General features: G+C 69.8%; 56 protein-coding genes and 1 pseudogene. 45 read left to right on the plus strand and 12 right to left on the minus strand.

Annotated features, from left to right (window positions below; translation table 11 throughout):
• Window positions 1–176: 176 nt before the first annotated feature.
• Window positions 177–326, minus strand: a complete 150-nt coding sequence (locus VFI59_02290) for a hypothetical protein (protein HET6712522.1) — start codon at window positions 324–326, stop codon at window positions 177–179.
• A 644-nt stretch (window positions 327–970) separates the two neighbouring features.
• On the opposite strand from VFI59_02290, the gene VFI59_02295 reads away from it, so the two are divergent.
• Entirely contained in the window at window positions 971–1,297 is a 327-nt protein-coding gene (locus tag VFI59_02295; protein ID HET6712523.1) for a hypothetical protein, read from the plus strand.
• An 89-nt stretch (window positions 1,298–1,386) separates the two neighbouring features.
• A complete protein-coding gene (locus VFI59_02300; protein HET6712524.1) occupies window positions 1,387–1,572 on the plus strand; it encodes a hypothetical protein in 186 nt (61 codons plus the stop codon).
• Between the two features lie 135 nt (window positions 1,573–1,707).
• On the opposite strand, the gene VFI59_02305 is transcribed toward VFI59_02300, so the two are convergent.
• Window positions 1,708–2,592 (minus strand): hypothetical protein, encoded by an 885-nt coding sequence (locus VFI59_02305; protein HET6712525.1) that lies wholly within the window; start codon window positions 2,590–2,592, stop codon window positions 1,708–1,710.
• 110 nt (window positions 2,593–2,702) lie between these two features.
• Between VFI59_02305 and VFI59_02310 the strand changes: the two genes are divergently transcribed.
• The 7 genes and pseudogenes from VFI59_02310 (at window position 2,703) to VFI59_02340 (ending at window position 9,777) form a co-directional block, all read left to right on the plus strand.
• Window positions 2,703–3,668 carry an LLM class flavin-dependent oxidoreductase gene (locus tag VFI59_02310; GenBank protein ID HET6712526.1) on the plus strand — a complete coding sequence of 322 codons (966 nt, stop codon included), beginning with the start codon at window positions 2,703–2,705 and terminating at the stop codon, window positions 3,666–3,668.
• A pseudogene (locus tag VFI59_02315) lies at window positions 3,669–4,538 on the plus strand (FAD binding domain-containing protein).
• Window positions 4,538–5,011 carry a (2Fe-2S)-binding protein gene (locus VFI59_02320; GenBank protein HET6712527.1) on the plus strand — a complete coding sequence of 158 codons (474 nt, stop codon included), beginning with the start codon at window positions 4,538–4,540 and terminating at the stop codon, window positions 5,009–5,011. The pseudogene VFI59_02315 and the gene VFI59_02320 overlap by 1 nt, the downstream one beginning before the upstream one ends.
• Window positions 5,005–6,366 carry an 8-oxoguanine deaminase gene (locus tag VFI59_02325; GenBank protein ID HET6712528.1) on the plus strand — a complete coding sequence of 454 codons (1,362 nt, stop codon included), beginning with the start codon at window positions 5,005–5,007 and terminating at the stop codon, window positions 6,364–6,366. The genes VFI59_02320 and VFI59_02325 overlap by 7 nt, the downstream gene beginning before the upstream one ends.
• Entirely contained in the window at window positions 6,363–8,759 is a 2,397-nt protein-coding gene (gene pucD / locus VFI59_02330; protein HET6712529.1) for a xanthine dehydrogenase subunit D, read from the plus strand. The genes VFI59_02325 and pucD overlap by 4 nt, the downstream gene beginning before the upstream one ends.
• Entirely contained in the window at window positions 8,756–9,013 is a 258-nt protein-coding gene (locus tag VFI59_02335; protein ID HET6712530.1) for a hypothetical protein, read from the plus strand. Before pucD ends, VFI59_02335 begins: the two co-directional genes overlap by 4 nt.
• Window positions 9,014–9,117: 104 nt before the next feature.
• Window positions 9,118–9,777, plus strand: coding sequence for a hypothetical protein (locus tag VFI59_02340; GenBank protein ID HET6712531.1), 660 nt, complete (start codon window positions 9,118–9,120; stop codon window positions 9,775–9,777).
• On the opposite strand, the gene VFI59_02345 is transcribed toward VFI59_02340, so the two are convergent.
• Window positions 9,774–9,983 carry a hypothetical protein gene (locus VFI59_02345; GenBank protein ID HET6712532.1) on the minus strand — a complete coding sequence of 70 codons (210 nt, stop codon included), beginning with the start codon at window positions 9,981–9,983 and terminating at the stop codon, window positions 9,774–9,776. The genes VFI59_02340 and VFI59_02345 overlap by 4 nt on opposite strands.
• Window positions 9,984–10,143: 160 nt before the next feature.
• Between VFI59_02345 and VFI59_02350 the strand changes: the two genes are divergently transcribed.
• On the plus strand, window positions 10,144–11,367 hold the full coding sequence (locus VFI59_02350; protein ID HET6712533.1) for a saccharopine dehydrogenase C-terminal domain-containing protein: 1,224 nt from the start codon (window positions 10,144–10,146) through the stop codon (window positions 11,365–11,367).
• Between the two features lie 26 nt (window positions 11,368–11,393).
• Here the strand turns inward: VFI59_02350 and VFI59_02355 are convergent, their stop codons facing one another.
• On the minus strand, window positions 11,394–11,837 hold the full coding sequence (locus VFI59_02355; GenBank protein HET6712534.1) for an SRPBCC family protein: 444 nt from the start codon (window positions 11,835–11,837) through the stop codon (window positions 11,394–11,396).
• 135 nt (window positions 11,838–11,972) lie between these two features.
• On the opposite strand from VFI59_02355, the gene VFI59_02360 reads away from it, so the two are divergent.
• Both VFI59_02360 and leuS read left to right on the plus strand, forming a co-directional pair.
• Window positions 11,973–14,096: an EAL domain-containing protein gene (locus tag VFI59_02360; protein ID HET6712535.1), complete on the plus strand. Its 2,124-nt coding sequence runs from the start codon at window positions 11,973–11,975 to the stop codon at window positions 14,094–14,096.
• A gap of 46 nt (window positions 14,097–14,142) precedes the next feature.
• Entirely contained in the window at window positions 14,143–16,605 is a 2,463-nt protein-coding gene (leuS, locus tag VFI59_02365) for a leucine--tRNA ligase (protein ID HET6712536.1), read from the plus strand.
• 46 nt (window positions 16,606–16,651) lie between these two features.
• On the opposite strand, the gene VFI59_02370 is transcribed toward leuS, so the two are convergent.
• Window positions 16,652–17,719 (minus strand): sulfite oxidase, encoded by a 1,068-nt coding sequence (locus tag VFI59_02370; protein ID HET6712537.1) that lies wholly within the window; start codon window positions 17,717–17,719, stop codon window positions 16,652–16,654.
• 98 nt (window positions 17,720–17,817) lie between these two features.
• Here VFI59_02370 and VFI59_02375 point away from each other — a divergent pair, with 98 nt between their 5' ends.
• Genes VFI59_02375 through VFI59_02385 form a run of 3 tightly spaced genes read left to right on the plus strand, consistent with a single transcriptional unit; the run spans window position 17,818 to window position 21,581 of the window.
• A complete protein-coding gene (locus VFI59_02375; protein ID HET6712538.1) occupies window positions 17,818–18,462 on the plus strand; it encodes a ComEA family DNA-binding protein in 645 nt (214 codons plus the stop codon).
• Window positions 18,459–20,870: a DNA internalization-related competence protein ComEC/Rec2 gene (locus VFI59_02380; protein HET6712539.1), complete on the plus strand. Its 2,412-nt coding sequence runs from the start codon at window positions 18,459–18,461 to the stop codon at window positions 20,868–20,870. The genes VFI59_02375 and VFI59_02380 overlap by 4 nt, the downstream gene beginning before the upstream one ends.
• Before the next feature lie 27 nt (window positions 20,871–20,897).
• Entirely contained in the window at window positions 20,898–21,581 is a 684-nt protein-coding gene (locus tag VFI59_02385; protein ID HET6712540.1) for a hypothetical protein, read from the plus strand.
• A gap of 63 nt (window positions 21,582–21,644) precedes the next feature.
• Here the strand turns inward: VFI59_02385 and VFI59_02390 are convergent, their stop codons facing one another.
• Window positions 21,645–22,148 carry a DinB family protein gene (locus VFI59_02390; protein ID HET6712541.1) on the minus strand — a complete coding sequence of 168 codons (504 nt, stop codon included), beginning with the start codon at window positions 22,146–22,148 and terminating at the stop codon, window positions 21,645–21,647.
• A gap of 41 nt (window positions 22,149–22,189) precedes the next feature.
• Between VFI59_02390 and VFI59_02395 the strand changes: the two genes are divergently transcribed.
• Together VFI59_02395 and holA are read left to right on the plus strand one after the other, a co-directional pair.
• Window positions 22,190–22,627 carry a VOC family protein gene (locus VFI59_02395; GenBank protein ID HET6712542.1) on the plus strand — a complete coding sequence of 146 codons (438 nt, stop codon included), beginning with the start codon at window positions 22,190–22,192 and terminating at the stop codon, window positions 22,625–22,627.
• A gap of 214 nt (window positions 22,628–22,841) precedes the next feature.
• Window positions 22,842–23,780 carry a DNA polymerase III subunit delta gene (gene holA, locus VFI59_02400; GenBank protein HET6712543.1) on the plus strand — a complete coding sequence of 313 codons (939 nt, stop codon included), beginning with the start codon at window positions 22,842–22,844 and terminating at the stop codon, window positions 23,778–23,780.
• A gap of 1 nt (window position 23,781) precedes the next feature.
• Here the strand turns inward: holA and VFI59_02405 are convergent, their stop codons facing one another.
• Together VFI59_02405 and rpsT are read right to left on the minus strand one after the other, a co-directional pair.
• Complete coding sequence (locus VFI59_02405) at window positions 23,782–24,291, minus strand: hypothetical protein (GenBank protein HET6712544.1); 510 nt, start codon at window positions 24,289–24,291, stop codon at window positions 23,782–23,784.
• Window positions 24,292–24,334: 43 nt separating this feature from the next.
• The gene (gene rpsT / locus VFI59_02410; GenBank protein ID HET6712545.1) at window positions 24,335–24,604 is read right to left on the minus strand and encodes a 30S ribosomal protein S20; all 270 of its coding nucleotides are present in this window, start codon (window positions 24,602–24,604) and stop codon (window positions 24,335–24,337) included.
• A gap of 72 nt (window positions 24,605–24,676) precedes the next feature.
• On the opposite strand from rpsT, the gene lepA reads away from it, so the two are divergent.
• From lepA to VFI59_02470, 12 genes are all read left to right on the plus strand, one after another.
• On the plus strand, window positions 24,677–26,491 hold the full coding sequence (gene lepA / locus VFI59_02415) for a translation elongation factor 4 (GenBank protein ID HET6712546.1): 1,815 nt from the start codon (window positions 24,677–24,679) through the stop codon (window positions 26,489–26,491).
• Complete coding sequence (gene hemW, locus VFI59_02420) at window positions 26,488–27,600, plus strand: radical SAM family heme chaperone HemW (GenBank protein ID HET6712547.1); 1,113 nt, start codon at window positions 26,488–26,490, stop codon at window positions 27,598–27,600. Before lepA ends, hemW begins: the two co-directional genes overlap by 4 nt.
• Before the next feature lie 68 nt (window positions 27,601–27,668).
• Window positions 27,669–28,433: a hypothetical protein gene (locus VFI59_02425; protein ID HET6712548.1), complete on the plus strand. Its 765-nt coding sequence runs from the start codon at window positions 27,669–27,671 to the stop codon at window positions 28,431–28,433.
• A 59-nt stretch (window positions 28,434–28,492) separates the two neighbouring features.
• Window positions 28,493–29,542, plus strand: a complete 1,050-nt coding sequence (gene hrcA / locus VFI59_02430; protein ID HET6712549.1) for a heat-inducible transcriptional repressor HrcA — start codon at window positions 28,493–28,495, stop codon at window positions 29,540–29,542.
• Window positions 29,543–30,652 (plus strand): molecular chaperone DnaJ, encoded by a 1,110-nt coding sequence (gene dnaJ, locus VFI59_02435; protein ID HET6712550.1) that lies wholly within the window; start codon window positions 29,543–29,545, stop codon window positions 30,650–30,652.
• 31 nt (window positions 30,653–30,683) lie between these two features.
• Entirely contained in the window at window positions 30,684–31,031 is a 348-nt protein-coding gene (locus VFI59_02440) for a histidine triad nucleotide-binding protein (protein HET6712551.1), read from the plus strand.
• Window positions 31,032–31,184: 153 nt separating this feature from the next.
• Window positions 31,185–32,135 (plus strand): PhoH family protein, encoded by a 951-nt coding sequence (locus VFI59_02445; protein ID HET6712552.1) that lies wholly within the window; start codon window positions 31,185–31,187, stop codon window positions 32,133–32,135.
• Window positions 32,132–32,599, plus strand: coding sequence for an rRNA maturation RNase YbeY (gene ybeY / locus VFI59_02450; GenBank protein ID HET6712553.1), 468 nt, complete (start codon window positions 32,132–32,134; stop codon window positions 32,597–32,599). Before VFI59_02445 ends, ybeY begins: the two co-directional genes overlap by 4 nt.
• Window positions 32,600–32,604: 5 nt before the next feature.
• On the plus strand, window positions 32,605–33,870 hold the full coding sequence (locus tag VFI59_02455; GenBank protein ID HET6712554.1) for a hemolysin family protein: 1,266 nt from the start codon (window positions 32,605–32,607) through the stop codon (window positions 33,868–33,870).
• Window positions 33,867–34,295, plus strand: a complete 429-nt coding sequence (locus VFI59_02460; protein ID HET6712555.1) for a cytidine deaminase — start codon at window positions 33,867–33,869, stop codon at window positions 34,293–34,295. The genes VFI59_02455 and VFI59_02460 overlap by 4 nt, the downstream gene beginning before the upstream one ends.
• On the plus strand, window positions 34,292–35,188 hold the full coding sequence (gene era, locus VFI59_02465; protein ID HET6712556.1) for a GTPase Era: 897 nt from the start codon (window positions 34,292–34,294) through the stop codon (window positions 35,186–35,188). The genes VFI59_02460 and era overlap by 4 nt, the downstream gene beginning before the upstream one ends.
• A gap of 468 nt (window positions 35,189–35,656) precedes the next feature.
• On the plus strand, window positions 35,657–36,421 hold the full coding sequence (locus VFI59_02470) for an IclR family transcriptional regulator (protein HET6712557.1): 765 nt from the start codon (window positions 35,657–35,659) through the stop codon (window positions 36,419–36,421).
• Here the strand turns inward: VFI59_02470 and VFI59_02475 are convergent.
• Window positions 36,418–37,488, minus strand: coding sequence for an amidohydrolase family protein (locus tag VFI59_02475; protein HET6712558.1), 1,071 nt, complete (start codon window positions 37,486–37,488; stop codon window positions 36,418–36,420). The genes VFI59_02470 and VFI59_02475 overlap by 4 nt on opposite strands.
• A gap of 165 nt (window positions 37,489–37,653) precedes the next feature.
• On the opposite strand from VFI59_02475, the gene VFI59_02480 reads away from it, so the two are divergent.
• The 6 genes from VFI59_02480 (at window position 37,654) to VFI59_02505 (ending at window position 43,750) form a co-directional block, all read left to right on the plus strand.
• Complete coding sequence (locus VFI59_02480; protein HET6712559.1) at window positions 37,654–38,754, plus strand: alanine racemase; 1,101 nt, start codon at window positions 37,654–37,656, stop codon at window positions 38,752–38,754.
• A complete protein-coding gene (locus VFI59_02485; protein ID HET6712560.1) occupies window positions 38,754–39,509 on the plus strand; it encodes an SDR family NAD(P)-dependent oxidoreductase in 756 nt (251 codons plus the stop codon). Before VFI59_02480 ends, VFI59_02485 begins: the two co-directional genes overlap by 1 nt.
• A gap of 18 nt (window positions 39,510–39,527) precedes the next feature.
• Window positions 39,528–40,367 (plus strand): MBL fold metallo-hydrolase, encoded by an 840-nt coding sequence (locus VFI59_02490; protein ID HET6712561.1) that lies wholly within the window; start codon window positions 39,528–39,530, stop codon window positions 40,365–40,367.
• On the plus strand, window positions 40,364–41,365 hold the full coding sequence (locus VFI59_02495) for an alcohol dehydrogenase catalytic domain-containing protein (protein ID HET6712562.1): 1,002 nt from the start codon (window positions 40,364–40,366) through the stop codon (window positions 41,363–41,365). Before VFI59_02490 ends, VFI59_02495 begins: the two co-directional genes overlap by 4 nt.
• 94 nt (window positions 41,366–41,459) lie before the next feature.
• On the plus strand, window positions 41,460–42,809 hold the full coding sequence (gene melA / locus VFI59_02500; protein ID HET6712563.1) for an alpha-galactosidase: 1,350 nt from the start codon (window positions 41,460–41,462) through the stop codon (window positions 42,807–42,809).
• Window positions 42,806–43,750 carry a hypothetical protein gene (locus tag VFI59_02505; GenBank protein HET6712564.1) on the plus strand — a complete coding sequence of 315 codons (945 nt, stop codon included), beginning with the start codon at window positions 42,806–42,808 and terminating at the stop codon, window positions 43,748–43,750. The genes melA and VFI59_02505 overlap by 4 nt, the downstream gene beginning before the upstream one ends.
• Window positions 43,751–43,760: 10 nt before the next feature.
• On the opposite strand, the gene VFI59_02510 is transcribed toward VFI59_02505, so the two are convergent.
• Window positions 43,761–44,519, minus strand: a complete 759-nt coding sequence (locus VFI59_02510; GenBank protein HET6712565.1) for a DeoR/GlpR family DNA-binding transcription regulator — start codon at window positions 44,517–44,519, stop codon at window positions 43,761–43,763.
• A gap of 88 nt (window positions 44,520–44,607) precedes the next feature.
• On the opposite strand from VFI59_02510, the gene VFI59_02515 reads away from it, so the two are divergent.
• The 10 genes from VFI59_02515 to VFI59_02560 all read left to right on the plus strand — a co-directional run bounded on the left by VFI59_02515 (window position 44,608) and on the right by VFI59_02560 (window position 55,023).
• On the plus strand, window positions 44,608–45,501 hold the full coding sequence (locus VFI59_02515; GenBank protein HET6712566.1) for an SIS domain-containing protein: 894 nt from the start codon (window positions 44,608–44,610) through the stop codon (window positions 45,499–45,501).
• On the plus strand, window positions 45,498–46,817 hold the full coding sequence (locus VFI59_02520; protein HET6712567.1) for an extracellular solute-binding protein: 1,320 nt from the start codon (window positions 45,498–45,500) through the stop codon (window positions 46,815–46,817). The genes VFI59_02515 and VFI59_02520 overlap by 4 nt, the downstream gene beginning before the upstream one ends.
• An 11-nt stretch (window positions 46,818–46,828) precedes the next feature.
• Complete coding sequence (locus VFI59_02525; GenBank protein ID HET6712568.1) at window positions 46,829–47,833, plus strand: sugar ABC transporter permease; 1,005 nt, start codon at window positions 46,829–46,831, stop codon at window positions 47,831–47,833.
• Window positions 47,834–48,736: a carbohydrate ABC transporter permease gene (locus tag VFI59_02530; protein ID HET6712569.1), complete on the plus strand. Its 903-nt coding sequence runs from the start codon at window positions 47,834–47,836 to the stop codon at window positions 48,734–48,736.
• Entirely contained in the window at window positions 48,733–50,043 is a 1,311-nt protein-coding gene (locus tag VFI59_02535) for an alpha-glucosidase/alpha-galactosidase (GenBank protein ID HET6712570.1), read from the plus strand. Before VFI59_02530 ends, VFI59_02535 begins: the two co-directional genes overlap by 4 nt.
• A gap of 25 nt (window positions 50,044–50,068) precedes the next feature.
• Window positions 50,069–50,434 (plus strand): cupredoxin domain-containing protein, encoded by a 366-nt coding sequence (locus VFI59_02540; GenBank protein HET6712571.1) that lies wholly within the window; start codon window positions 50,069–50,071, stop codon window positions 50,432–50,434.
• A gap of 22 nt (window positions 50,435–50,456) precedes the next feature.
• Window positions 50,457–51,662, plus strand: coding sequence for a sn-glycerol-3-phosphate ABC transporter ATP-binding protein UgpC (gene ugpC / locus VFI59_02545; protein ID HET6712572.1), 1,206 nt, complete (start codon window positions 50,457–50,459; stop codon window positions 51,660–51,662).
• Between the two features lie 101 nt (window positions 51,663–51,763).
• The gene (gene deoC, locus VFI59_02550; GenBank protein HET6712573.1) at window positions 51,764–52,651 is read left to right on the plus strand and encodes a deoxyribose-phosphate aldolase; all 888 of its coding nucleotides are present in this window, start codon (window positions 51,764–51,766) and stop codon (window positions 52,649–52,651) included.
• A gap of 33 nt (window positions 52,652–52,684) precedes the next feature.
• Window positions 52,685–54,166 (plus strand): aldehyde dehydrogenase family protein, encoded by a 1,482-nt coding sequence (locus tag VFI59_02555; protein ID HET6712574.1) that lies wholly within the window; start codon window positions 52,685–52,687, stop codon window positions 54,164–54,166.
• Entirely contained in the window at window positions 54,163–55,023 is an 861-nt protein-coding gene (locus VFI59_02560; GenBank protein ID HET6712575.1) for an aldehyde dehydrogenase family protein, read from the plus strand. The genes VFI59_02555 and VFI59_02560 overlap by 4 nt, the downstream gene beginning before the upstream one ends.
• A gap of 3 nt (window positions 55,024–55,026) precedes the next feature.
• On the opposite strand, the gene VFI59_02565 is transcribed toward VFI59_02560, so the two are convergent.
• Both VFI59_02565 and VFI59_02570 read right to left on the minus strand, forming a co-directional pair.
• The gene (locus tag VFI59_02565; GenBank protein ID HET6712576.1) at window positions 55,027–55,587 is read right to left on the minus strand and encodes a hypothetical protein; all 561 of its coding nucleotides are present in this window, start codon (window positions 55,585–55,587) and stop codon (window positions 55,027–55,029) included.
• Window positions 55,565–56,548, minus strand: coding sequence for an AAA family ATPase (locus tag VFI59_02570; protein HET6712577.1), 984 nt, complete (start codon window positions 56,546–56,548; stop codon window positions 55,565–55,567). The genes VFI59_02565 and VFI59_02570 overlap by 23 nt, the downstream gene beginning before the upstream one ends.
• Window positions 56,549–56,922: the final 374 nt, after the last annotated feature.

A 56,922-nucleotide genomic window follows, 5' to 3' on the forward strand; every position in this document is an offset into this window, starting at 1 on the left:
CCTCGGCTGACCAGGCATCCGAGGAGTGATGACCCCTGACGCTGCTCACCGGCCATTCCGAAGTCAGCCGCCCGGGGGAGTGGTAAGTCACCCGTTGTCCCCTGTTCGTCGGTTGCACGGCGGTGTTAGCAATGACGCAGAGGAAACGGCAAACTCCGAGTCGCCCGCGAAGGACTTCAGCCGAGGATGGACAGGGAACTCACAGATCTCGCGACGGTGCTGTTCATCGCCGCCGGAATGGGGCTGTCGTTCGCTTGCGCATATCTGGTCCGCAAGCCGGCGCCGCGCACCTTGCGGCTCTGGGTGAGCGCGGCGGCGGTGGTCATCCCAGGTCTCCTGCTCGGGCTGGCCCTGTCGGACTCCAGGCTGGGTGTGCGCGCCGCCTACCATGGGTTCACCGAGGCGCCGTTGGAGCCCCCGACGTTCGAGGCTGAGAGCCTCCCCCGATCAAGGGTTGCGGAGACGAGCTCGGCCCGGGACGACGAGCGGCAGAGTGCGCCGAGCCTCGCTCCGTCCATCGACAACCCCGTGCCGGCGATCGGCGGCGCCGACGAACCACCACCTTTCGACCCCCCACCCACCGACGACCCCCCACCCGCCGACGATCCTCCTGGCCCGCCCTGGGGGTCCCCAGGCCCGCCGCCCTGGGGGACTCCGGGCCCACCCCCGAAGCCCTGACTGCGGTCCTTCTTGTACGTACCGGGGACTTGGGGGTCGCGTTGCCTCTAGCGTGCTTCTTGGCCAGCTCGTAGATCCGCCCGTCGAACCCCCGACGACCTACAACATGGTGTGGTAGATGGGCCCGCTCCCTGGCCCATTTGACCGACTGACCCACCGGCGACGCGTCGGCTAGCGTCGGTCGAAGATAGACGGGTGGAAGATCACGGCTCCTAGCGCCTTCCCGGGCATCGACAGATCCTCGGGCACCAACCCCACTAGGGGACGGCGAGACGCTAGGAGGTGTGCCCATATGGCAGACGCGGATGCCGTCTGGTTCTGGGCCGAGGACGTGGTCGTCGATCTCCCCACGTTCCCCGCCGCTCCGGTTGTCGAGGGGGACTGCGCCTGCCCGTGGTCCCTCTGTGAGCGTGATTCGGTGATCGGCGGACTCTGTCTGATGTGCCACGAGGTCTGCATGGGACCGATCCCGGATCTCACCGCCCACGATGTCGTCGGTGAAGGGATCGACCGCGATAGCAGCGAGCGAATGCGAAGCTCCCTCAACGAGATCGACCCGACCGAGTACGGCCACCGCTCCAGGTCGTCGCGTCGCAACGGGGCGAATCCTGCGGACTAGTCCCGTGTGACACCTGCGGGTTTGCGCCGATGACCGAGCAGGGTTACGACTGGCTCGTCCCATCCCCCGACAGAGGAGCCACTTCCCCGGTGACCTCGCTGGTCCTCACAGCCGTCGGGGCGGCGCTCGTCGTGCTCGGTGTCGTCGGCACTCCGGCGCGCCTTCTCAAGGCACGAGCTCTGAGACCTCCGCAGCTGGGATTGGTCGCACTCGGAGGCGGGCTCCTCGTGGCGGGCATGGCCGCCCTGGTCGGAGTGATGACGGCCGCTCACTGAGCTTGGTCGAGCCCAGGTGCCCGCTCCCGGGTCTCTGTTCCGCCGACGCTCAACGTCCTCGTCTCGCCCCGGCAACGTGGAACACCGCGGCTCCTGCTATCGAGGCGATCCCGACCAACCTCGGTCGAAACCTCTTTATGCGAGCGGTTCGCTGTAGATGTCCGACGCGAAGTTCCGGCAGCGCAACCGCTCGTAGTAGAGGGAGCCCCCGGCGCTGTCGTCAACGAAGGTGTCGAACGAATCGCGACCCTCGGGGAGAGCGCGGAACAGCTCCGGGCCGGTGGTGCCGTCCCAGGTCATGAACCTTACGTTGTGACCGCACGCCGGCGGTGAGCGGAGGAAGAACACCGCGCCGGCGTCGCTGACCGATGGCGCGTACTGCTGGAAGTCGCTGGGGTTGGGGACCTTCTCGGTCGTTTGGCCCATGATGTCGTAGCGGAAGGTGTTGCAGGCCCGTCCCCGGCAGATGAAGTAGACGGCCCAGTTGCCGTTCACCTGGCCGGACGCGAGGAAGGTGCGGTTGCTGCTCCTTTCGGCGAGGACGATCTCCGCCTCGGTCGCCGTGTTGAACAACACGATGCGCTCGACCGCGCGACGGCGGGTGAACCGATCCCGGTCGAACAGCAGGTAGTCACCCGAGTTGGTCGCGTTGTGCTCGATGCGACCGGTGTTCACACCGGTAGGGAGTGGGATGGTGCTGTCGCTCGCCATGTCGTAAAGCACGAGGTCCCCGCTCCGGTCCGCGTCGGATTCCGTGTAGACGAGTTCGGTCCCGTCGATGCCGCCCGTCCAGCCTCGCGTGCCGGGCGGGTTGACGCGCTGCGAAGCGCCACCGTTCTGACTGAAGTACACGTTGAAGTGGTTCGGCCGCGCATCCGTGTTCCCCGCCCAGGCAACGTAGGCTCCGTCGGCTGCGGGGCTGAACTCCTGGGCACCCGTCTCGATGACCGGAGGATGCTGCCGTGCGAGTCCCTCGAACGGCAGCGCCGAGGCGGGAAGCCCCGCCGCTACGCAGATCACGACGGCCGCGAAGAGTAGGAACGATCTGCTGTGCCGCACGGAGTCCCCCGATCCGATCGATGCCGGTGACACATCATCCCCCCACCTTGCTTCTGAGCGCAACTTCGCAGATGCCTCGACGTTTCGGGAGGTGGTCCGTGGGCCGACGCGCATATCATCGAGACAGGCATGGACGCCGATCGGTTCCCGCGCGAGGTCGTGGACCAGGGGGTCCTCGACCGTGCCGTGGAACGGTTCCGCCCGAGCGGATCCGCGTCGGATCGGGAGTCGTCTGGACGCGCAACGTCGGCCTGCTCGCCGCCACGTTCGTCACCCTGGACGACCTGGCCCCGGGCCGCATCACGCTCGGGATCGGAGCGTGGTGGGATCCACTGGCTCAGAAGGTGGGGATCGAACGCCGCGGTCCCCTCGCCGTGATGCGGGAGGTCGTCGAGGCGACCCGGCGCCTCATCGCGATGGAACACGTCACCTTCGAGGGAGTGCACGTGCATCTCGACGGCGTGGAGATCGGCGTGGTGCACGGCGATCGTTCCCCGCGCGACGTGCCGATCTACATCGGTGCGATGGGCATGAAGATGATGGAGCTCGCGGGGGAGATCGGCGACGGTGTCCTGCTCAACTACCTCGTGGGACCGCGCTACAACGCGACGGCGGTGGAGCACCTTGCAGCGGGTGCCGCGCGCGCGGGCCGCGACGTCGGGGACATCGACCGTCCGCAGCTCGTGGTCTGTTCACTCGACGACGATCGTTCACTCGCGCTCGACCGCGTTCGCGAACTGGTGACGCAGTACCTCGGGCAACAGCCGCACATCGGCAAGGCGAGCGGCGTCGACGAGGACCTTCTCGAGCGGGTCCGTCAAGTGCTCACGTGGCCGGCCGGACCGGAAGAGATCCACGCGGCGATGGCGCTCGTGCCTGACGACGTCGTGCAGATGGTGGCCGCGGCGGGCACCGCCGACGAATGCCGGGCGAAGGTGCGCGAGTTCGTCGGCGCCGGCAGCACCTGCCCGATCTTGTACCCGCTCGGCGACGACGTACGGGCGATGATCGACGCGTTCGCCGAGGGAGACTTCTAGGTGGACGTCTTCCTGCCCGCCTCCCTCGAGGAAGCGCTGGAGATCCTCGCCGCACGTCCGGAGGCGGTGCCGATCGCGGGCGGCACCGACCTCATGGTGGCGCTGAACTTCCGGCGGCTGCGGCCCGAGGCGCTGATCGACCTCACCCGCCTCGCCGAGCTGCAGGAGGTCCGCCGAGCTCACGAGGAAGTGTTCCTCGGCGCGGGCGTCACCTACGCGCGGATCGTGCGCGAGCTCCGCGACGTGCCGACCCTGGTGCAGGCCTCCCGAACCGTGGGGTCGCCGCAGATCCGGGCCCGAGGGACCGTCGGCGGGAACCTCGGGACGGGGTCGCCGGCGGGCGACGCGATCCCCGTGCTCGCCGTGCACGACGCAGAGATCGAGCTGGCGGCCGCGGGAGGGCGACGCCGGTCGGTGCCTTGGGGCGAGTTCCTGCTCGGCCCCTAACGCGTTGCGCGCGAACCCGACGAGCTGATCGTGGGCGCGCGCTGGCGTCCGATCGAGGGCCCCGGCTCGTTCTCGAAGGTCGGCACGCGCAACGCGATGGTGATCGCGGTCGCGAGCGTCTGTCTCCAGCTCGATCCCGGCACGCGGTCGGTCCGAGTGGCCCTCGGGTCGGTCGCACCGACCGTGGTGCGTGCCCCCGAGGCTGAGGCGTTCGCCGCCCGGGCCCTGGCCGACGCCGGCTCGTGGGAGGACCCCGCCGCCGGCATCGGCGACGGCGCGGCCCGGGAGTTCGGGGATCTCGTCGCGCGTGCCGCGACGCCGATCGACGACGTTCGAGGCTCGGCGGCCTATCGGCGCCACGCGGTCGACGTGCTGGCCCGCCGGGCGCTCGCGTGGGCGACGGCCGGGGAGGCGGCGGCCTGATGCACGTGCGGCTCAGGGTGAACGGCGAGTGGCGCGAGGGCGATGCCTGGGAGGGCGCCAGCCTCTTGACGATGCTCCGCGAGTCGCTGGGCCTGCTCGGCTCGAAGAACGCCTGCGAGCAGGGGGAGTGCGGGTCCTGCTCGGTGTGGCTCGACGGCGAGGTCGTCTGCGCCTGCCTCGTGCTCGCCGCCCAGGCCGAGGGCCGCGAGGTCCGCACCGTCGAGGGACTCGCCGACGACGTGGGGCTCCATCCGGTCCAGGAGGCTTTCGTCGCCGCCGGGGCGGTCCAGTGCGGCTTCTGCACGCCGGGTCTCGTGGTGGCGGTGGCCGACCTGCTGGACCGCGATCCGTCGCTCGACGAACCCGCGCTCCGCGAGGCGCTCGCCGGCAACATCTGTCGATGCACCGGGTACGAGAAGATCCTCGACGCCGTCCGACTCGCGGCGGCCGCGAAACAGGGGGGTGCGTGGTGACGCGCCTCCTCGTCGACGCCTGCGACGTGGTCGTGACGATGGACGACGCCGGCACCGAGATCGAGGGTGGATCCGTCCTGCTCGACGACGGTGCGATCGCGTGGGTGGGCACCGGCGTGCCTCCCGCCGAGCCCGACGAGCGTCTGGACGGGCGTGGCACGATCGCGGTCCCGGGCCTCGTGAACACGCACCATCACCTCTTCCAGACGCTCACCCGCTCGCACGCGCAGGAGCGTGGGTTGTTCGACTGGCTGGTCGCGCTCTATCCGATCTGGGGTGGTCTGGACGCCGCGTGGGCGCGCACCGCGACGCTCGTGGGGCTCGCCGAGCTCGCACTGAGCGGCTGCACGACGAGCACGGATCACCACTACCTCTTCCCGCGCGGACGGGCCGGCGTGCTCGAGGCCACGATCGAGGCCGCGGGCGAGCTCGGGATGCGATTCCATCCCACCCGCGGGTCGATGGACCTGGGCGTCGCCCAGGGCGGGCTGCCTCCCGACGACGTGTGTCAGGACACCGACGAGATCCTCGTCGAGACCGAGGAGGCCGTGCGGCGCTTCCACGATCCGTCGCCCGGGGCGATGGTCCGGGTCGCCGTCGCTCCGTGTTCCCCGTTCTCCGTCTCCGAGCGATTGATGCGCGAGTCGGCGGATCTCGCCCGTCGGCTCGGCGTGCGGCTCCATACGCACCTCGCGGAGACGTTCGAGGAGGAGGCGTACTGCAGCGAGCGCTATGGCCGGCGCCCGACCGAGCTGATGGACGAGTGGGGATGGCTCGGTGACGACGTGTGGCTCGCCCATTGCGTGCACCTCGACGACGAGGACGTGAGGCGGATCGCCGGATCGGGCGCCGGGGTCGCCTGGTGCCCGAGTTCGAACCTGCGGCTCGGCGCGGGCATGGCGCCGGCCCGTGCGCTGCTGGACGCGGGCAGCGTGGTCGGGCTCGGCGTCGACGGCTCGGCGTCCAACGATGCGGGCGACCTCGCCGCCGAGGTCCGTCAGGCGTTGCTCGTGACGCGCGGCGCCCACGGTGCGAGGTCGATCTCGGCGCGTGAGGCGTTGCGGGTCGCCACGCGTGGGGGCGCCGCCTGCCTCGGCCGTGACGACATCGGTTCGATCGAGGCCGGGAACCGCGCCGACCTGGCCCTGTTCCCGGCCGACGGCCTCGCGACCGCCGGGGCCGACATCGACCCCGTGGCGGCGCTCGTGCTCTGCCGGCCGGGGCGGGTCCGTCACCTCCTGGTCGAGGGGCGGTTCGTCGTCAGGGACGGAACGCTCGCGACGGGCGACGAGGTCGCGATCGCGCGGGACGGGCATCGGACCGCCAGGGAGATCGCCAAAGGGGCCGGCCGATGAGCGCGCCCCGCTCAGTTCGGACCAGGATGCGGGGCGGCGTCGGCGAGTCGGCGCGCCGACCCGACGGGATCCCGAAGGTGAAGGGCGCGTTCGCCTACGGCAGCGACCTGTGGGACGAGCGCATGCTGATCGGCGCGACGCTCCGGAGCCCGCATCCGTTCGCGACGATCCGTGCGATCGATGCGTCGGGCGCCCTCGCGCTGCAGGGTGTGCACGCCGTGCTCCTCGCCGAGGATGTGCCCGGCGACCCCAACTACGGCCTCGAGTTCAGGGATCAGCCGGTGCTCGCCGCCGACGTGGTCCGCTACGCCGGCGAGCCCGTCGCGATCGTCGCCGCGGAGTCGCCGGAACTGGCGGCGCGCGCCGTGGAGCTGATCGATGTCGACTACGACCTCCGCGAGCCCCTCACCGATATGGAGCACGCGCTCGCGCCCGACGCCCCGAGGCTCCACGGGTGGGGGAACGTGGTCCGCCACCTCCGCATCGAGCACGGCGATCCAGAGGTCGACGCCGACGTCTGGATCGACGGCTACTACGAGACCGCCTGGCAGGACCAGGCCCCGCTCGGCCCGGAGGGCGGCCTGGCGGTTCCCGCCGAGGACGGCGGCATCGAGCTCTTCGTCACCACCCAGTGGCTCCACGTGGACCGGCTGCAGATCGCGCCCTGTCTCAGGCTCCCCGAGGACAAGGTGCGGATCCATCTCGCGGGCATCGGCGGCGCGTTCGGGTCACGCGAAGACCTCCACGTGCAGATCCATTCGTGCATGCTCGCGCTGCGCACCGGCAGGCCCGTGAAGATGACCTACGGCCGGGAGGAATCCTTCTCCGGACACGTCCACCGTCATCCGTCGCGGGTCTGGATCCGCCACGGCGCGACCCGCGAAGGTGATCTCGTCTGCGTGCGCGCCCGCGTGCTGATCGACGGCGGCGCGTACTCCTCGTCCTCGCCCGCGGTGATCGGCAACGCCACGTCGTTCGCTGCCGGTCCGTACGAGGTGCCCAACGCGCTGTTGGAAGGGAGCGCGGTCTACACGAACAATCCGCCGTGCGGGGCGATGCGTGGGTTCGGCGCGCCGCAGGTGGCGTTCGCGGTCGAGGGGCAGATGGACAAGCTCGCGGACGCGCTCGGCATCGACCGCGTCGAGCTCCGTCGTCGGAACGCCCTGCGCAGCGGCTCGGTGCTCCCGACGGGCCAGGTGCTGCAGGGGAGCGCGCCGCTCCCCGAGGTGATCGATGCCTGCACGTCGATGCCGCTGCCGGCGCATGTCGACCCCGCCGATCGCGACCCGGTCACGCTCCCGGGGGGTGCGGGCAACGTCGGCCGCGGCGAGGGGCTGCGCCGGGGCATGGGGTTCGCGCTCGGCTTCAAGAACATCGGCTACAGCGAGGGGTTCGACGACTTCCATCAGGCGCGCGTCACGCTTTCCCGAGGCACCGACGGGCCGATCGCCGAAGTGCGGACCGCCGCGGTCGAGGTCGGCCAGGGCCTCGGAGCCGTGATGACCCAGGTGGTGCGCACCGAGCTCGGGGTCGAGAACGTCGTCCTGCACACCGCCGACACCGAGCTGGAGTCTGCGGGTTCGACGTCGGCCTCACGGCAGACGCTGATGGCGAGCGGAGCGCTGCAGCTCGCCTGCCGGGGCGTGCTCGAGGAGCTGGGCCGCCGGGCGGGGGCGCCCTTGGCCGACGGGACCACGACCATCGAGGAAGGCAGCGTCGCGGTCGAGGGCCGGGCCGTCGGCGATCTGATGGACCTGCTCGAGGAGCCCGTGGCGGCGACCCGCACGTTCCGCCACCGGCCCACGACGCCGATGGACGAGAAGGGGCAGGGCGACCTCCACCCGATGTTCTCGTTCGCCGCGATGCGGGCGGTGGTGGACGTCGACCGCGACCTCGGCCTGGTGCGCGTCGTGCACCTGGATTCGGTCGTCGACGTGGGCACGGCGATCAACCCGCAGCTCGTCGAGGGGCAGAGCGAGGGCGGCGCGGCGATGGGGCTCGGGCTCGCCGTGATGGAGGAGCTCCAGGTGCGCGACGGCGTGATCCGCAACCCCTCGTTCACCGACTACCTGCTCCCCACGATCCTCGATGCCCCCTCGATCGACACCGTCATCGTGGAAGAACCCGAGCCCGGCGCCCCCTTCGGCGTGAAGGGCGTGGGCGAGTCGGCGACGATCGTGGCGCTGCCTGCAGTGGTGGCGGCGATCCGCGACGCCACCGGGCTCGAGCTGAACCGAGCGCCGGTGCGCCCCGACGACATCGCGGGGCTCACGGGCCCCGTCACGACCGGCGGATGGCCCCCCGTGCCCGACGTGCCGGGGGAGGAGCCCGTCCCGACCTATCAGGGGGCGCTGCTGTCGCAACGCGCGACCGGAGGAGGTGTTGACCCGTGAGCGAACGATCGTCGCTCGCAGGCCGTGACTACATCGAGACGCTCGAGTGGACCGTAGACGAGATCGACGAGGTCCTCGCGCTCGCGAGCGAGCTGAAGGCGAAGTTCAAGGCGGGGGAGCCCCACAGGCTGCTGCCCGACGAGACCCTGTTCATGCTGTTCCTGGACAAGTCCACGCGGACGAGGAACGCGTTCGAGGCGGGGATGACCCAGCTCGGCGGCCATGCCCACTACCTCGACGCCGAGAAGACCTAGGTCGCGCACGGCGAGAGCCCCAAGGACGTGGGCATCATCCTGTCCCGGTACGGCCACGCCTCGCGATCCGCCACGACCTGGTCCCCGGGGAGGGGAATGCCTACATGCGCGAGGTGGCGCGCTGGGCCGAGATCCCCGTGATCAACCTGCAGTGCGACGTCGACCACCCCACGCAGACGATCGCCGACCTCATGACGCTCCGCGAGCATCGGGGGAACGATCTCCGGGGCCTGAGGGCGGCGGTCACGTGGGCGTTCGCCCCCTCGTACGCGAAGCCGATGTCCGTGCCGCAGGGCCTCGCCGCGCTCCTTCCGCGTTTCGGGATCGACGTCGTTCTCGCGCATCCTCCGGGCTTCGAGCTGATGCCTGAGCTGATGGCGCGCGCCGAGCGGGCTGCGGCAGAGGGGGGAGGATCGATCTCGTTCGCCGCCGACATGGACGAGGCCTTCCGCGGCGCGGACGTCGTGTATCCGAAGTCGTGGGGGCGGCTCGACCTTTTCGGCGATCAGGAGGCGGCGTTGGCCGACGCGGCGAAGTACGAGGACCGGATCTGCGACGCCCGCCGGATGGGGCTGGCGAACGACGATGCCGCGTACATGCATTGCCTGCCGGCGGACCGGGGGAACGAGGTCACCGACGAGGTGATCGACGGGCCCCGGTCGATCGTCTACGACGAGGCCGAGAACCGGCTCCACACGGGGAAAGCGCTGATGGCGCTCACGATGGGGGGCATCCGCTCTGAGCCGTTCGTGCCGAACGCCTAGGCAGCGACCGGCACCCGCTCGGGTGCCTCGGCCACCCAGCGATGGGCCTCGTGGTTCCAGGTGAGCGGTCGCCGCACGTCGTCGAGGAACTCGATGTAGATCTCGCCTCGACGCTCCTCTTCGGCGAGCAGCGCGAGCTCGGTGTCGTCGACGTCGGTCTCTCGCTTCGCCATCCTCCAGTAGACGATGTGGTGGCGCATCCTCATGCCTCCTCGTAGGTCCACGGTCATCGTCGTCCGTGAGTGGGGCCGCGGGAGGTGACGAGGGTCCCGAGGAGCGGGGGCCGCCCGGCGCGTCTCGCGCCGTTCGGAGGGCCCGTCGCCGATTACCATCGCGGGCATCCGTGCCCGAGGGGGAGATGGCGACATGAGGATCTTGGTGGTGGGTTCCGGGGGCGTGGGCTCCGCGTTCGCTCCGATCGCGGCCCGGCGGGACTTCTACGAGCACGTCGTGTTCGCCGACATCGACGGGGCGAAGGCGCAGCGCATCGTCGACCGCTACGGCTCCGGGGGCCGGTTCGCCGCGGCCAAGGTCGACGCGACCAACGCGACGCAGGTGGCCGACGCCGCTCGCGCCCACGACTGCGACATCATCCTGAACGCGGCCGACCCTCGCTTCGTGATGCCCGTCTTCCTGGGCGCTCTCGAGGCCGGTGTGAACTACATGGACATGGCGATGTCGCTCTCCGAGCCCCACCCCCAGCGTCCGTACGAGGAGGTCGGGAAGAAGCTCGGCGACGATCAGTTCGCGATGTCGGACCTGTGGGAAGACCGCGGGGCGCTCGCTCTCGTCGGCATCGGCATCGAGCCGGGAGCAGCCGACGTGTTCGCCCGGTACGCGGCCGACCATCTGTTCGGCCGCATCGACGAGGTGGGCGTTCGCGACGGCGCGAACCTCGAGATCGAGGGGTACGACTTCGCGCCGACGTTCTCGATCTGGACCACGATCGAGGAGTGTCTGAACCCGCCGGTGATCTGGGAGAAGGACCGCGGATGGTTCACCACCGCGCCGTTCAGCGAGCCGGAGATGTTCTCGTTCCCCGAGGGCATCGGCGAGGTCGAGTGCGTGAACGTCGAGCACGAGGAGGTGCTGCTCGTGCCGCGGTGGGTCGACTGCCGTCGCGTCACGTTCAAGTACGGCCTCGGCGACGAGTTCATCCAGGTGCTCGAGACCCTGCATAAGCTCGGACTCGACCGCGTGGAGAAGGTGAACGTACGCGGGGCGGAGGTCTCGCCGCGCGATGTCGTCGCGGCGGCGCTGCCCGACCCTATGACGCTCGGCGACACGATGACGGGGAAGACGTGCGCGGGCACGTGGGTGACCGGCACCGGCACCGACGGAGCTCCCCGCGAGGTCTACCTCTACCACGTCGTCGACAACGAGCAGACGTGGAAGGACGACGGCGCGCAGGCGGTCGTGTGGCAGACGGCGATCAACCCCGTGATCGCCCTCGAGCTCCTCGCGAACGGCACCTGGGCGGGCGCAGGCGTGCTTGGGCCCGAGGCGTTCGATGCCGTGCCGTTCCTCGACCTGTTGAACGAGCACGACAGTCCGTGGGGCATGACCGAGATGACGCCGCGGACCGCGTGAGATCCGACGTCGCCGGGTGAGGGGCCTCAGACGCGCGCGTCGAGCGCCTTCTTCAGCCCCGCGACCGCCCGGTCGCTCATCTGGTCGAGGCGGCCCCGGAGGAACGGCAGCGCGATCGATGTCGGCCCCTTGAGGCCGAGGTCGGCCACGTAGGTCACGTGGGTGCCTCCGTCCTCACGCGGGGCGAACGAGATCACGTCGACGCCGTGGAAGTTCTTCCCGTCACCGACGAATGTGACACTGCTCGGGCGTTCGTAGGCGGTGATCTCGTAGACGATCGTCTGTTCGGTCGAGCCGAACCGGGAGAGCAGCTCGAAGCGGCTGCCGAGGCCGATCGGGTCCTCGTCCAGCCTGCGAGCCCGCGGGATGCCGGGGTCCCACTCCTCGGTGGTGGAGAAGTCCGCGACGAAGTCGAACGCGCGCTCGGGGGAGCAGGCGGTCTCGATCACACGTTCCACGCGGTGAGCCATGGAACGAGCATAGGCGCCATGGAGTCCTTCGCCGGAGTGGAACCCACGCACCGGCGCTGCGTGTGGGCTCGCGCTCATGTCGACGGCCCGGCCATCCGATGCATACCGAGAGACGTCTCGGAAGGATTGGCACGCATGGTGACCGAACGCGACCCGGCGTCGGCGCTCGATGCTGCCGGCGCCCGCTTCGCCGCGATGATCGAGCCCGGGTCGCTGCTGGAGGCGACGCCCGAATGTCTCGTCGTCGCGAGCACCGACGGCCGCATCGTGTTCGCGAACCAACGCGTCCAGGAGCTGACGGGATTCGGCCGCGACGAGCTGGTCGGCCGATCGGTGGAACTGCTCGTCGCGGCCGACCTGCTCGACCTCGGCACGGGCGACCGGGTCGAGGCCGTCTGCGGCACGAGCGAAGGCGGGACCGTGCCGGTGGAGGTGCACGTCGGGCGCATCGACGGTCCCGCGCCGCTGATGGTGGTGACGCTGCGCGACGCGACCGAGCTGCAGGCGGGGCGGGAGGCGAGGTTCGAGGCCGAGGCAAAATACCGTGCCCTCGTCGAGCAGATCCCCGCGGTCGTCTACCTCGACCCCGTCGACGAGAACGCCGACTCGATCTACGTGAGCCCGCAGGTCGTCACCCTGCTCGGCATCGACCCCGACGAATGGCTCACCGACCCCTACTGCTGGCGCAAGCACGTGCACCCCGAGGACCTCGATCGCGCGTGGGACGAGTACGAGCAGGCGTTCAAGGAGCACACGACCCTCAACCACGAGTACCGCATGGTGCACGAGGACGGCACGATCAAGTGGGTGCTCGAGCAGGCGTATCCGATCAAGGACGAGCAGGGTGAGCCGTGGCTGATCCAGGGCGTGATCTTCGACATCACGGCCCGTAAGGCCGCAGAGGACCAGGTGGCGTTCCTCGCGTACCACGACAAGCTCACGGGACTACCGAACCGGCTCCTGTTCGAGGAGATGCTCGAGAACGCGATCTCGCGTGCCCGGCGACACGATCTCGGCGTGGGCGTGATCTTCGTCGACCTCGACAACTTCAAGCTCGTGAACGACTCCCTCGGGCACGCCGCCGGCGATCAGCTCCTCGCACAGCTGGCGGAGCGGCTCCGCGTGTACACGCGTGAGACCGACCTCGTCGCGCGTCAGGGCGGCGACGAGTTCCTGCTGCTGCTGTCCGATCTCGATCGGACCCACGACACGGGATCGGACCGGGAGGCGGCGATGATCGTCGCCGAGTCGGTGGCCTCGCGTGTGCACGAGTCGCTGGCCGAGCCGTTCGTGCTGAACGGCACGGAGTTCATCGCGAGCGGATCGATCGGCATCTCGCTCTTCCCCCAGGACGCGCTCGATGCCGAGACGCTGATGAAGAACGCCGACGCGGCGATGTACCAGTCGAAGCGCCAAGAGCCCGGCGGCTACGTCGTGTTCGCGACGAGCGGCGACGACCCGAAGAAGAAGCTGTCGCTCACGACGCGACTGCGCCGGGCGGTCGAGTACGAGGACTGGGTGCTGCACTACCAACCCGTCGTGAACCTGGCCGACGGCTCGGTCGAGGGGGTCGAGGCGCTCGTGCGCTGGCATGGCCCGAACGGCGGCATCGTGCCGCCCGGCGAGTTCATCCCCCTGGCGGAGGAGCTCGGGCTGATCGAGGCGATCGGCGACTGGGTGATCGACGGGATGGCAGCGCAGCAGCGCGCCTGGGCCGACGACGGCCTCGATCTCACGGTGGGCTTCAACCTCTCGCCCCGTCAGCTGTGGTCGGCGCACCTCGCCGAGAAGATCCTGAAGAAGCTCCGCGCCGCCGACGTCGATCCGTCGAAGGTCGTCGTCGAGATCACCGAGTCCACCGCGATGGCCGACCCGGACCGGACCCAGAAGATCCTGGCCGAGCTGCGCGCGTGGGGCCTGTCGCTCGCGATCGACGACTTCGGCACCGGGTACTCGTCGCTCGCGCGCCTGAAGCACCTGCCGGTCCAGATCCTGAAGATCGACCGGTCGTTCATCCGCGACGTGCACCGCGACACCGGCCTCGCGAGCATGGTGCGGGCGATGATCCAGCTCGCGAGCGGGCTCGGCATGGTGCCGCTGGCCGAGGGCATCGAGACCGCAGCAGAACTGGAGTTCCTGAAGGCACACGGATGCTCGATGGGCCAGGGCTTCCATTTCGCTCGGCCGGTTCCCGCCGAGGAGATCCCCGCCCTCGTGACCCGCAAGCTCGGGCTGGCGCCGGCCGACACCCCGCGCTGACGCGTCTCCCGGAGGCGCTTCCGACCCTCCGCTACCATCTACCGCCATGAGCAGGCGGTACGACCCGAGCGAGTTCGAACCGAAGTGGCAGCAGGCCTGGGCCGACGAGCGCATCTACGAGGCGTCGGAGGATGCCGCCGACGAGCGGCCGCGGTTCTACGCGCTCGATATGTACCCGTATCCCTCGGGCGACCTGCACATGGGTCACGCCGAGGCGTTCAGCGGGGGCGACGTGGTCGCCCGATATCGGTGGATGCGCGGGGACAACGTGCTCCATCCGGTCGGATGGGACTCGTTCGGGCTGCCGGCAGAGAACGCCGCGATCAAGCGGGGCATCGACCCCAGGGCGTGGACCGATGCGAACATCGAGCAGCAGGCGCGGTCGTTCCGGCGCATGGGTATGTCGTTCGATTGGACCCGGCGCCTGGCCGTGCACGAGCCCGAGTACTACCGGTGGACCCAGTGGTTGTTCCTGCGGTTCTTCGAGAAGGGGCTGGCCTACCGCAAGGAGTCGCCCGTCAACTGGTGCCCCAAGGACCAGACCGTGTTGGCGAACGAGCAGGTGATCCAGGGGGCGTGCGAGCGCTGCGGCGTGATGGTGGAGCGCCGCAACCTGACCCAGTGGTTCTTCAAGATCACCGACTACGCGCAGCGCCTGCTCGACGACGAGGACCAGCTCGTGCGGTGGCCTGAACGCGTGCTGACCATGCAGCGCAACTGGATCGGCCGCAGCGAGGGCGCGCGCGTCACGTTCACGATCGAGGAGACGGGCGAGGAGATCGAGGTCTTCACCACCCGCCCCGACACCCTGTGGGGCGTCACGTTCTTCGTGTTCTCGGTCGAGCACCCCGCGGTCGAGCGCCTCGCGAAGCTCGGCGGCACCTGGGCCGAGGTCGAGCCGCTGATCCAGCGCTCCCGCGCGGCCTCGCTCGCGAGCCGGGAGGCCGCCGATACCAAGGAAGGCGCGGCCCTCGGCGTGCACGCGGTCAACCCGGTGAACGGTGAGACGGTGCCCGTCTACGCGGCGCCGTACGTGCTGATGGAGTACGGGACCGGCGCGATCATGGCCGTGCCCGCGCACGACGAGCGCGACTTCGCGTTCGCACGGCAGCACGGCCTGCCGGTGCGGGTCGTGATCCGGCCCGAGGGATCGGAACCGATCGACGCCGACGCCATAACCGAGGCGCTGCCGCACGAGGGCGTGATGGTCGACAGCGGGCCGTTCGACGGGGAGCCCTCACCGGCCTCGATCGCGAAGGTCGCGGCCTGGCTCGAGCGGGAAGGGCGGGGCGAGGCCACCGTGAACTTCCGCCTGCGGGACTGGCTGCTCTCGCGGCAGCGGTACTGGGGGGCCCCGATCCCGATCGTGCACTGTCCTTCATGCGGAGAGGTGCCGGTACCCGACGACGAGCTGCCGGTGCTGCTGCCCGACGACGCCGACTTCCAGCTGGGTGGGGAGAGTCCGCTGGCCCGTCATCCCACCTGGAAGCACGTGCGGTGCCCGTCGTGCGGCGGCGAGGCGACCCGTGACACCGACACGATGGACACGTTCGTCGACTCGAGCTGGTACCTGTTCCGGTACTGCTCGCCGGGCTACGAGGGCGGGCCGTTCCGCCGCGAGGACGTCGACCGCTGGATGCCGGTCGGCCAGTACACCGGCGGCGTCGAACACGCGATCCTGCACCTGCTCTACACGCGGTTCTTCACGAAGGTGCTCTACGACCTAGGCATGGTCGGCTTCACCGAGCCGTTCCCGCGCCTGATGAACCAGGGCCAGGTGATCTACGACGGCGCCTCGATGAGCAAGTCGAAGGGCAACATCGTCGAGCCGATGCCGATCGTGGAGCGATGGGGCGCCGATACGATGCGGCTGATCATGTTGTTCGCCGGTCCGTTCGAGGACGACATCGACTGGAAGCTGATCGCCGGCGACGACCCGAACCGGCGTCCGGGGGTGCACTCGTGGCTCGGGCGGGTGTTCGCAGCCGTCGGCGACGCGGTGCAACGTGGCGACGCCTCGCCGGAGCCCGATGCCTTGGTGCGCCTCACGCACAAGACGATAGCGGGCGTCACCGACGATCTCGACCGGTTCCGGTTCAACACCGCGATCTCGAAGCTCCAGGTGCTCACGAACGAGATGCGGACCGCTCTCGACGCGGGCGGGGGTGCCCTCGGTGCCGCGCGCGCCCTCGTGCAGATGCTCGCACCGTTCGCACCGTTCGCGGCCGAGGAGCTGTGGCGCGTCGAGTTCGGGGAGCCTGCGTCGGTGCACCGGTCCAGCTGGCCCTCGTTCGACCCCGCCCTCGTGGTCGAGGACACCGTCACGATGGTCTTCCAGGTCGACGGGAAGCTCCGCGACAAGGCCGAGGTGTCGGCCGACATCGACGAAGCCCGTGCGCTCGAGTTGGCGCGCGGCAGCGACAAGGTGCGGGCCGCGATCCACGGACGCGAGGTCGTGCGGGAGATCGTGCGCGTGCCGAAGCTCGTGAACCTCGTCACGAAGCGCTGACTGGCCCAACTCCTGGAGCTCGCGCCCCGAGCTCAGGCCCCGGAGCTCAGGCCCCGGCGACCGTGACCCGCAGGCGGTGTACGGCGTTGTTCGCGTACCCACCGAGGTTCGGCTCGGCGTGGAGCGGCTGGCACGCGCCCGACGCATCCGTCGCCCGGCATGCGAGCTCATGGATTCCCGGGGTCGCGTTCCAGTCGAAGGTCCAGCGCTGCCACGCGTGCCGAGCAGGAGCCGGCTCGAGGACCGCCTCCGCCCACGTGCGGAGTCCGTCGACGCTGACCTCGACGCGTTCGATCGAGGCCGAACCGGACCATGCCCGTCCCTCGAGCGTCGTGGGTCCGGCTCCCAACACGCGGTCGCGTTCGGGGAACGTCGGCACGCCGGGCGGGACCATCAGCGATCTCACGCGGATGCGTGACAGAGGCTCGCCGGCGTCGTCGGGGTCGTTCCGGAGCCGGTAGGACACGAGGTTCTGGTAGCCGCCGAACTGTTCGGGGAGCGCCGTGATCCGGTCAAGCCACTTCACGTGCGTCATGCCGTACCAGCCGGGCACGACGAGCCGTGCGGGTGCCCCGTGCTGGGGAAGCAGTGGCCGTCCGTTCATCTCGTAGGCGATCATGACGTCGTCGCGCATCGCCTCGGCGAGCGGAAGGCCGCGCTCGTACGCCTGCTCCTCGCCCCCTTCGATGCCCCGGTCGAGTCCGGCGAACGCGATATCGACGGTGTCCGCCGGGACCCCGGCTTCCTGCAGGAGTGGTGCGAGCGGTGTCCCCGTCCACTCGGCGGTGCCCACTGCCTCGAGCAGCCATGGCTGGCTCGGCGGGCGTTCCTCGAACATCGCGCGGCCGTTCCCTGCGCATTCCAACGTGACCGGCGCGGTGACGCGCGGACGCTCGCGGAGGGCGTCGATGCTGAGACGTCGCGGTTGCTCGAACCCATCGAGGGTGAGCGACCATCCGGCAGCGTCGACGAGCGGCATGTCGTAGTGGATCAGCAGGTAGTGGAGGCCGGCGGGCGTGATGTCGGACCGGAGCGCCTCGAGCGGCAGGCCGTGGTTCCTCGCCGCCTGGGCGAGCTCGTCCAAGCCGATGCCATCGTCGCGGTGTCGCTGCATCGGCTGATGCAACCACGTTCCGTGCCCGAAGGCGAACCGCCGCACAGCCGTGACGCGCGTCACTGAACGCCTACGAGGGCCCCCCTAGCGTCCGTGGCATGAGCGTCAGGGATCGGCTCGACACGTTGTCTCGGGGGGAGCTCGTCGGTCTGGTCGTGGTGGTCGTCATCACGATGGCGGGCGCCGGCCTGTGGTACGTGCGATCGCTCCCGAGGCCCGTGACGATCGCGGTCGACGCGCTGGCGTCGATGGCCCCCGCCGCGCCCGCCGATGCGCCCGCCGATGCGACTGCGGTCGCGTCGCCGACCGGACCGCCGATCATCGTCGACGTCACCGGTTGGGTGCACGAGCCGGGTGTCTACGAGTTCGCCCAGGGCGACCGCGTGGTCGACGCCGTCGACCGCGCCGGTGGGGCAAGGAAGGGCGCCGACCTCTCGGTGCTGAACCTGGCGGCCCCGCTGACCGACGGCACCCAGGTCGTCGTCCCGAAGCAGGGGGCCGCTGACCCCGGCACGGTGGCGCCGGCCGGCGCCGGCTCCGTTTCGAGCGGCGGCCTGATCAACATCAACACTGCGAGCGCGACGGAGTTCGAGACCCTCTCCGGCATCGGCGAGGTGCTCGCCGGCGCGATCGTCGACTACCGCACGGAGAACGGCCCGTTCGCCTCGGTCGACGACCTCGAGAACGTGAGCGGCATCGGCCCGGCGACCCTTGAGGAGATCCGAGACCAGGTCACGGTATGAGCGCCTGGCTGCTCCCGGCCGCGACCACGGCCTGGTGGGCGGGGCTCCTCATCGGATTCGGTCCCGCGCGGTCATGGATCGTGTGGGCGCCCGGCGTACTCGGCCTGGCCGCGTTGGTCTCGGCCGTGATCGCCGCGCCCGTCACCCGCGGACGGGATCCGGTGGCTGAGGCCGGGCTCGTCCCGGCCGAACGCCGTCCCGTGGCGTCGGTCGAACGTGTGGCGGCCCCCAGGCGCAGCCCCGGCGCCCCTGTCGCCGCGGTGACCCTCCTGGTCTGCACCGGCGTCTGTGCCCTGGGTGTCTGCTGGGCCCTGCTCGCTCTGCGGCGGCTGGCATCTTCGCCGCTCGCGGCACGGGCGCCCGACCGGGTCGAGGTCGACGCCACGCTCCGGGAGGATCCGCGCCCCGGCGCGCTCGGATGGCACGCGCTCGCCGATGTCCGCCTCCTGCGCACGGCCGACGGCACGGTGAGCGCGCTCCGCGAGACGATCTGGCTCTCCGGCGACGAGGATCCGCCCGCGGCCGCCCGCGGCGACCTCGTCCGGGCCGACGGTTCGCTCCAGGTGCCCGACGACCCGGGGTTCCTCGACGCGATCCACGCCAAGGGCGTCGCGGTCACGCTGCGTGCGTCGCAGGTCGAGCGGCTCGAGGGTTCCCCGAACCCGTTCGTTCGAGCGACCCAGGCCGTGCGGTCGACGATGGCACGGTCGATCGAGGCGGTGTTCCCCGCCCGGGAAGCCGGGTTGCTCATGGGCCTCGCGCTCGGCGACGACTCGCACGTCGACGCGGGCGTCGAGCGCGACTTCAAGGCAACCGGGCTCACGCACCTGCTCGTCGTCTCCGGCGGCAACGTGGCGATGGTGCTCGGCCCGATCCTCGCGCTCGTGACGATGCTGGGGCTGCCCAGGGCCGCCCAGGTGTCGGTCGGGCTCGCGACGGTCGCGTTCATCGTCGTGCTCACCGGCGCGGAGCCGTCGGTGATGCGTGCCGGCGCGATGTCCGCGCTCACCCTCGTCGGTCTGCTCCTCGGCCGCGCCCGTTCGACCGCGGTCGTGCTCTCGGGCGCGGTGCTCGTGCTGCTGATCCTGCAGCCGGTGCTGGTTCGATCGATCGGCTTCCAGCTCTCCGTCACGGCGACCGCCGGCATGGTGGCGATGGCCGGCCCGCTGGGCGAGCGGTTCGCCCGCGTGATGCCTGCGCCCGTCGCGGCGGCGGCGGGCACGACGCTCGCCGCCCAGCTCGGTGTGACGCCCGTGTTGCTGTACCACTTCCACGATGTGCCGGGTGTGACCCTGCTCGCGAACGTGGTCGCCGCGCCGACCGTGGCGCCGTCGCTGCTGCTCGGGCTCGTGGCGGCCGGGCTGGGCATCGTCTCGGAGCCGATCGGTCACCTCGTCGGGCTCGCCGCCCAGGCGCCGATGCGAGCCCTGCAGCTGATCGCGAACGTCGCGGGGCGGGCTCCTGTCGCGCACATCACTTCGAACGGAGGCCCAGCCGTGCTGGTCCTCGGTGCCGGTCTCGTCGTCGCGGTCACGGCGGCGCTGCACTCGGGGTGGCGCCCGCCCCGCCGTGCGGTCATCGTCGGCGTGCTCCTCGTGCCGCTGCTTGTGTGGAACTCGGCGGCCTCGGTCGGACCGCCCGATGCGCTCACCGTGCGGTTCCTCGACGTCGGGCAGGGCGACGCGGCGCTCGTCACGACCCCGGCCGGCATGACGATGCTCGTCGATGGCGGCCCCGACGAGGAGCAGACCGCCACCGAGCTCGCCGCGCTCGGCGTGAAGCGGATCGACGTCGTCGTCGCGAGTCACCCGCACGCCGATCACGTGGTCGGCCTGCCCGCGGTGCTGGCTCGGTTCCAGGTCGGTGTGGTGCTGCAGCCGGGGTGTCCGTCGACGTCGGCGCTGCAGGTCGAGGTCGACCGGGCGATCGCCGACGAGGGGATCGAGGCGCGCACGCCCTGGGCGGGTGACTCCTTCGTCGTGGGCGACGTGCGGCTCGACGTGTTGTCGCCGCACGAGTGCTACACGGGCACCGAGTCCGACACGAACAACGACGCGCTCGTGATCAGGCTCACCCACGGCGCGGACTCGGTGCTCTTCGCGACCGAACCCGAGGAGCCCGCCCAGGAGTGGCTCCTCGAGCAGCGCGACCAGGTGGGTCTCGACCTGCACGCCGACGTGCTGAAGGTGCCCCACCACGGCGCGGCCACATCGGTCGCGGAGTTCTTCGAGGCCGTGGCGGCGCCGGTGGCCGTGGTGAGCGTGGGCGAGAACACCTACGGTCATCCCGTTCAGGCCACGCTCGATGCGATCACCACCACCGGGGCCCAGGTCTGGAGGACCGACCAACACGGAACGGTCACCATCACCTTCCAGGGTGGCGTGCCCGCCGTCGTCGCCGACCGCTGACGATGTTGGTTGGCTCTATGATGAGTCGTGACCTCCGAGCTTCGCGTGCTCGTCGAACAGCCAACGAGGGGCAAGCGCTGGGTCGCCGTTGCGGCGGACTGGCCGGGACTCGAACGGGGCGGCAAGACGGAGGACCTGGCGGTCGAGAAGCTCGTCGACTACGTCCCGCGGTACCTTCCAGTCGCGAAGCGCGTCCGGCTGGGCTCGCAGCTCACGACCCAGACCAAGCTTGACATCATCGATCGATACCCGGGGACCGGCTCGACCGATTTCTGGGGCGTCTCGTTCGCGCCTTCGCCGCTGGACCGCCAGGCGTTCGACGCGCCGACGTTCGACCGCCAGGTGCGGCTGCTCCGCGCGGCGTGGGCCGAGTTCGACGAGACGGCCGCTCGCGTAACGGCAGAGCTCCGGCCGGGTGTCCGGGGCGGCGGCCGCTCCCGTGACAAGATCATCCGCCACGTCCTGGCGAACGAGGGTGAGGACTTCTCGAGGCGCGTGGATGCCAAGTCCGAGCTGGTGGACCTGCTGAGGCCGAGCGGACTCGCCAAGCACCGCGACCGCTTCGTTGAGGCGATGCGTGCGCGGTACAAGGAGGGCACGCCACTCGGCAAGTGGACGATCCCGTACCTGCTTCGACACACGGCGTACCACGTGCTCGACCACACCTGGGAGATGCAGGATCGAGATCTGTCGGACGACGCCACCAGGTGACCGCCTCGACGCAGGGACGGTCGCTGGCGGCTCGAGATACATCCCCGAAACCTCGCGCAACCGTCAGCCCTCGGCGTCTGGCGGATCCAACGTGAGCCTGCCGACCGCCTCGCCGTACTCCCAGACGTCGATGCCGGGTGGCTCCATACCGAACGTCGTGAGCGCCGTACAGATCTGGCTCCGATGGTCGGTGCCGTGGTGCATCGCCTGTGCGAGCCAGATCCCGACGAAGGTGTGCTCCACCGGCCCGTCGATCGTCGGCGTCGTGAGCGGCAGATCGGGATCCCACCCCTCGGCGAGTTGGCGCTCCCACTCGCGCCCGTTCGCCTCCGCGATGACGCGAAGGGCTCCGAGGTCGGCGTCATCGTCCGGGCCGTCGTAGTCCCCTTCGGTATCCGCGAGGCGGAACAGGTACCAGCCGTCGGAGTCGACCACGTGCCGGAGCGTCTCCTGCACGCTGCCGTACATCGCCGGGAAAGGCCGGTGGAGCTGCTCGTCGGTCAGGTCCGCGCAGGCGTCGAGGACGCGCATCGTCGCCCAGTTGTGATGCCGGATGGCGTCTTCCACGAGAACCAAGCCTACGACTCCTCCCCTGCAAGAATGGCCGCATGGCGCTTCAACGGATGGACAACGTCGGCATCGTGGTGGAATCGCTCGATGCTGCGATCTCGTTCTTCGCCGAGTTGGGCCTCGAACTCGAGGGTCGAGACATGATCGAGGGAGACTGGTCAGGGCGCGTCACCGGACTGCGCGACCAGCGCGTCGAGGTCGCCATGATGCGCACGCCGGACGGCCACGGCCGGATCGAACTCTCGCGATTCGTCGCGCCGCCTGTGGTCGCCGATCACCGGAACGCCCCGGTGAACGCTCTGGGCTACCTGCGTGTCATGTTCGCGGTGGACGACCTCGACGATACGCTCGCCCGGCTCCGCGACCACGGCGCGCAGGTCGTCGACGAAGTGGTCCAGTACGAAGAGGTGTATCGGCTCTGCTACGTCCGAGGCCCCGAGGGCATCCTCATCGGACTGGCCGAGCAGATCGGCTGACGCCGACACGCGCTCAGGTGACATCGCCGAACGCTGGGGCACCCGACCGCGTTCACGCTCGACGCCCTCGCCGCCGCGGGGTCGACGGTCTGGCGCACCGACCGCAGCGGCACGGTCACCGTGACGTTCGTCGACGGGGTGGCGGTCGTCTCTGGCGAGCGCTGATCGGCACGGCGCTGCGGACACGTCACAGCGTCGCGCTACCATCCGAGCCATGGCCAGCCGTTCCCGTGCTCCGATCGCGCTGCTGTGGGGCGAGGACGACTTCCTGCTGCGCGAGGCGGCGCTCGCCCGGTTCGGCGAGGTGCGCCCGGGCGAGGTCGACGCGGGGGAGTGGCAGGGCGGGGAGCTGCAGGACCTCGCCACCCCCTCGCTGTTCGGTGAGCCGAGGGCACTGTTGATCTCCGACGCGCGCTCCCTCACGAAGGATGCGACCGCGGAGCTCGCTGCCTACCTCGACGCTCCCGACCCCGACGCACAGCTCGTGATCTGTTGTCGGGTGGCCGATCGCGGCAAGGTACCCGCCGCCCTCGACAAGCTCGTGAAGCCCGTCGGCGACGTGGTACACGTCGAGATCAAGCGGAAGGACCTCGAGCCCTGGCTCACCCGCCGGGCCGACACCCTCGGCCTCGACCTCTCGGTCCCGGCCGCTCGCGCGCTGGTCGAGATCCTCGGAGAAGAGCCCGGCCAGCTCGTCGCCGCCCTGGCTCAGCTCGAGTCGGCATTCCCGGCCCAGCGGATCACCCCCGCTCTGGTGGCTCGCCAGTTCCGGGGGCTCGGCGAGCAGAAGGTCTGGGACCTGTGCGACCGCGCGTTCTCACGCGACCTTCCGGGCGCGATCCGCTCGTGGCGTTCGATCGAGGAGGGCGGCGACGACCCGCTCAAGGTGCTCGGCGGCGTCTCGAGCCGTCTGCGTGACCTGATCCGCGTGCGCTCGCTGCCCGATCGCATGCCGCCCGCCGAGCTCGCCAAGCGCGCCGGCCTGCGGTTCGACTGGCAGGCCCGCCGCTACCAGCAGCAGGCGCGGAACTTCTCGATGGCCCAGCTGCTGCGTGTGCACGAGCGCATCACCGAGACCGATCGCGCCTTGAAGTCGGGTGCCTCCGGCGACACCGTGATGCCCGCGCTCGTGGTCGCGATCGCCGCCGGGTGACTCACCGCTCCCCGCACGCGATCGAGCTCTCGACGAAGACGGTTGGCCAGTCCGGCCGGTCGACGTCGGTCCCCCGGGCGACCTCGACGCGGCGCCAGGCCCAGCGCCCCGCGTAGTCGAGCTCGGCGGTCCACCTGACCGCCGGGAACGGTCCCGGGCGCACGACGTCGCGGTCGCCCGGCAGGGCCGAGTACCCCTGCACCTCGAAGGCCTCGATCACGTCCTTCCTCGGCGCCGTCGTGCCGAACGTCGTCCGATGGGTCGGGCAGCACCCAGCGGGGTCGCAGTAGGGGCGGGCGGTGGAGACGCGCGGCCGGCCCAGCACCGCCGTCATGAAGTCCCGCTGGGCCGCGGGGGTGCCTGGCACGAGCGGAGCGAGCGAGGCGGGAGAGGGTCCCGAGCCGCGCGGTGCCGGCTCGGCGATCATGGTCAGCCCGACGAACACGGCCACGGCGACGCCGGCCATCGAGAGGTAGGCGCCGAGCGGGGAACGACCGGGTGAGGCCGCCATGAGGGCAGCCTATGACAGACGTGGGGCGAAGGGACCGGGGACGCTACTCGGCGCCGGCCGCGTTGGCGGCCTTCGCCAGACGGCTCTTGCGGCGAGCGGCGGTGCGCTTGTGCACGACGCCCTTGCTCGCGGCCTTGTCGAGCGCCTTGGATGCCTCGCGCGCCCGCTCCTGGGCGGCCTGGGCATCGCCCTCGGCGATCGCGGCCTCGACCTTCTTGTGCGAGGTCTTGAGCGACGAACGCACGGCCTTGTTGCGCTCGCGGCGCACCTCGTTCTGCTTGTTCCGTTTGATCTGTGACTTGATGTTCGCCATACGGCCGCCCAGCGTACCAGTCGGGCTCCGTGCGGCCGCGGGTGCGCGGCCCGCCCGTACCATGGGTGGGCCGTGAGCACCGACACCTCCCACATCCGCAACTTCTGCATCGTGGCGCACATCGACCACGGGAAGTCGACGCTGGCCGATCGCCTGCTCGAGGTGACCCACACCGTGGCCGATCGCGACATGCGCGCCCAGTACCTCGACAAGATGGATCTCGAACGCGAGCGCGGCATCACGATTAAGGCGCAGTCGGTGCGCCTGCTGCACGACGGCTTCGAGCTGAACCTGATCGACACCCCGGGACACGTGGACTTCACGTACGAAGTCTCGCGGTCGCTGGAGGCTTGCGAGGGCGCCGTGCTGCTCGTCGATGCCGCGCAGGGCCTCGAGGCCCAGACGCTCGCGAACTACCACCTCGCGCGCGACGCCGGTCTCGTGATCGTGCCGGCCCTGAACAAGATCGACCTGCCGGCCGCCGAGCCCGAGCAACGCACGAAGGAGCTCGCGAACCTGCTCGACTGCGACCCGGCCGACATCCTGCACATCAGCGCGAAGTCGGGCGAGGGGGTCGACGAGCTGCTGCAGGCGGTGATCGACCGGGTGCCCCCGCCCGTCGGCGATGTGGCCAAGCCCCTGCAAGCGCTGATCTTCGACTCGATGTTCGATGCGTACCGCGGCGTGATCACCTACGTGCGGGTGCAGGAAGGCGTGCTCCCGTCGCACGCGCGCATCCGCATGTTCGCCACGCACGTCGAGAGCGAAGCCGAGGAGACGGGCGTGAACGCGCCCGAACCGATCCCCGTGCCCGATCTCGGCCCGGGCGAGGTCGGCTACCTCGTGACCGGCCTGAAGGACGTGCACCACGCCAAGGTTGGCGACACGATCACGCTCGCCGGCAAGCAGGGCGCGACCGAGCCGCTCCCGGGCTACCGCGAGCCGAAGCCGATGGTGTGGTCGGGGCTCTTCCCGGCCGACGGCAGCGACTATGCGGACCTGCGCGACGCGCTCGACAAGCTGAAGCTGAGCGACGCCGCGTTGCACTTCGAACCGGAGACATCGCAGGCGCTCGGCTTCGGGTTCCGATGCGGGTTCCTCGGGCTGCTTCACATGGACATCGTCAAAGAGCGCCTCGAGCGCGAGTTCGACCTCGAGCTGATCGCGACCGCGCCCAACGTGGAGTTCCACGTGTTCCGCGACGGCGAGATGACGATCGTGCACAACCCGGCCGAGATGCCGCCCGGCGGCGACTACGACAAGGTCGAGGAGCCGGTCGTCTACGCCACGATCATCACGCCGTCGGACTACCTGGGCTCCGTGTTCGGGCTGTGTCAGGAGCGCCGCGGCGAGCTCGTCGACATGAGCTACCTCACCCCCGAACGCGTCGAGGTGCACTACGTGCTGCCGATGGCCGAGATCGTCTTCGACTTCTTCGACCAGCTGAAGTCGGGGACGCGGGGTTTCGCGAGCCTCGACTACGAGCCGTGGGGCTATCAGGAGTCGAACCTCGTGCGCGTCGACGTACTGCTGCACGGCGAGCCCGTCGACGCGTTCAGCACGATCGTGCACCGCGACAAGGCCTACGCGTACGGCAAGAAGATGGTCGAGCGCCTGAGGGAGCTGATCCCCCGCCAGCTCTTCGACGTAGCCGTGCAGGCCGCGATCGGCTCGAAGATCATCGCCCGCGAGACCGTGAAGGCCAAGCGCAAGGACGTGCTCGCGAAGTGCTACGGCGGCGACATCACTCGCAAGCGCAAGCTGCTCGAGACGCAGAAGAAGGGGAAGGAGCGCATGCGCCGGGTGGGGAAGGTCGACGTGCCGCAGGAAGCGTTCATCCAAGCGCTGCGCGTCGACGACGGGGGCTCAGCCAAGGGGAAGAAGTGAGCGCGGGCATCTACGTGCACGTGCCGTTCTGCCTCACCCGCTGCGGCTACTGCGACTTCAACGCGTACGCGGGGCTCGACGAGCTCGAGCCTCGGTACCTGCGCGCGTTGCTGGCCGAGGCTGGACTCGCGGCTCCCGCGTGGGACGGCGCGTCGGTCGAGAGCGTCTTCCTCGGCGGGGGAACGCCGACGACGATGACGCCGGGCGATCTCGGCTCGTTGCTGAGTGCGCTGCGCGACGCGTTCGACGTGGCGCCCGACGCCGAGGTCACGACCGAGGCCAACCCCGACACCGTCGAGGAAGCCTCGCTCGCGGCATTGCTCGCCGAGGGCTACACGCGGCTGTCGATGGGCGCGCAGTCGTTCGACCCGGCGGTGCTGCGGTCGCTCGAACGGCTGCACTCGCCCGACAGCGTCCGGCGGGCGTTCGCCGCCGCGCGCGCCGCCGGCTACGTGAACGTGAACCTCGACCTGATCTACGGCGCGCACGGCGAGACGCTCGAGTCGTGGGAACGCACGCTCGCGGAAACGATCACCCTCGCCCCGGAGCACGTGAGCGCGTACGCCCTCACGATCGAGCCCGCGACGCCGCTCGGCCGTGCGGTGGCCCGCGGCGACGTGAGGGCGCCGGACCCCGACACGCAGGCCGACATGTTCCAGCTCGCGTGCTCGATGCTGCGCGACGCCGGCTACGGTCACTACGAGGTCTCGAACTGGGCGCGGCCGGGCTACGAGTGCCGGCACAACCTCGGGTACTGGCGGCGGCGGCCGTACCTCGGACTCGGCGCGGGTGCGCATTCCTACCGGGACGACCGCCGATGGTGGAACGTCCGTCCTCCCGAGGAGTATCTCGCGACGGTCGAGCGCGGTGAGCTGCCCATCGGGGGCGAGGAGTCGCTCGACCCCGGCGACGCCTACCTCGAGGAGGTGTTCCTGCGGCTGCGCATCCTCGAGGGCGTTCCGGCGAGCTGGATCGATGACGATCGAGCGGGGTCGTTCCTCGAGAGCCGCTTGCTCATCGACGACGACGGGTCGCTCGTGCCGACCGAGCGGGGGATGCTCCTCCTGAACGAGCTCGTGCTCGGGCTCACCGCCGACCGGCCCGGCTAGTCCGTCACGAACCGGTCGGGCGCCGGGCTCCCCGGGCGTCGGACGGGGAGGCCGGATAGAGTGGTCCCATGCCGTCGGTGCGCTGCCCGAGCTGCGACAGGGCCCAGCACGTCGAGGCCGGGTCCAGCGGCTACACGTGCTCATCGTGCGGCAAGGAGTGGGGATTCGTCGTCTGTCGTTCGTGCGGATCGCGGTTCCATGCGAAACTGAACGCAACCACGTGGACCTGTCCTCGATGCGGTCTGCTCCAGGATGCCTCGGCGGAACCGCCGCCTCCCGCCCCCCCGGAACCGGCGACCCCGACCACGGTCACGATCACGGATGCCGATCTCGACACGCCCCAGGAGCCGCTGGGTTCCGCGTTCCCACCGGGACTGGGGCTCGGGGCCGACGACGAGGGGCCCGAGGACGCGTTCGCGATGCCGGTCCGCGAGTCCGGTGGACGACCGAACTGGATCTACGCGTTGGTGGCGGTCGTGGCCGCCGTGGTGCTCGTGCTTCTCTTCAACGTGGTCTTCGGTGGCGACGACGGCGGGGGCGAAGGCACGCCGACCGACGGAGGCGGCCAGGTGACCGCCGAGGCGGCGACCGCCACGATGTGCGGGCACGTCCAGCAGGTGGTGGTCTTCCGTGACGACGCGCTCGGGGTCGCGGCCGAACAGCTCAAGGAGGACGTTGCGGCCCTCAAGGAGGCGGGGGAGCGTCCGACCGCGAAGCAGGTCAGGGCGGTGATCGCCGCGATCGACGATGCTCGCGAGGCACTCGCCACCCAGGCCGATACCACGGCCCCCTTCGCCGCCCTCGAGGAAGCGATCACCCAGCTTCCCTGCTGAGGCCGCGACTCCGCGCGCTTAGCACTCCCTGGGGCAGAGTGCTACGTATGATTGGGGTCATGGCCGATCGAGACCGTCCCGACCTGGGTCCGCGCAAGGGCGCCGTGCTCCGTGCCGTCGTCGAGCAGTACGTTCGCGATGGCGAGCCGGTGAGCAGTGAGTCGATCGCGGAGCACGCGGGCCTCGGTGTCTCGAGCGCGACGATCCGAAACGAGATGGCCGCACTCGAGGAACTCGGGTACCTGACCCATCCGCACACGAGCGCCGGTCGCATCCCGACCGACAGCGGGTACCGGCACTACGTCGATTCGCTCCCGGCGGGCGGGCGGCTGCGCGAGGCGCAGCGGCGGTTGATCGCGGGCTACTTCGCCGAGGCGATCGTCGACCTCGAGGAGGTGCTGAAGGGGAGCGTGCAACTGCTCTCCCGTCTGACCCAGTATGCGGGCCTTGCCGTGCCTCCGAGCGCCGTCGAGGAGCCGATCGTGCGGGTCGAGCTCATCGACATGGGACCCACGATGATGATCCTGGCGATCGGCCAGCACGGGCGCGTCGACAAGCAGGTGATCGACAAGCCCGACGAGGTGGACGCGGCCGCCCTGCGGGATGCCGACCGGCGGCTGAAGGCCTTGCGGGGGCTCAACTACCTCGACGCGCAGGCCCGGCTGCTGCAGCTCGCCGCCGAGGGCACCGCCGCTCAGCGAGACCTGCTGCTGCACGTCGCGGAGACGCTGCGGGTTGCGACCCAGGGCGAGCGCTCGGCGCACATGGTGGTAGGTGGTGTCTCGAACCTGGCCGACGAGGCGCAGCAGATGCGTCGCGAGACCCTGCGGCGCCTGTTCGAGACGCTTGAGCGCGAGCAGGAGATGCTCGGCGTGCTGGCCGACGTCAGCTCCGCCCGCGGTGAGCTCAACGTGACGATCGGTGCGGAGCATCCCTCGACGGGCGAGTGGGAAGCCTCCCTGATCACGGCACCGTTCCGCACCGGCGAGACGACGCTGGGCACGATCGGCGTGGTGGGTCCGACGCGCATGGACTACCTGTCGGCGATGGCGTCCGTGCGGGCGGTGGCGAAGCGGTTGTCGGAGCTGGCGACGGAGCTCGATCAGTAGATGGCCGCCGTCCGCGATCTGTACGAGGTGCTCGGCATCACGCGCGACGCGTCCGACGACGACATCAAGAAGGCGTACCGGCGTCTGGCGCGCGAGCTGCACCCCGACGTGAACGACGATGCCGCAGCCGAGGAGCGGTTCAAGGAGGTCGCCGGCGCATACGAGATCCTGTCCGATCCCGACAAGCGGCGGCAGTACGACGCGTTCGGCAGCACGGGTGGCCCCGCCGCGGCCGGCTTCACCGACATCCAGGACATCTTCGACATGTTCTTCGGGCAGGGCGGTTTCGGCGTCGGCAGCCGTCGCCGTGGTCCGCGTTCGCGGACCCAGCACGGCGAGGACCTCGGCGTGCGCATCGTGCTCGGGTTCCGCGACGCGGTGTTCGGCGCCCGCCGCGACCTGGAGATCGAGCGCCTCGTCGCCTGCGATCGTTGCAAGGGCAACGGCGCGGAACCAGGCACGGCCCCGGTCTCGTGTCGCTCGTGCGGAGGGGTCGGGCAGGTGCAGGCGGTGCGTCGGAGCGTCTTCGGCGCGGTGATGACCTCCGCGCCGTGCACGACCTGTCGGGGCACGGGGCAGGAGGTGCTCGACCCGTGCGAGGCGTGCTTCGGTGAGGGGCGCCGCCGGGAGCAGACGACGGTCACGATCGAGATCCCCGCCGGGGTCTCCGACGGCATGGAACTCCGGGTGGCGGGGAACGGGCACGCGGGTGTCGCCGGCGGACCGTCGGGCGACCTCTACGTCGGCATCTCGGTCGAGCCTGCCGAGGAGTTCGACCGTCGCGGCCAGGACCTGTTCACGGTGCTCGACGTCTCGATGACCCAGGCGACGCTGGGTGCCGAGCTCGACATCGAGGGGCTCGACGGCCCCGAGCGCATCAGCGTCGAGCCAGGGACGGAGTCCGGCACCGTCGTGCGCATCAAGGGCGGCGGGGTGCCCAACGTCAACCGACGGGGGCGCGGCGACCTGTACGTCACGCTCCACGTCATCACCCCCGACGACCTCTCGCGCGAGGAGCGCAAGCTCTGGGAGCGCCTCGCGGATCTGCGCGGCGAACGGACCTCGAAGCGCGAACCGGCGCCGGCGCGCCTGCGGCGTCCGGAGTTCTGAGGGTCGGGCCGCACGGGGTAGGCTGGAACGCATGGACACGTCCTGCCTCTTCTGTCGGATCGCGGCCCGTGAGATCCCGGCCGACATCGTCCGCGAGTCCGACGGGGTCGTCGCCTTCCGCGACGTGAACCCACAGGCGCCGACGCACATCCTGCTGATCCCCAAGGAGCACGTGGCATCGGTGGCCGAACTCGGGGATCACCACGGCGACGTGCTCGCCGACATCATGCAGGCGGCGAGCCAACTGGCGCGCGCCGAAGGCATCGCCGAGAGTGGGTGGCGCCTCGTGGCCAACGTGGGGCCCGACGCCGGACAGGCGGTGTTCCACCTGCACTTCCACCTGCTGGGCGGTCGCCAGATGAGCTGGCCTCCGGGCTAGGTTCGGTTACAGTGGTTGATGAGGCCGCCGCGAAGGCGGCCATCGTCGACAGTGCTGCCGAACCAGGAGGGAACGGGGCCACCGCCCCGAGAGACGACACACGTGGCGAGCGCCACCACCCAAGTCAAGATCCTCGTCCCGGGCAACCAACCGATGGTGGCCCTCCTCGGCCAGCGCGACGTCTTCCTCAAGTTGATCGAGTCGGCGTTCGAGTGCCGCATCCTCGTGCGCGGGAACGAGATCACCGTCACCGGCCGCGAGGCGGAAGCCGAGCGCGTGGCCCGGATCTTCGAGGAGCTGCTCGTGCTGCTCGAAGAGGGTCACGAGCTCACCGACTCCTCGGTCGGTCAGACGATCGCCCTCGTGAAGGGCGACGGTTCGAGATCGGCCGATGAACCGGAGCTGCGTCCCTCGGAGGTCCTCGGCGACCGGCTGCTCACCGCGCGGGGAAAGGGCATCACCCCGAAGACGATCGGGCAGAAACGGTTCGTCGACGCGATCCGATCGAACACCGTGACGTTCGCGATCGGGCCGGCGGGCACGGGCAAGACCTACCTCGCCGTCGCCACCGCGGTCCGTGCGCTGCAGGACCGCCAGGTCTCCCGCCTGATCCTCACTCGGCCGGCGGTCGAGGCGGGGGAGCGGCTCGGATACCTGCCCGGCACGCTCTACGAGAAGATCGACCCCTATATGCGCCCGCTCTACGACGCGCTGTTCGAGATGACCGGCGCCGAGACCCTTCCACGGCTGATGGAGCGGGGCACCGTCGAGGTCGCACCCCTCGCGTACATGCGCGGGCGCACCCTGAACGATGCGTTCGTGATCCTCGACGAGGCGCAGAACACGACCCCCGAACAGATGAAGATGTTCCTCACGCGTATCGGGTTCGGATCCAAGGCCGTGATCAACGGCGACGCGACCCAGGTCGACCTCGAGCACGGGCAGAAGAGCGGGCTGGCGATCATCGAGGAGATCCTCGGCGACGTCGACGACATCGCGTTCTGCCACCTCGGGGGCAGCGACGTGGTGCGGCACAAGATCGTGCAGGACATCGTGGAGGCGTACGACCTGTTCGGGCAGCAGGCGCTGCCGGTGGAGCCGTGACCGCGGGTGCGATGAACGACGACGACTGCGGCCATCCCAGGGTCCTCGTGTCGGACCGCCGGTCGGATGCGTCGGCGGTCGACGAGGCGGCGCTGGCGGAGCTCGTGCGCGTCACCCTGGTGGCCGAGGGCCACGTACGGGCGGAGCTCTCGCTCTCCTTCGTCGACGACGACGAGATCGCCGAGCTCCACGAGCGCTACATGCACGAGCCGGGCCCGACCGACGTGTTGTCGTTCCCGCTCGACGACGACGATCTCGACGAGCACGGCGTCCGCATGCTGGGTGACGTCGTGATCGCGCCCGCCGTCGCGGCGCGGAACAATCCCCAGGACCCGGCGGCGGAGCTCCGGCTGCTCGTCGTGCACGGGGTGCTCCACGTGCTCGGGTACGACCACGAGACCGACGAGGAGCGTGCCGAGATGTGGTCTCGACAGGAGCGCTACAGCGGGGTGATGGTGCCGTGACCTGGATGTGGGTGCTCGTGCTGCTGCTGGTCGTGCTCGGGTCGCTGCTCGCGCTGGCCGAGTCGTCGCTCACCCGCATGACCCGGGTGAAGGCGCTCGCCCTCGAGGACGAGGGGCGACGCAACGCGGCGCTGCTCGTGAAGCTCGAGACCGACCCGCCGCGGTACCTGAACTCCGTGTACCTCGCGGTGATGATCGTGCAGAACGGCTCGGCGATCCTGGTGGCGATCCTCGCGGAGTCCGAGTTCGGCAGCCTCGGCGTGACGATCGCCTCACTCGTCTTCACGTTGCTGTACTTCGTGTTCGTCGAGGCGATGTCCAAGACCTTCGGCGTCCTGCACTCCGACCGGATGGCCCTCGCACTCTCGCCCCTCGTGTACTTCCTGGGGCGCCTCCTGGCTTGGCCCACCCGTGCCCTGATCGGCCTCGCGAACGTGCTGCTCCCCGGCAAGGGCATCAAGGCCGGACCGTTCGTGAGCGAGGAGGAGATCCGCTCGATGGCCCAGGTGGGCTCCGAGGAGGGCTCGATCGAGGAAGGCGAGAAACAGCTGATCCACTCGATCTTCGAGTTCGGCGACACGATCGTGCGCGAGGTGATGGTCCCGAGACCCGACATCATCGCGATCGAGGACGATAAGGCGCTGCGCGACGTTCAGGCGCTCGTGCTCACCCACGGCACGTCTCGGATCCCGGTCTATGACGCCGACGAGGATCTCGACGACGTCGTCGGCATCGTGTTCGCGAAGGACGTCCTGAAAGCCTTGCACCAAGGCAAGCACGACATGCCGCTCGCCGACATCGTCCGCGAGGCGCACTACGTGCCCGAGTCGAAGAAGGTCGCCGACCTGCTGAAAGAGATGCAGCGCGAGAAGTTCCACATGGCGCTTGTGACCGACGAGTACGGGTCGGTGACCGGCCTCGTCTCACTCGAGGACCTGCTCGAGGAGCTCGTGGGCGAGATCACCGATGAGTACGACCGCGAGGAGCCGGAGTTCGAGCAGATCGGCGACCGTGCGTACCGAGTGAGCGGGAAGACGTCGATCGACGATGTGAACGAGCTGCTCGGGCTCGCACTGCCCGACGAGGAGTGGGACACGGTCGCCGGGCTCGTGCTCGACCTCCTGGGGCACATCCCCGACGAGGGCGAGGAATGCCGGATCGACGGGCTCACGTTCACCGCCGAGGAGGTCAAGGGCCGCCGTATCGAGAAGGTGCTGATCACGCGCGACGCCGACACGGAGCACCTTCTCGTGGAGGAGCCAGCACCGTGACCGCGATCGAACCCGAGGTGCTCGAGCGCATGGTCGCGGCCGCCCGCGAGGTTCGCTCCAACGCCTACGCGCCGTACAGCGGGTTCCACGTCGGCGCGGCCCTGCTCGCGGGCGACGAGATCTTCGCCGCCGTCAACGTCGAGAACGCGAGCTACCCGGTCTCGGTCTGTGCCGAGCGGAACGCGGTCGCGATGGCGGTGGCTGCAGGCGCGGCGGCAGGGATCCGCGCCGTCGCCGTCGTGACCGACGCCGACGACCCGACGCCGCCCTGCGGCGGGTGCCGCCAGGTCCTCTTCGAGTTCGGAGGGCCCGGCATGGCGGTCGTCGCGGAGTCGGCCGACGGGTCGACGCGCACGTACTGGTCGCTCGACGAGCTGCTGCCCGATGCGTTCGGGCCGAGCGACCTCGACCGGCTCCGGTCGTGAGCGACCCCGCCGGCCATCGGGCCGGCATCGTGGCGGTCGTGGGGCGGCCCAACGTCGGCAAGTCCACGCTCGTGAACGCCCTGGTGGGGGAGAAGGTCGCGATCGTGTCCGACAAGCCGCAGACGACGAGGCGCGACATCCGGGCGATCAGGACCACCGACGACGTGCAGGTCGTCTTCACCGACACGCCGGGGTTCCACAAGCCTCGGACCGCGCTCGGTGCCCGGCTGAACGACCTCGTCAGCGACGCCGTGGAGGGGGTCGACGTGGTCGTGCAGGTCGTCGACGCGGCGAGCGGTGTCGGGCGCGGCGACGCCTACGTTCATGATCACCAGGTCGCCTCGGCGAACGCGGGCGCCCGCATCTGCGTCGTGAACAAGATCGACCGGATCCGCCACCACGAGCTGATCCCGCAGCTCGCGGCGGCGGGCGAGCTCGGCGACTGGGGTGAGATCGTGCCCGTCTCCGCGGCCGACGGTACCGGCGTCGACATGCTGCTCGACCTGCTCGTGATGCGCATGCCCGAAGGGCCGGCGCTGTTCCCCGAGGGCGAGGTCACGGACCAGCCGATCGAGGTGCGCATCGCGGAACTCGTGCGCGAGCAGGCGCTCGCTGTGACGCGAGAAGAGGTGCCACACTCGGTCGCGGTGGTGATCGAGGAGATCGAACACGAGGACGGGCTCGAGCGGATCCACGCCTCGATCGTCGTAGAGCGTGACTCACAGAAGGGCATCCTGATCGGCAAGGGCGGGCAGACCCTCAAGACGATCGGGACGCGGGCGCGCAGGCAGATCGAGCCGCTCGTAGGCAAGCGCGTCTTCCTCGACCTGCGGGTCAAGGTGATGAAGGAATGGCAACGCGACCCGAAGATGCTCGACCGCCTCGGGTACTGAGGATCGATCGATGACCGACCGGCGTGCCCCCGCGTTCCTTGCCGCCGCGCACGCCTGGATCCGATCGCACGTGACCGTGACCGGGGAGATCGAGCAGACGCACGTGCAGTGGTGGTCGACGGTGTTCCGCGTGCCGACGTCCGACGGTTCGGTGTGGTTCAAGGCGACCGTCGATGGCGCGACGTTCGAGCCACCGCTCACGCTGCTGCTGGCCCAGCTGCGACCCGTCGTGCCGGAGCTCATCGCGCCCCCAAGACTTCGCAGTCGAAGGTCCGCGCCGACGACCTCGACAGCATCCTTATGGCCTGCAGCGGTTCCTCGAGTGCTGACCGATCGGCGCCCGGCGCTAGGAGGGCGGGCTCCCCGGGTTCCGTGGAGCGCGAGAGCGGCCGCCTCCCTGCCCGGCATCCTCTCGGCCATCGTGGAACAACGATTCCACCCTCCGGAACGAGTTCTATGATGCACTCCGTGGCCGAGCAATCGACACGCGTGGTGGAGAGCGTCGATCGGGCCCTCCGGTTGTTGCAGGAGCTCGCCGAGCATGGGTCGGGCGTCACGCTCAGCGAGCTGGCGTCGACGACGGGACTGCCGAAGAGCTCGCTGCATCGAACGCTCGGGGCGCTGCAGGAGCGTGGCTTCGCGACCCAACGAGACGATGCGCGCTACCTGTTGGGGGCGGAGCTGCTCAGGATCGCGTTCGAGTTCCAGGGCCGCCTCGATCTGCGCGTGCTGTTGCGACCGACGCTCGAGCGGGTACGTGCGACCCTGAACGAGACGGTGCACGTGGGGGTACTCGACGGCCCGGACGTCGTCTACGTAGACAAGCTCGAATCCACCCGGCCGCTCTCCCTCACGTCGAAGATCGGGGGACGCAATCCCGCACATGCCACGGCGGTCGGGAAGGCGCTGCTGGCGTGGGCCTATCCCACGCAGGCGTCGATCACCGAGTGGGTCCGTCGCGACGGCCCGCTCGTGAGGAGGACCTCCCGCACCATCGTCGACGCGAGCCACCTCGCGAAGGAGTTGTCGCGCGTTCGTGCGGACGGGTTCTCCAAGGACCTGGAGGAGAGCGAGCCGGGCGTGCGGTGCCTCGCGACGCCGGTCTTCTTCGGCGGTGCGGTGCCGATCGCCGCGATCTCCGTCTCGGCGCCCAAGGACCGTCTGCCGACCGGCATGATGCCCGAGGTCGCAGCCCTCCTGGTGCAGGAAGCGGCCGACCTCCGTGGCCCCTAGCTGGCCCCGGCGAGGCCCGGGATCGCCCGTCGGGCGTTGTCCCCGTAGACACTGCGGAGCACGTCGTCGGGGAGATCGAGGCCGCTGATCGCCCATCGCCCCTCCGGGGGAGGGTCGTCGATCGAGTACGGGAAGTGCTCGTCGGCGGTCTCGAGGAAGCGGAAGTGGATCTCGTACATGTCCCGGTCGGGCGGGAACAGGTCGGTGCCGAAGAGGAGGCGGTCGGCATGCCGCAGGAACAACGCTCGCGCCGCCCTCGGCTGCCGGCCGAGTTCGGCGATCCGCGCCGCGATGTCTGCGTACAGGTTCGGATACGCGTCGAACATCCGGGAGACCCACGCCAGGTCCTCGGCGAAGCAGGCGACGTGGGCACCGATGAAGGTCGTCGCCCTGTGTTTCGCCACGAGGGCCTCGAAGGAGTCGATGATCCGATCGAACGACGGGAACGTGGCGCGGTCACCGAAGTACCAGTCGGGATTCGCGAGCAGCTCCTCCATCCGCTCGTTCGTGCCGTCGAGCGGCTGGAAGAACGCGACCGGGTCGGCGACGTGGATCGTGACAGGGACGCCCAAGCGTGCCGCCGTGTCCCAGAGAGGACCGAGACGACGGTCGTCGGGCATCAGCAGCTCGCCGCGGTCGTCACGGATCCGCAGACCGAGCTGCTTCCAGACCTTCAACCCGCCCGCACCGGCGAGGACGCAGCGTTCGAGCTCCGCCGCGAGTCGGTCGCCGAACCCTGCCTGCTCGGTGACGCTCCAGTCCAGCTGGCAGAACGTCAGGAACCGGTCCGGATGGGGAGTGTCGTACCGTTCGAGGTTGGCTCGGAGCTCGTCACCGTGCAGCCCGTCGAGGTTCACGACGGTGGCGACGTTGCACGCGTCCATCACCTCGAGTAACTGCCCGACGTCGGGTGCGGACCATCCGTGATCGGCCGACAACCATCGCCCGAGATGGTTGTGGGCGTCGACGACGGGGAACCGAGCCCGTGGCGCGCGGTGGACGGGAAGGCGAAGGGACGAGCGAGGCCGGAACTCGTGGAGCGGGAGTTCGCGAAGCCTCGGATCCATGGTGCGTCACGGTACGACGTTCCGCCGGGTCGGCGGCGCGGGCAGCGTCATCCGCTTGACTTGCCTGGATGGGCCTAGCTATCGTCGGGTTGCTTGCAGAACGACGTTCCGTCTGACGGAATCCTCTGAACCTCGATGGATCCGGCTGGGGGGAGCACCGGGACGATGGGAGCGTACGACCAGATCGACACGCCCTCGCTCATCGTTGACCTCGACGTCGTGGAGCGCAACGTGTTCGAGATGGCGGAGGTTGTGCGGCAGGCGGGCGTGGCCCTGCGCCCGCACGTGAAGACCCACAAGGCGCCCGAGATCGCCCGGATGCAGCTCGATGCCGGCGCACGCGGGATCACGGTCGCCAAGCTCGGCGAAGCCGAGGTGATGGCCGACGCAGGGTTGCACGACGTCCTGATCGCCTACCCGATCGTGGGGGAGCTCAAGCTCCAGCGACTCGCGTCGCTCATGGATCGGGCCGACGTGCGCGTGAGCCTCGACACGATCGACGTCGCTGAGGGCCTGGGGCGCGTGGGCGTGCGGCGGGGTGTCGACGTCCCGGTTCTCATCGAGGTCGACACCGGACTCCACCGCATGGGACGGCCGCCGGGGAAGCCCTCGTCGTCGCTGGCGCTCGAGGTTGCGGGTGTCCCTGGGGTCGACGTGGTCGGTCTGCTCACCCACGCGGGCCATTCCTACCGCGCGTCGGATGCCACCGAGCTTCGACGCATCGCGGAGCGTGAGGCGCGCGACTTGCTGGACACGGCCGAACGATGCGCCCGCATGGGACTGGAGATGCGCGAGATCAGCGTGGGATCCACCCCGACCGCACGCATCGTCGCGGGCGTGCCGGGCGTGACCGAAGTACGTCCGGGGACGTACGTCTTCAACGACGTCCAGCAGCTCCGGCTCGGCGTCGCAACGGTTGAGGCGTGCGCTGCTCGCGTGCTCGTGACGGTCGTCGCGAGACCGACACCGGAGCGTTTCCTGATCGACGGCGGCACCAAGTCCTTCAGCGCCGACGGCGGCGACGGTCCTCCCTTCCCGGGACGCGGTGTCGTGATCGGCCGCCCGGACCTGATCCTGGACTTCATGACGGAGGAGCACGGCGTCGGCCACATCGAGAGAGGCGGTGACCTCGCGATCGGTGAGCGTCTCGAGGTCATCCCGCTGCACGTGTGCAGCTGCGTGAACCTCTACGACGACGCGCTCGGTGTGCGGGACGGTCGTGTCGATCACGAGATCCCGATCGCAGCACGGGGGCGTATGCGCTGATGCGCGGCCTGGCAGGCAAAGGCGTCCTCGTGAGCGGAGGAACGAGCGGGATCGGCCTGGCGACGGCGCGCCGTTTCCTCGAGGAGGGGTCGCGGGTATTCGTGACCGGGCTCCAGATCGAAGAGATCTCGGCGGCGCTCGACGAGCTCCGCGATCTCGGCGAGGTCGACGGGGTCGGCGGAGATGTGAGCCGCGAGCCGGACGTCGAGGCGATCGTCGAGCGAGCGACCACGTTCCTGGGGCGGATCGACGTGCTGGTCAACAACGCCGGCATCGCCCGGAAGTCATCCTTCCTCGACACAGGGTCCGACGATTGGGATCGCATCATCGCCGTGAACCTGCGTGGCATGTTCCTCGTCGCTCGCGCCGTCGCCCGGCTTATGGTTGCCGACCGCCGCGGCGGGGCGATCGTGAACATGGCCTCGACGAACGCCCTCGGCGGCGAACGGGACTTCGTCGCCTACAACGCTTCGAAGGGAGGCGTGTTGCAGTTGACGAGGACGATAGCGGTCGAGCTCGGCGGGCACGGCATCAGGGTGAACTGCCTCTGTCCGGGCTTCGTCGACACGCCGCTCAACCGTGAGCTCGCGACCGAACGGGAGTTCCGGGACTACGAACGCAGCCAGATCCCTCTCGGGCGGCGCGGCACCGCTGATGAGATCGCCGCCGCATACGCGTTCCTCGCCTCGGACGACGCCTCGTTCGTCCATGGAGCAGCACTCGTGGTCGACGGCGGCCAGACGGCGGTCATGTGAGGATCGCGAGGTGACCAGGTGACGACGCCGCTCGATCGACTCCAGCAGGTGCCCACCGGGAGGGGGCGGACCGCACTGACCTGGTTCGGTCAGGCCGGTTTCGCGGTCGCGGCCGGGGGACGCATGACGCTCATCGATCCCTTCCTCTCGCCCCACGCGGCGCGCCGGTACGACCCGAGCATGCCCCCGTCATCGGCATCCGGCGTCGACCTCGTGCTGTGCACGCACGAGCACCTCGATCACCTCGACCCTGCGGGCGCGCCTGCCATCGCCGCCGCGTCGCCGGGTGCCGTCTTCGTGGTCCCGACCCCGATCGTGGACCAGGTCACGGAGGTGGGGATCGCTCCCGACCGGGTGCTCGGCGTCCAGCCGGGGGAGCGGCACGAGGTCGCGGGGTTCACGGTCGATGCCGTCCCGGCGTGTCACGGCGTCACGATGGACGATGCGTACGGGTTCGGCGAGGAGCTGTCGGGCGGCGCGATCCGATTCCTCGGCTACGTGATCGACGCCGGGGGTGTACGGATCTACCACGCGGGCGACACGATCCATTTCGAGGGCATGGAGGCGTCGGTGCGCGCTCTGGAACCAGACGTGGCGCTGCTCCCGGTGAACGGCCGTCATGCGCAGCGTGAGGCCCGGGGCATCGTCGGCAACCTGAACGAACGGGAAGCGGCGTGGCTCGCGGCCGAGGTCGGCGCCGAGACGCTCATCCCGATGCACCACGACATGTTCGACGGGAACCTCGGATCGGCCGCCGCCGTCGTGGAGGCGGCCGAGCAAGAGTCACGCTCGGTGGCCGTGCTCGTGCCGCCGCGCGACCAGCCGTTCGTGGTGGCGGCACGCAGGGAGCGGTCGTGAAGGCGCTCGTCTACCTAGGCCCGCGGCGCATGGAGCTGCAGGACATGCCCGACCCGTCGCCCGAGCCCGGCGACGTGCGCGTCCGGGTGCGCGCCACCGCGATCTGCGGATCCGACCTGCACGGGTTCCGCGAGGCGAGCCCACGGCGCGTTCCGCCGCTCGTGATGGGACACGAGGTCGTGGGTGAGGTCGACGGGGTCGGTGACGGCGCCGATCCCCGCCTGGAAGGGACCCGGGTCATCGCGATGCCGGTCGTGGCCTGCGGGGCGTGCGCTCGATGCCTCGAGGGGCGATCCAACCTCTGTCCGCATCGGCGACTGATGGGCATGAGCTTCCCGGGGGCGTTCGCGGAAGCCTTCACGATCCCGGCGACGCAGGTTCTCGAGGTGCCCGAAGCGCTCGCCGACGAGCCCGGCTCGCTCGCCGAGCCCCTCGCGAACGCCATCCACTCGGTCGAACGGTCGGTGAGCCCGGGCGACGCGGTGCTCGTCATCGGGGCCGGTCCGATCGGCCTGTTCGCGGCCGGGATGGCGGTCCTCGACGCCGCCGCTCGGACGTTCGTCGTCGACAGGCTGGCGGGCCGGCTCGCGCTCGTCGCTGCGCTCGGCGCGGATCCTCTCACGGCGGGTGGCGCGCTCGACGAGATCATCGAGGCGACCTCCGGGACGGGCGTCGACGTGGTGATCGACGCCGTCGGTCTGCCCTCGACGTGGGAGCTGGCGCTCTCGGCGGTGCGCTTCGGTGGGCGGGTCGAAGCGATCGGTCTCGGTGCGCTGGAGGGTCCCCTGGCCTACCAGTCGCTGATCACGAAGGGCGTCACGGTCGTCGGTTCGTATGCCTGCCTGCCCGCGGACTTCGAACGCGCGTTGCATCTGCTCGCTTCCGGCGACGTCGACGTCGGGCCCTGGATCACGCGCCTCCCGCTCGCGCAAGGGCAGACGGCGTTCGAGGCCCTGGTCGATGACGGTGCCTACACCAAGGTGGTGCTCGTCCCGTGACGATCATCGACGGAGGGTTCTGCCGGGTCGACACCAACCGCTGCGTCTCGATGGGCTCCGACCTCGGTCGGAGGGCGTTTGGGGAGGAGGGAGCATGGCGGACGGCCCACGCATCGTGATCGTGGGTGCCGGCGGATGGGTCTTCCCGCTCGAGCTCACGCGCGACATCCTGTCGTTCCCGGCGCTCGACGGTTCGACGCTCGCGCTCTACGACATCGACGTGGCTGCCGCCGAGCGCACCGCCGCGTCGGCCCGAGAGCTCATCGGGATCGGCGGTTCCACGATGCGCGTCGAGGTCCCCGGTGACCTGCGGACGGCGCTGCGCGGCGCCGACGTCGTGATCACGGTCTTCCAGGTCGGCGGGCTCGACGCCTACGCGCTCGACATCGAGATCCCACGCGAGTTCGGCATCGACCAGACCGTGGGCGACACGCTGGGGCCGGGCGGTGTGTTCCGGGGCCTGCGGACCGTCGAAGCACTCCGCGAGGTGGCGGATGCGATGCTCGAGATCTGTCCCGACGCCTGGCTCCTCAACTACGCGAACCCGATGTCGGTGAACTGCTGGGCCACGGAACGCTCGGGCGTGAAGATCGTTGGCCTGTGCCACAGCGTGCAGGGCACGTCGCAGCAGCTCGCGCACGAGCTCGGCGTGCCCTACGAGGAGGTCGCTTTCGAGTGCGCGGGGATCAACCACACCGCGTGGTTCACGACCTTCCGTCGTGGGGACGAAGACCTGATCCCACGGATCCGAGAGGTGATGCGGGCGCGCCACGTCGACGGGACCACCCCGCTGCTCCCCCGCTCGGACGACCCGTACGAGAGCATCGAGCGGGTCCGCACCGAGCTGATGCTGCTCACCGGGTACTTCCACACCGAGTCCAGCCATCACGCGAGCGAGTACTGGGCCTGGTTCCGAAAGACCCCGGATCTGGTGGCCCGCTACCTCGACCGCCAGTGGGACTACCTCACGGTCTGCCGCTCTTCCGACGCGGCCGGCCACAACGAGGAGCTGATCGAGCACGCCCGGCGGGACGGCATCCGCTACGGCGGGGAGTTCGCGGCTCCGATCGTGGACAGCCTCGTGACCGGGGTGCCCCGTGTGGTCTACGCCAACGTCCGCAACGGGGGATCGGTCGAGAACCTGCCGGCCGACGCGTGTATCGAGGTGGCATGCGCGGTCGACGCGAACGGGGTGCGCCCGATGCGATACGGGCGCCTCCCCGCAACCTGTGCGGCCCTGAATCAGACGCAGATTGCGGTGCAGCGGCTCACCGTCGAAGCTGCGGTCTCGGGCGACCGGGGCCTCGTCCATACCGCGGTCGCACTCGACCCCCTCACCGGCGCGGTACAGACGTTGCCGAAGATCCGCGAGATGACCGATCGCATGCTGGATGCCCAGGCACGCTGGCTGCCGCGGTTCTCGCCGAAGGCGGCGGCACGATGACGTCGGATCCGACGCGGGCGATCGACGTGGCGCTCGAAGCGATCGGGGTGCCGGCACGCGAAGCGGTCGACGCGCCTGCATCGACGAGCCGATTCCCCGACGGTGTCGCGTTCCGCATCGAGATCCCGAGCGTCGAGGGTCCCGCCTGTCTCGATGCCGTGCTCGAGGAAGCCGCCGCGCTGGACGTTCCGGTGCGCCGGTTGTCACAGGGGAGCGGCGTGTCGATGCTGACCGACGCCGAGCTGGATCGCATGGCCGAGACGGCAGCCGACGCAGGGGTCGAGGTCAGCTTGTTCGCGCGTCCCGGGGCGTCATGGGGGCGATCCTCCAGTGCCCGGTCGTCGGCCGGCGCCGCGCTCGCGGCGGCATCCTGGGGTCATGAGCAGCTTCGCGCATGCCTCGACGACGCGATGCGTGCGGCGGAGCACAGGTTCCGCAGCGTGCTGATCACCGACCTGGGCGTCCTCGTGGCGTTCGCCGAGCTCCGGCGCGCCGGCTCCCTTCCGAGCGACATGCAGGCCAAGGTGTCGGTCATGGCCGCGATCGGGAACCCGGCCACGGCGAAGACGTGGCAGGACCTCGGTGCGGACACCCTGAACGTGCCCGGCGACCTCGGCCTCGGCCAGCTGGCAGCGATGCGCGCGGCGGTCGCGGTGCCGCTCGATCTCTACGTCGAGTCGCCGGACGATCTGGGTGGCCTGGTTCGGCTGCACGATGTGGCCGACCTGATCCGGGTGGCGGCCCCGGTCTACGTCAAGCTGGGGCTGCGCAATGCGCCGGCCTTGTACCCATGGGGGCAGCATCTCGAGGGAACCGCAGTCGCGATGGGGCGAGAGCGCGTGCGCCGCGCTCGGATCGTGATGGAGCGACTCGAGCGGGCCGGCATCGACACGCGGACCTCGGTGCCCGGCGCCGAGGGCCTGGCGGTGCCGTGTCCGTGACGTCCGGTCCTCAGACGGTGACGACGGAGACCCCGGCCTCCCGCATGGCCGCGACCGTCGCAGGATCGGCCCCGGCATCGGTGATCAGCTCGTCGACCGCTTCGAGCGGGCAGATGCGAGCGAACGCCACCAACCCGAGCTTGGAGCTGTCGACCACGGCCGTCACCGCGCGGGCCCGCTCGAGCAGCACCCGGTTCGTGTGCGCCTCCACCTCGTGGTGGGTCGTCAACCCTTCGTCGAGGGCGATCCCGTCGGCGCCCACGATCGCGACGTCGAGATGCATCTCCTCGAGCGTCCGCTCGGCAAGCGGACCGACGAGCTCGTACGACTCGGGCCGTGCGGTGCCACCGGTCACCACGAGCTTCAGGTCGGACCGGATCGCGAGCTCCCCTGCGATGTTGAGCGCGTTCGTGACGACGGTGAGACCGGTGCGGTCGAGCAGGTCCCTGGCCACCTCGGTCGTCGTCGTGCCGCCGGTGAGCCCGACCACGGAGCCATCGGCGACCCGGCCGGCGGCCTCGCGAGCGATCCGGGTCTTCTCGGGCTGGTGCCGCGCCGCCTTGTACCGGAGCGGCAGCTCGTACATCACGTCGTTCGCGACGGCGCCGCCGTGGGTGCGCGCGAGCATCCGTTGTTCCTCGAGCAATCGGAGGTCCCGACGCACGGTCGCCTCGGACACGCCGAGGTCCTCTGCGAGGGCCGTGACATCGACGACGCCGTTGGCCGCGAGGGTCCCCAAGATCTCGCTCAACCGCTCGGATCGTCGCACCGGGCGAACTATACGCCTGGTTGAGGGTGCGCGGTAGATGCTCGATTGGTTTGACCACATGCACGGAACTGCTCTACTCTCGCCTGAGATGAGCGATACCGCGCAAGAAGTCGCCTCGCAGCCGGATCGTTGGCGACGGGCGGTGGCCTTGGCGGCCGGGGTCGCTCCCGTACTGCCGGCGCTCGGCGAGCGGGTCGCCGTCGTCGGTTGCGGCACCTCGCTCTACGCGGCCCGGGCCTACGCCGGGCTGCGCGAGGAGGCGGGGCAGGGTGAGACCGACGCGTTCCCCGCATCGGAGTTCCCCGCGGGCCGATCCTACGACCGAGTCGTCGCGATCAGCAGGAGCGGCACGACGTCGGAAGTCGTCTCGGTCCTGCGCCGGCTGGACCGGGTGCGCACGGTCGTGATCACCGGGGTGCCGACCTCGCCCGCGGTGGAGATCGCGTCCGACGCCGTGACCCTCGAGTTCGCGGACGAGCGCTCGGTCGTGCAGACGCGTTTCGCGACCTCGACGCTCGCCATGTTGCGCGCCCACCTCGGCCAGGAGCTCGGGCCGGTGATCGTCGACGCGGAGCGAGCGCTCGCCGAGCCGGTCCGGGCGGACGACGTCGACCACGAGCACTTCGTGTTCCTCGGACACGGGTGGAGCGTCGGCATCGCCGAGGAAGCAGCGCTCAAACTCCGGGAGGCCACGCGCTCGTACACCGAGGCATATCCAGCGATGGAATACCGACATGGCCCCATCAGCATCGCCGGCGATCGGACGCTCGTCTGGGTGATCGGCACCCCTGATCCCACGATCGTCGATGACGTGCGCGCCGTGGGCGCCTCCGTTCGTGTGGCGACCCTCGACCCGATGGCGGAGCTGGTGCGCGTGCACCGGCTCACGCTGGCCCTCGCCGAGCGGCGCGGGCTCGACCCCGACCACCCGCAGCACCTGACCCGATCAGTGGTGCTGTCCGCGAAAGGAGCGAACCCATGAAGCGTCGGTTCACGCGATGGCTGGCGGCCGGGGCGGCGCTGATGCTGCTCGGGGCAGCGTGCACGTTCGGCGCCGAGGACACGGGTGGCGGGGGAACGGCGGCGCCCGACGAGCCAGTGACCTTGCGAGTCTGGTCGCTGCAGAGCCCGTCGTACAAGCGGGCCTTCAAGGATCTCGAGGCTGGCTTCGAAGACGCGAATCCCAACGTGGATGTGGAGGTCGAGTTCTTCGACTACGACACCTACATCCAGACGCTCCAGACCTCGCTGCCGGCCGGGAGCGGCGCCGACGTGGTCCAGCTGTTCGGAACGTGGGTGTGCAGCTACGCCGACACCCTCACATCGGTTCCCTCCGATGTGATGTCGCTCGAGGACGCCCGGGCCGACTTCTACGAGGCGCCGATCGACGGCTTCACGTGCGACGAGACGCTGTACGGGTTCCCCCAGGAGTTCAACATCGAGTACGGAGCCACGCTCGTGAACACCGAGGTCGCCGCGGCCGCCGGTGTCGACGCGACCGCGGGCTGGGCCTCGTGGGACGAGTTCAAAGCCGACGCCAAGGCGATGACCGAAACGAGGGACGGCACGATCACCCGGGCGGGCTATCACTTCACCGCCGGCGACGGCCTGCCGTTCACGTTCTACTCGTTGATCCTGCAAGCGGGCGGGCACTTCCTAGCCGAAGACGGCCAGTCGTTCACGATCGACACGCCCGAGGCCCGGGAGGCGGTCGCCCTCATGCAATCGATCGTCGACGAGGGCATCACCGACCCGACGCTGTTCAACGACACGGAGAACTGGGTCGGCGACTGCTACTTCGAGGAAGTGTGTTCGATGGGGCTGGTCGGGCCGTGGGTGATCACCGACTACGAGGCCGACTTCCCGGAGGTCGCTGCCGCGACGCAGTACGTGCCGCTCCCGACCCTCGGGGAAACTCCTGACTTCGTCGCCGACTCTGGCTGGGGGCTCACGGTCTCGGCGGACAGCCAGGTCACGAACGTCGCGTGGGACTTCATCGAGTACGCGACCCTCGACCCCGAGATCGCCGCCGAGTGGAACGTCGATACCGGCACCCTGCCGGCGCTGCGCGAGAACGGCGAGGGCGTCGTGAAGGAGGAGTTGATCGCCGCGTTCCCGCACTTCGCACCGTGGTTCGAGCTCCTTCCCTACGGGCAGTTCGTCGGGAACCTTCCCGACCGCGACCTGCTCTGGTACGAGATCACGTACCCGCACCTGTTGAAGGTGCTGCAGGGTGGCGAGAGCGTGGACGATGCGCTGGCGGCGATGGAATCCGAAGCGAACGACATGTTCCGCTAGGGGCTGCCGTCATGGCGAGTGCCACGATCGAGCGACCACGGGGCCGACGCCGGTGGCTCGGCGGGCGTGAGGGTGCCCAGCGCCGGTTCGTCGCGGTGGTCCTCTCGCCCGCGCTCGCCTACATGGCGGTCTTCCTGCTGCTTCCGATCGCCTGGGCGATCCTCCTCGCGTTCTTCGACTTCAGTTCTCGTCGCACGGGGAGCCCGTTCCTCGGGCTCGGGCTCGACAACCCGTACGTGGGTCTCGAGCACTTCAAGCGCATGTTCGACTTCTCCAGCACGGCGCCGCTCGAGGTGCGGCAGTTCCACACCGCGGTCAAGGTCACGCTGCTGTTCGCGTTCCTGGTGCTGCCGCTGAACCTCGCGATCACCCTGCCCCTCGCGGCCATGATCGAGTCGGTGCGTGACCGGTGGAAGGTGCTCTACCGCACCGTGTTCTTCCTTCCGGTGCTCACGTCGGCGGTCGGCGTGGCGATCATCTGGGGATTCGTGCTGAACCCGCAGCGGGGCCTGCTGAACGGGATGATCACGCGCCTCACGGGCCGGTTCACCTCGATCGCCTGGACGACCGACGCAGACCTCGTCTTCGTCGGCATCCCGGTGGCGCTGATCGCGATCATCGTCGCCTACCTCTGGCAGGACATCGGCTACAACCTCGTGATCTTCATCGCCGCGCTGCAGTCGATCCCGGACTCGGTGAAGGATGCCGCGAGGGTCGACGGTGCGAGCACGTGGCAGACGTTCCGATACATCACCCTGCCGCTGCTCAAGCCGACGATCCTGTTGGTGTCGGTGCTCACGATGATCTCGTCGTTCCAGGTGTTCGACCTCTTCCAGGTGATGACGAACGGGGGTCCCGACGATCAGACGCGGGCGCTCTCGCTCGACATCTACGAGAGCGCGTTCCGCTACCAGCGCATGGGATGGGCCGCGGCGGTCTCCGTCGTGTTGTTCCTGCTGGTGCTCACGATCTCGCTCGTGCAGTCGCGGTTCCTCAAGGCGAACTGGGAGTACTGAGTGGCGACGACGATCGAACGACCGGCTGCAGGCGAGCGGGCGGATGCCGCGACGCGCCAGCCTCGGCTGCCGGGGCAGGGGCGCCACACCCTCAGCCGCCTCGCCCTCTACGCGCTGCTCTCGGTCTTCGGGGTGATCGCGGCCGTCCCGTTCGTCTGGATGATCCTGGGATCGTTCAAGACCGGCGCGGAGCTGCGACAGACCCCGCCGACGTTCTGGCCCCAGGATCCGACGCTCGCGAACTACGAGACCATCCTGAGCGACCCCGACCTGCCGCTCGCGCTCTTCTACCGGAACTCCCTGTTCGTGGCCGTCACGGTCGTGATCGCCACGCTGTTCACGAGTTCGCTGCTCGGATACGTCTTCGCGAAGTACGAGTTCCGCGGGCGCCAGCCGCTGTTCTGGTTCGTGCTCGCGACGATGATGATCCCGGCGCAGGTCACGATGATCCCGGCGTACCTGATCCTCGTGCAGCTGGGGCTGCTGAACAACCTGTGGGGACTGGTGCTGCCGTCGTTCGTCGACGCGTTCGGCATCTTCCTGATGCGGCAGTTCATGTTCTCGATCCCCGACGACGAGATCTGGTCGGCGCGGGTCGACGGCGCGTCGGAGTGGCGCATCTACCGCTCGGTCGTGCTGCCGCAGCTGAAGCCGGCGCTCGCCACCCTCGGCATGCTCACGTTCATGTTCCACTGGAACGCGTACCTGTGGCCGCTGATCGTGCTGACCGAGCAGGACAAGCGCACGCTGCCGATCATCCTCACGTGGTACGAGACGCAGCACACCGCGCAGCCCAACCTCGTGATGGCCGCCTCGGTGCTGATGGTGATCCCGGTGCTGATCGTCTTCGGGCTCTCGCAGCGCTGGATCGTGCGCGGCTTGACCCTCACGGGCACGAAATGACGACGGTCACCCTGATCGGGGCGGGAAGCGCGGAGTTCGCTGCCGAGCTGGTGACCGACTTCCTCTCGGTCGACGCCTTGCCCGAAGGGCAGTTCCGTCTCGTCGACACCGATCCGGTCCGGCTCGAGCTCGCCCGCCGGTTCGCCGAGCACCTGATCGAGCGGACCGGCAAGGCGTGGACCGTGCGGGCCGACGTCGACCGCGCGGCCGTACTCGCCGGCAGCGACGTCGTGATCAACACGATCGAGGTGGCGGGGCTGCGCAACGTACGCCACGACTACGACATCCCGCTGCGCCACGGGGTCGACCAGTGCATCGGCGACACGATCGGGCCCGGCGGGCTCTTCAAGGCGTTCCGCACGATCCCGGCGTGGCTCGAGATCCTGGGGGATATCGAGCGGTCGTGTCCCGAGGCGCTCGTGCTGAACCACACGAACCCGATGTCGATGATGGTGCTCGCCGCCTCGCGGGCTTCGTCGATCCCCGTCTATGGCATGTGCCACTCGGTGCACTACACCGTCGAACAGCTCGCGGAGTACCTCGAGGCCGACCTCGCCAGGCTGACGTTCCGGGCGGCCGGCGTGAACCACCTGGCGTGGATCACGGAGCTCTGGCTCGACGGCGAAGACGCCTACCCGATGCTGCGCGAGCGGGGTCGCGTGCCCGAGGTCTGGGAGCAGGACCCCGTGCGCTTCGAGCTGATGTTCCACCTCGGCCGGTTTCCGACCGAGTCCAGCGGGCACGTGAGCGAGTACCTCCCCTCCTTCCGGTCGCACCCCGAGACGTTGAAGCGATACGCGCGGCCCGGGTACCGAGGGGAGTCGGGCTACTACGCGAACAACTGGCCGACGTGGCGGACCGAGAGCGACGAACGGCTCGCCCGCGTGCTCGCCGGCGACGAGGAGTACCCGATGGAGCGCGGCGGCGAGTATCCCTCGCGCATCGTCGAGGCGATGGCCACCGGCGAGCCCGTCGGTGTGTACGTGAACGTCCCCAACGACGGCTGGATCGCGAACCTCGAGCGGGGCGGTGTGGTCGAGGTGGAGGCGGTCGTCGACCGCGACGGCATCCGTCCGCAGCGGTTCGGGGCGTTGCCTCCGCAGCTCGCCGCGCTCGATCGGCGGCATCTGGAGATCCACGACCTCGCCGTGACGGCGCTGCTCGAACGCGATCGGGAGCTCGCGGTGCAGGCGTTGATGCTCGACCCGCTCACCTCGGCCGTCTGCGCCCCGGCTGAGATCCGCGCGATGTTCGACGAGATGGTGGCTGCCGAACGCGAGGACCTACCATCGTTCCTCGAGATATGACCCCATCGGAAGCCGGAGGAACGACATGCCACGCAGGACGATCCTCGCCGCCGGATCGAGCGCCGCGCTCGTGCTCGCGCTCGCCGCGTGCGGCGGCGGCGAGGAGGCGCCGACGTGTGAGAACCCTCGAACCACGGCCAGCGTGGCGATGGGCGACTTCGTCTACGACCCCGGCTGCGTCGAGGTCGCGCCGGGCGACGAGCTCGAGATCGTGAACGACGGCAAGGCGCCCCACACGTTCTCGGTCGAGGCCGATGCCGCCGACGCCGAGGTTGACGTGCCGGCGGGCGAACGGGCGACGCTCACGATCCCGGCGCTCGAGGCCGGCACATACCGGGTCGTCTGTACCTACCACCCGCAGATGGAAGGTGCGCTCCGCGTCACGGGGTAGGGCCCACCGAGGAGAGGACGCCATGGCCGACATCGCGATCGAGGAAGCCACGAAGGTCTACCCCGACGGCACGGAGGCGGTCGCCGACTTGGACCTGGCGATCGCCGACGGCGAGTTCGTGGTGCTCGTCGGGCCCTCCGGCTGCGGGAAGACCACCGCCCTGCGCATGGTCGCCGGCCTCGAGGAGATCTCGAGCGGCACCGTGCGCATCGGTGGCCGCGTCGTGAACGACCTGCCGCCGAAGGATCGCGACGTCGCGATGGTGTTCCAGAACTACGCGCTGTACCCGCACATGTCCGTGTACGACAACATGGCCTTCGCCTTGAAGATCCGGAAGATGGGCAAGGACGAGATCTCTCGGCGCGTGAACGATGCCGCGGGGATCCTCGGGCTGGAGGAGTACCTGCAGCGTAAGCCGAAGGCGCTGTCGGGCGGACAGCGCCAGCGGGTGGCGATGGGCCGGGCGATCGTGCGGGAGCCGCGGGCGTTCCTGATGGACGAGCCCCTGTCGAACCTCGACGCGAAGCTCCGCGTACAGATGCGTGCCGAGATCGCGAAGCTGCAGCAGGACCTCGGCGTCACGACGATCTACGTCACCCACGACCAGATCGAGGCGATGACGATGGGCGATCGCGTCGCGGTGCTGAAGCAGGGGCGCCTGCAGCAGGTCGACGTCCCTCAGGTGCTGTACGACCGACCCGCGAACCTGTTCGTGGCCGGCTTCATCGGCTCGCCGGCGATGAACCTCGTCGACGCGTCCCTCGATCTCGAGGGCGACCGCATGGTGGTGACGTTCGGCTCGACGACCCTCGAGCTCGACGACCGCGTGCTCGACCGCCGTCCGTCGCTCCGGGGGTGCGCAGGTCGCCGCATGGTCGTGGGCATCCGTCCCGAGGATCTGGAGGACGCCGCGATGACCGCGGACGGTCCCCGAGGACGTCGCATGACCGCCACGGTCGACCTGCTGGAGGCGCTGGGCTCGGAGGTACTCGCCCATTTCACGGTCGACGCGCCCCCCGTCGTGACCGACGATACGAAGGAGCTGGTTCGCGATCTCGGCACCACCGAACAGCTCGAGGCCCTGGCCGCCGAGGGCACCTCGAGCTTCGTGGCGCGCCTCGATCCGCGCAGCGCGGCGAGACGGGGCGCGCCGGTCGAGCTGGCGGTCGACGTCGAGCGCATGCATTTCTTCGATCTCGACGATGGGCGAAGCATCTTCGACGACTGACACCGAGCCCGGTCGTTACGATGGTGGGCGTGTCGCTGGCAGCCGAGCTCACTCCGCGTCCCCCCGCCGAATCCGTCGCCACCGCGCCGGAGGCCGCGCGGATCGTGGCTCGCGCCACCGCGGTCGACGCCGTCGGCCTCGAGGGCAGGGCTGCGGCGCTCGCGACCCGGTCGATCAAGCGGGACGCCAAGATCTGGGGGCTCGAGCTCGCGATCCGGTGCATGGACCTCACGACGCTCGAGGGCACGGACACCACCGGCAAGATCGTGGCGATGTGCGCCAAAGCGGTCCGTCCCGACCCGATGCGGCCCGACGTGCCGAGCGTGGCCGCGGTCTGTCTGTACCCACAGCTCGTGCCGGTGGCGGTCGAGCAGCTGCGCGGCACCGGCGTCGCGGTCGCGAGCGTGGCCGGAGGGTTCCCCTCGGGCCTCGGACCGCTCGACGCCCGGCTGCAGGAGATCCGAGACGTCGCCGCGGCCGGCGCCGACGAGGTCGACATCGTGCTGAACCGGTCGCTGTTCCTCGGTGGACGGTACGCGGAGGCGTTCGAAGAGCTCGTCGCCGCTCGCGAGGCCGCCGTCTCGACGCGCCTCAAGGTGATCCTCGAGACGGGGGAGCTCGGTTCCTACGACCGCGTCCGACAAGCGTCGATGCTCTCGATGGCCGCGGGCGCCGACTTCATCAAGACGTCGACCGGCAAGATCGGCGTCAACGCGACCCTGCCGACCGCGCTCTGCATGATGGAGGCCGCGCGCGACTTCCACGATCAGGCGGGGCGGAAGGTCGGCATCAAGGTGGCCGGGGGTGTGCGCCGCGCCAAGCAGTCACTGCAGTACCTCGTGCTGGTGCACGAGACGCTCGGGCCCGATTGGATGACGCCCGAGCGCTTCCGCATCGGGGCCTCGAGCCTGCTGAACGACGTGCTGATGCAACTCGAGAAGGAACGCACCGGTCACTACTCTGGGCCGGACTACTTCACGATCGACTGACGACGACGGAGGACGACGAGCGTGACCGACGCGATGGAGCGACCGGCGGGCGTGGCGCCGCCATGGGAGTACGCGAGCGCCCCGGAGTCCACCGACGTCGTCCGGCTCGAGGATCGGTATGGCCTGTTCATCGGGGGCGAGTTCGTCGAGCCGAAGAGCGGACGGTGGTTCCCGACGATCAGCCCGTCGACCGAGGAGACGCTCGCCGAGGTGGCCGAGGCCGACCCGGCCGACGTCGCGCGTGCGGCCGACGCGGCGCGCGACGCCCTGCCCGGGTGGCGCGGGCTCGCACCCGCCGAGCGCGCGAAGTACGTGTTCCGCATCGCACGACAGCTGCAGGATCGAGCCCGCGAGTTCGCCGTGCTCGAGACGATGAACGGCGGCAAGCCGATCAAGGAATCGCGCGACGTCGACATCCCGCTCGCGGCCGCCCACTTCTTCTACTACGCGGGCTGGGCGGACAAGCTCGAGTACGCGTTCCCGGGGCGCGGCGCGCCTCGCGCGGTGGGCGTTGCCGGGCAGATCATCCCCTGGAACTTCCCGCTCCTGATGGCCGCCTGGAAGCTCGCCCCCGCGCTCGCGGCCGGCAACACCGCGGTGCTGAAGCCAGCCGAGACGACCCCCCTCACGGCCCTGTTCCTCGCCCAGGTCACGCAGGAAGCCGAGCTCCCGCCGGGCGTCGTGAACATCGTCACGGGTGCGGGCGAGACGGGCGCCGCGCTCGTCGATGCCGACGTCGACAAGATCGCGTTCACCGGCTCCACCGAGGTCGGCAAGATCATCCGGCGCTCGACCGCCGGCACTGGCAAGCGCCTCACGCTCGAACTCGGCGGCAAGGCCGCGAACATCGTCTTCGAGGACGCGCCCCTCGATCAGGCCGTCGAGGGCGTGGTCAACGGCATCTTCTTCAACCAGGGCCACGTCTGTTGCGCCGGCTCGCGCCTGCTCGTGCAGGAGCCGGTCTTCGATGCGTTGCTCGGCAAGCTCAAGGATCGTTTGCAGACCCTTCGCGTCGGCGACCCGCTCGACAAGAACACCGACGTCGGCGCGATCAACTCGCGCGCGCAGCTCGACAAGATCGCGGAGCTCGTGGAGTCCGGCGTCGAGGAAGGCGCTGAGATCTACCAGCCGGAGTGCGTGTTGCCCGAACGAGGCTTCTGGTTCCGCCCCACGCTCTTCACGGGAGTCTCGCAGTCGCACCGCATCGCGCGGGAGGAGATCTTCGGCCCGGTGCTTTCCATCCTCACATTCAGGACGGTCGACGAGGCGATCGAGAAGGCGAACAACACGCCGTACGGGCTCAGCGCCGGCGTCTGGACCGAGAAGGGCTCGCGCATCCTGCACATGGCGCAGCGGCTGCGCGCCGGGGTCGTCTGGGCGAACACGTTCAACCGCTTCGATCCGACGTCGCCGTTCGGCGGATTCAAGGAGAGCGGCTTCGGCCGGGAAGGCGGGCTGCACGGCCTCGAGCCCTACCTCGCCTTCGACGGTGGCGGCGACGGGGGCGACCGATGAGTACCGACCGCGTGGAGGTCCGCCGCACCGCGAAGCTCTACATCGGTGGCGCGTTCCCTCGCAGCGAGAGCGGCCGCTCGTACGAGGTCACCGCCCACGACGGGAAGCCGCTCGCCCAGGTGTCGCAGGCGTCCCGCAAGGACCTGCGGGAAGCCGTCGTCGCCGCCCGCGGCGCGTTCCCCGTGTGGTCGGGCGCGACCGCATACCTGCGCGGGCAGATCCTCTACCGGGTCGCCGAGATGATGGAGGGCCGGCGCGCTCAGTTCGAGACCGAGCTCGCCGACGCCGGCGCGGCCGATCCGGCTCGCGGCGTGAGCGCCTCGATCGACCGGTGGGTCTGGTACGCGGGATGGGCCGACAAGCTCGCTCAGGTGGTCGGCGCGACGAACCCGGTCGCCGGCCCGTACTTCAACTTCACGCTGCCCGAGCCCACCGGCGTCGTCGGGATCGTCGCGCCGGGCGACCAGGCGTTGCTCGGACTCGTCTCGCGGGTGGCGCCGGCGATCGTGAGCGGCAACACCGCGGTCGTGATCGCGAGCGAGCGCTCGCCGCTGCCCGCCGTCTCGCTCGCCGAGGTGCTGGCGACGAGCGACGTGCCGGGCGGGGTCGTGAACATCCTCACCGGGCGCACGGCCGAGCTCGTGCCGTGGCTCGCGAGCCACATGGACGTGAACGCACTCGACGTCACCGGCGTGCCGGCCGAGCTGCTCGCCGACACCGAGCGTGCTGCCGCCGACAACGTGAAGCGAGTGCACCGCGCATCCGACACCGATCCGTTCGACGACGCGGCGCAGAGCCCCTACGAGATCACGGCGTTCACGGAGATGAAGACCGTCTGGCACCCGATGGGCGCCTGAGGCTCAGGCGTTGGACTCCTCTGCCCGTCGGAGCGACAGCCACGCCTGGTACATGGTGCGGTAGAGGGGGTCGCCGGCGAGCGTGGCCGTCGGCACGCCGGGCAGGCCGCGCAGCCGCCCCACGTCGTCGAGGTACGGCGCCTGCGCGAGGGCGGCGTCGAGCTCGAACAGGAGCACGGCCGCGTCGGGGTCATCGCTCGCCTCGAGCGCCTTCCGGACCTCGCGCACCGCGTGCAGCACGACCCGGTTCTCATGGATGTCGGGGGTGAGCACGCGGCGGGCGTCGAAGATGCGCTTCAGCCGGCCGAACTCGTCGAGGTTCCCGGGCTTGCGCCGGCTGCGGATCAGCTCGCGCGGCTCGGGATGACGGGCGAGGTCCCCCGACGTCCAGCGTTCCACGCGGATCAGGTCGAGACGGTGGCGTTCCTGCAACCGGGGGAGCACGTCGACGAGGCCCGGCCGGCCGTCGACACCGCGCACCATGTCGCGCAGGGTCTCGATCGGCACCCGCGCCGCGGGACGCTCCGGAGCGTCGGCCGGCTCAGAAGTAGCTGGCGAAGCCATGCGTCGCGTAGTCCTCGCGCATCAGCCGCACCTTCTCGGTCGCGAGCGGGAAGTCGGGGCCGAGCGCTCGCTCGAACGCCTCGAGCCCCTCGTCGAGGCGGCCGTCCGCGCCGCGCACCCGTGGCAGCACCTTCTGCACGAACTGCTCGTCGAGCGCGACCTTCCAGTCGACGCCGACCTCGCCGGCGGCGATCACGTAGTGGTGCATCTCCTCGAGCACGCGGAACCCGAACGGCGCGATCGGCCGCAGGGCGTCCCAGACCCGCAGCAGCACCTCACCGTAGGGCTCCTCGCTGATGTACTCGACGACGTAGTTGCGCTGCAGTGGCAGCTCCAGCAGCTGCGCTCGGTCGTAGACCTTGTCGGCGAACCCATGGGTCGTCTCGTCGATGTTCACGGTGCCGACGAACCGAAGGTTCGGCGTGAGCTCGACCGTGTGGCCGGGAGCGAGGTCGAGCCGCGCGATGCCCTCGCGCGACCGGACCTCCATCGCCGAGAGGAAGCGCGAGAAGTAATGCTCGACGCGAGCGAGGTTCATCTCGTCGAGGATCACGTGGAACTCGCGAGCCGTTCGGCCGGCGAGATCGGCGGAGCTCCACTCACGGGCAGACTCCTGCACGAACTCGCTGAAGGGAGTGTGGTGGTAGAAGCCGTCGAGGGGAGAGAGGTAGCCCAGCAGATCTTCGTTCGACGACCAGCTCGGGTCGACCGCGGCGAGCTTCGGGCGGGCGCCGATCGCGTCGGCGTAGGCCTGGGCGAGCCACGTCTTACCCGTACCGCTCGCGCCTGACAGGATCACGAACCCACGGGACTGCATCGCGAGGTGGTAGCGGCGGATGACGTCGTCGCCGATCAGGAACCCGGGATTCTGCTCGCGGAATCGCGCGATCACCTGGTCGAGCAGCGACCCGGCGCCGACCCGATCGGTCGCGCTCTGGGTCTGTGTCATCGTGTCGCTCACGCACCGGCCTCCCATGCTCCGACTTCGGGCGGCCGGTCTGCCCGGCTCGCCATTGGTGTTTCGGCAGGGTGTGGCCTCGACTGAAACCGCTCGCAGGACGATTGCCGGCCAGGACTCTGGCCTCAGGAGCGCGCTAGCGGATGTTTCGGGGTCGCCCCCGTGTGCAGCCAGCACGTCGTCGATGCGTTGTAGGTGGACAGCACGGTCGTGCACCCCGGCTCGTCGCAGAGGCGGCCGTGCGAGGCGCGGGACGTCGCGCCCTTGCCTGATCCCGGCGGTCCGTACTGGACCCGATCGGTCCCTCGTGCCTTCGTCACGGCATTCCCCCTTCGCGGTGCGTCGCGGATCCGTGGGGGCGAGTGGCGGCGAGAGGC

The sequence above is a fragment of the Actinomycetota bacterium genome (assembly GCA_035697485.1).
Taxonomy (GTDB): domain Bacteria; phylum Actinomycetota; class UBA4738; order UBA4738; family HRBIN12; genus JAOUEA01.

Bases quoted from the DNA above. Each gene is read 5' to 3' on its own strand.
- VFI59_02290 (HET6712522.1), bottom strand. From the start codon at position 326: ATGACCACCGCCGCCGCGCTCACCCAGAGCCGCAAGGTGCGCGGCGCC.
- VFI59_02295 (HET6712523.1), top strand. From the start codon at position 971: ATGGCAGACGCGGATGCCGTCTGGTTCTGGGCCGAGGACGTGGTCGTC.
- VFI59_02310 (HET6712526.1), top strand. From the start codon at position 2,703: ATGCCTCGACGTTTCGGGAGGTGGTCCGTGGGCCGACGCGCATATCAT.
- VFI59_02320 (HET6712527.1), top strand. From the start codon at position 4,538: ATGCACGTGCGGCTCAGGGTGAACGGCGAGTGGCGCGAGGGCGATGCC.
- pucD (HET6712529.1), top strand. From the start codon at position 6,363: ATGAGCGCGCCCCGCTCAGTTCGGACCAGGATGCGGGGCGGCGTCGGC.
- VFI59_02340 (HET6712531.1), top strand. From the start codon at position 9,118: ATGCGCGAGGTGGCGCGCTGGGCCGAGATCCCCGTGATCAACCTGCAG.
- VFI59_02345 (HET6712532.1), bottom strand. From the start codon at position 9,983: ATGAGGATGCGCCACCACATCGTCTACTGGAGGATGGCGAAGCGAGAG.
- VFI59_02350 (HET6712533.1), top strand. From the start codon at position 10,144: ATGAGGATCTTGGTGGTGGGTTCCGGGGGCGTGGGCTCCGCGTTCGCT.
- VFI59_02355 (HET6712534.1), bottom strand. From the start codon at position 11,837: ATGGCTCACCGCGTGGAACGTGTGATCGAGACCGCCTGCTCCCCCGAG.
- VFI59_02360 (HET6712535.1), top strand. From the start codon at position 11,973: ATGGTGACCGAACGCGACCCGGCGTCGGCGCTCGATGCTGCCGGCGCC.
- leuS (HET6712536.1), top strand. From the start codon at position 14,143: ATGAGCAGGCGGTACGACCCGAGCGAGTTCGAACCGAAGTGGCAGCAG.
- VFI59_02370 (HET6712537.1), bottom strand. From the start codon at position 17,719: ATGCAGCGACACCGCGACGATGGCATCGGCTTGGACGAGCTCGCCCAG.
- VFI59_02375 (HET6712538.1), top strand. From the start codon at position 17,818: ATGAGCGTCAGGGATCGGCTCGACACGTTGTCTCGGGGGGAGCTCGTC.
- VFI59_02380 (HET6712539.1), top strand. From the start codon at position 18,459: ATGAGCGCCTGGCTGCTCCCGGCCGCGACCACGGCCTGGTGGGCGGGG.
- VFI59_02395 (HET6712542.1), top strand. From the start codon at position 22,190: ATGGCGCTTCAACGGATGGACAACGTCGGCATCGTGGTGGAATCGCTC.
- holA (HET6712543.1), top strand. From the start codon at position 22,842: ATGGCCAGCCGTTCCCGTGCTCCGATCGCGCTGCTGTGGGGCGAGGAC.
- VFI59_02405 (HET6712544.1), bottom strand. From the start codon at position 24,291: ATGGCGGCCTCACCCGGTCGTTCCCCGCTCGGCGCCTACCTCTCGATG.
- rpsT (HET6712545.1), bottom strand. From the start codon at position 24,604: ATGGCGAACATCAAGTCACAGATCAAACGGAACAAGCAGAACGAGGTG.
- VFI59_02425 (HET6712548.1), top strand. From the start codon at position 27,669: ATGCCGTCGGTGCGCTGCCCGAGCTGCGACAGGGCCCAGCACGTCGAG.
- hrcA (HET6712549.1), top strand. From the start codon at position 28,493: ATGGCCGATCGAGACCGTCCCGACCTGGGTCCGCGCAAGGGCGCCGTG.
- dnaJ (HET6712550.1), top strand. From the start codon at position 29,543: ATGGCCGCCGTCCGCGATCTGTACGAGGTGCTCGGCATCACGCGCGAC.
- VFI59_02440 (HET6712551.1), top strand. From the start codon at position 30,684: ATGGACACGTCCTGCCTCTTCTGTCGGATCGCGGCCCGTGAGATCCCG.
- VFI59_02445 (HET6712552.1), top strand. From the start codon at position 31,185: ATGGTGGCCCTCCTCGGCCAGCGCGACGTCTTCCTCAAGTTGATCGAG.
- VFI59_02455 (HET6712554.1), top strand. From the start codon at position 32,605: ATGTGGGTGCTCGTGCTGCTGCTGGTCGTGCTCGGGTCGCTGCTCGCG.
- VFI59_02475 (HET6712558.1), bottom strand. From the start codon at position 37,488: ATGGATCCGAGGCTTCGCGAACTCCCGCTCCACGAGTTCCGGCCTCGC.
- VFI59_02480 (HET6712559.1), top strand. From the start codon at position 37,654: ATGGGAGCGTACGACCAGATCGACACGCCCTCGCTCATCGTTGACCTC.
- VFI59_02485 (HET6712560.1), top strand. From the start codon at position 38,754: ATGCGCGGCCTGGCAGGCAAAGGCGTCCTCGTGAGCGGAGGAACGAGC.
- melA (HET6712563.1), top strand. From the start codon at position 41,460: ATGGCGGACGGCCCACGCATCGTGATCGTGGGTGCCGGCGGATGGGTC.
- VFI59_02505 (HET6712564.1), top strand. From the start codon at position 42,806: ATGACGTCGGATCCGACGCGGGCGATCGACGTGGCGCTCGAAGCGATC.
- VFI59_02515 (HET6712566.1), top strand. From the start codon at position 44,608: ATGAGCGATACCGCGCAAGAAGTCGCCTCGCAGCCGGATCGTTGGCGA.
- VFI59_02520 (HET6712567.1), top strand. From the start codon at position 45,498: ATGAAGCGTCGGTTCACGCGATGGCTGGCGGCCGGGGCGGCGCTGATG.
- VFI59_02525 (HET6712568.1), top strand. From the start codon at position 46,829: ATGGCGAGTGCCACGATCGAGCGACCACGGGGCCGACGCCGGTGGCTC.
- VFI59_02535 (HET6712570.1), top strand. From the start codon at position 48,733: ATGACGACGGTCACCCTGATCGGGGCGGGAAGCGCGGAGTTCGCTGCC.
- VFI59_02540 (HET6712571.1), top strand. From the start codon at position 50,069: ATGCCACGCAGGACGATCCTCGCCGCCGGATCGAGCGCCGCGCTCGTG.
- ugpC (HET6712572.1), top strand. From the start codon at position 50,457: ATGGCCGACATCGCGATCGAGGAAGCCACGAAGGTCTACCCCGACGGC.
- VFI59_02555 (HET6712574.1), top strand. From the start codon at position 52,685: ATGGAGCGACCGGCGGGCGTGGCGCCGCCATGGGAGTACGCGAGCGCC.
- VFI59_02560 (HET6712575.1), top strand. From the start codon at position 54,163: ATGAGTACCGACCGCGTGGAGGTCCGCCGCACCGCGAAGCTCTACATC.
- VFI59_02565 (HET6712576.1), bottom strand. From the start codon at position 55,587: ATGGCTTCGCCAGCTACTTCTGAGCCGGCCGACGCTCCGGAGCGTCCC.